This is a genomic window from Bacillus sp. FJAT-22090, from assembly GCF_007676755.1.
GTDB lineage: Bacteria > Bacillota > Bacilli > Bacillales_A > Planococcaceae > Psychrobacillus.
Genome location: NZ_VEBK01000016.1, coordinates 1 through 57,671, shown reverse-complemented (window position 1 = coordinate 57,671; position 57,671 = coordinate 1). Strand labels below are relative to the sequence as shown.

Below are 57,671 nucleotides of genomic sequence, written 5' to 3'. Positions count from 1 at the left end.
CATTGACATCCCAAGCTTGCAAATCATCCATTTGTTGCTGTAAATCAAGCAGTTTATTTTGACGTGCTGTAGAATTGGAGTCTTCCATTAAAGCAAGTAACGCTTCTTCATACTCTCTGTTGATTTTTAAAATAGGAGAATCCCCACTAAAGACTGTTTGTAATACTGTCCCATCTTTTTCAAATTTAGGCTGTTGCTCTAAATAAGCAATTCTGTACTTATTCGGATGATCTCGATCAATAGAATCGGCTTCTAATTGTCCTGCAATAATGGAGAGGAATGTAGATTTACCAGTACCATTAATTCCTATTAATCCCGCTCTATTTTGATTGTTTATCGTAAATGCTATATTTTCAAACAGCGTTTTCTCTCCGACCGTTTTTGTTAAGTTTGAAATAATTAAATGGCTCATATTTGTTCCCCTGTTTCTTTTCTTAAGTTTCGCAAGAATAATTCCATAAAAGCATGTCTTTCTTGGGCAAGTTCTTTTCCTTTTTGTGTGAGCATTCCGTCTGCCAATTTTAATAATTTTTCATAAAAATGTGTAACGGAGGCCGTTTCCTTGGAACGATATTCTTCGGAAGTCATCTTGTCCCTTGGACTTTCATTCACGTCATATAGCTTCCGACCTTTTGCTCCTCCATAAGCAAACGTGCGCGCAATTCCAACTGCACCTATCGCATCTAATCGATCGGCGTCTCGTACGATTTTAGCTTCAATTGTGTCGGCCTGCATTTCATTTCCCCCGTTAAAGGAAATGGATTTAATAAGTGTTTTAATTTGTTTTATTTTTTCATAAGGTAAGTTGAGGAGATTTATAATCCGATCCTCTTCCAGTTTATCTTCATCTACAGAATATTTCGGATCACTTACATCATGAAGAAGCACCGCTAACTCGATAATCTCTACATCAGCTGTTGGCTCACAAGCAGCTATATCAAATGCATTTTTCCGCACCCTTTCAATATGTTGAAAATCATGACTTGCATCAAAATGCTTATATATTTCTCTCACTAATTGCTCGCAATGTTGTATTGAATTCATCATTTATTCTCCTTAAGCCATCTTCTTTAACCATTATAACGAATAAAACCAAAAAAGACTGCTAATGTGCAGTCTTTATTAATTCTTAAAGATTGTATACCTGTATTTGTGGCTATACTTCAATCGGATAGAGGCTTTCATATAACATTAGGTACTATTATTTGAAGATCAGGGATTCGACAAAATATTGACGAAAGTTGTCATTTACTGTATAGTCTATTTATCCATTGACTGAATTTTTAGTGGATTAAGGGAGGAACGTTTATGCAACAGGGGAAAGTAAAATGGTTTAATAATGAAAAAGGTTATGGGTTTATTGAGTATAATGATGGAGAAGATGTATTCGTTCATTTTACTGGTATTCAAGGAGATGGATTTCGAGCATTGGAAGAGGGACAGAACGTTACGTTCGAAATTGTTGAAGGAAACCGAGGACCTCAGGCTGCAAACGTTGTTAAAAATAGTTAGAAACGGTTCTTCCCGCGACAAATGGTCGTGGGTTTTTTTACTGAAGTTTTTTCCCTTTTCTCTTTATCTCTTCTCCAACAGTACATTCATGGATACAAAAGTGATGCGCGCCAGTTCTTCCTTTTTCCTTTCGAAGTTGTGTCCGCACAAAACATCCATCGCAATATGTTTGTATAATATGGTCAATTTCATTTATAATTTGCATATTTTTCATTCATTATTCTCCTCGCTATTTCGTAATTGTACTATTATGTTTCTTTTGTTTGCAAGTATGCTTAATAAAGTTCAGACAAAATATTTATTTAATTTAAAAGGAGATTAATATGTTAGAGGTTTATATTGATGGTTCTACTACAGGCAACCCAGGACCTAGTGGAATTGGGATCTTTATAAAAGGGGAAGGACAGCAGTTCAAATTCAGTGAGTTTATCGGAACCTATTCTAACCATACAACTGAGTTTATTGCTCTTCAAAGAGGTTTAGAAGAGGTACAAAAATTATCTCCTACTATTGTTTCCGTACGGACAGATTCTCAAATTGTATATGCTGCTGTCGAAAAGCGATATGCCAAAAATGCAGAATTCGCCGCTATCCTAAAAAACATTTTAGACATAAGTGATACATTTGACTTATTTTTCATTAAGTGGATTCCCGATGACCAAAACAAAGCTGCCCATGCACTAGCTAGAGAAGCCGTATTAAAACAACTGCCCAAAAAATAAGCGGCAGTTGTTTTTTAGTTAGCACTTTATACTTCTAGCTCGCTAGAATAATCGGCCTCAATTGTTTCTTTTGTACGTTTCATAAAGTTCACTACCACTTCGTCTTTTCCAAACAATTGAAAAATGCTAAGCAATGGATTTTTAGGTTTATTTATAGAAGTGTATATAAATTTTGTCGTTTCGTCATTTTCCTTCATTAACTCATAATCAATTGTCATACGAAAACGATTATTCAAAAGAAAACTTTCCTGTATCGTTTTATAATCTGATTCATTTATATATTTTTTTAATGTAATTTCATATTCTTCCGTTATTGAACCAAGTTGATAGGTTTGACGGATGACAGAGCCAATTATTTGCTCAGTTTGTTGAATGAATTTTTCCTCCACTACTTTCGGAAATATCCGCTTCTTTTTTTCGATATCTCCATAAAAGTATGGCCAAGCAAATTCGATTGGAACGTTCAACGTTATTTCTCTTTTCCACTTTTTCATTTCCACTGCTCCTATAAAGTAAAATATTCTTGTTTTTATTATAACAGAACGAAAGTGCAAGTGCCTGTCGCTGTCTGGACAGGTAAAGAGGTTAAAATACAATCTGTAGCGAAGCGTGAGGCAGCTTATATGCGACACCGTGACGATGAGCTGAAGTGGAGTTATGGAGAGCCACTTTCACTTCCTGCTTTTTAGTCTTCAAAAGAACAAAAAAACAGGCTCTCTAATGAGAGCCTGTTAAAGTTTTAGGTTTAAAATTAAGCTTTAACTACGTTAGTAGCTTGAAGACCGCGTTGGCCTTGCTCGATTTCAAAAGTTACTTCTTGACCTTCGTCAAGAGATTTGAAACCTTCGCTTTGGATAGCTGAGAAGTGTACGAATACGTCGTCTCCGCCTTCGCGTTCGATGAATCCGAATCCTTTTTCTGAGTTAAACCATTTTACTTTACCTTGTTCCATGTGTGTTTCCTCCTCGTGTGCAATTTTACGCACACATTTTGTTACTATCCTTGCTCAACACTGTTAAGTAAAAGTGTTGCCACCTACTAACTAACCGAACAAAAATAATCCTCTTTTAATATAACACGCGCTCCCCAATAATGCAACCGTTATACATAATTCTTTTTTAATTGTTTTCCAATAATGCACCAATTGCTCCACTGTAACCATGTTTTTCTAAGAAAATTGGTTTTTTCTGTTTTAAGATGGTGTATGATTCGATGATTTCTTTTAGTAGTTCATTTTCTTCTAAAGTTGACCCAATATAAATAATATCTTCTATATGATGAGCGTCAGCTGCTTGAATACACAGCGTAGCAACTACTTCCCCGATAATCCCTTGCACGCCTGCTAACACATCGGCATTATTTCTTGCCTCTTTTGTTTTTAAAGCAACCCCTCCAAAATTGCTAGCGGTTAGTGATCCTTTAAGAGGTAGCTTGTTGTTTTGATAAATGTCACTCACGAGTATATCTATAGAAGCTCGATTTCCTTCTCTCGATAGCTCAATGATATCTTTGTAATTAAAAATTCCTGTTAAAGCTGAACCTAAACCAAGAAGCGTTCCACCACCAATACCAGTCCCACCTAATCGGCTATGTGTATTTTCATGCATAATATGTATAGAGGTACCTGTCCCAATATTTGCTATAATAGCAGAATTACTTTGTACAGTCTCACTTTTCAATTGGTGTATCACACCATTCATTGTAGCATCAAATTCCACAATGTAAGGGATTTCATTTTTCGAGGGCAAGTATTTCTTTAGTTGTTCTGCCCGACCACCAGTGAGGCAGATGGAAGCTAACGAAAAATTCGAATCAATCCAATCCTTTACTGCTTGAAAATCGGTTGAAAGAAAACTAAGAAATGACATTTCTTTATTTTCATCCCAATAAGCTATTTTCGTTAACGTTCCACCTGCATCAATTCCAACTCTAGTAGCCATCTTTATTCCCCTTTTATATACAGAGATTTATTTTATCCAAGATCCAACTATAGGATAATTAAATGTGCCTCCAGTAACGGCTTTAATAATTCCGATAATTGGTACAACAAATGCCATTATACCAAAAATAATGATCATCGGAATACCGATTAGAAAAATTATTAAAAATGCAGATACGGTTATTAAAACTGTCATGACTAACTGAAATAACACTGCTTGAATTGATAGTTTTTTTATCTCCTCGTCATCCACAACTAGAAATAAAATAAAAGGCACTAAAAATGGTGCGAACCAAGTACTTGCGTGTAGTAAAACTTTTAAACCTGTATGTTCCAAGAAAATTCCTCCTTTCAATCCTTTTCTTAGTTTACGATAAAATAAGACAAATAGTTTCATTTTTTTCTTTGGTAAACGACTTCTCCATTCACTATTGTCTGCATTACTTTTGCTGTGCCAAATGTATTCTTGCTTAATACTTGGTCGACAATTGTAAAATCTGCATCATACCCAGCCATTATTTTACCTCGTATATGTTCTTTTCCAATCGCTTTTGCACTTCCCGTGGTAAATAACGAGATTGCTTCAAAATCGCTAATTTCTTGTTCTGGTAAATACTCATTTCTCGTTGCTGCTGCCATACCAAGTAATGGATCTGCCAATTCAATTGGTGAGTCTGACCCCCCTGAACAATCAAATCCTTTATCTAAAAGGGATTTCCAAGCATATGCCCATTTTAAACGTTTATTTCCTAATCGATCAATCACCCATGGAAAATCGGATGGGACGAATAGTGGTTGTATGTCGAGAACCACTGGTAACTTTGCCATTCTTTCAATTAAATCTTCTCTTAATACATTCACATGTATCAGTCTATCTTTTTTTCCTACTGGGGCTGGATACTGCTCGATTAAACATAAGATAAGTTCAACAGCTTTATCACCAATTACATGTACAGCAATATTTTCATTATATTTTCTTGCAACCTTAACAAGTGTTTCTAACTTTTCGATTGTATGGACGGCGACCCCTCTTGTTCCTGGAGAATCTGAATAGTCATCTGATAGTAAAGCGGTGTACCCCCCTAAAGATCCATCAATAAATATTTTCATAGCCCCGAATTCTACATACTCAGAACCTTCTTCTTTTTGCATTTGCTCAAATACTTCATGATGTCTAAGTAAATGCACTCGGAAATTTTTTTTTATCGTTGCACGATACGCTTCAAGAGGTACTGTGTAAGGACCATAATACGCCATATCCTCTGAATGTACCCCCGTTAGTCCTTTCGATTGCAAATCGGTAACACTTGCTTCAATGACTTTCTTTAAATAATCAGTAGTAACTACTGGAATACTTGATGTGATTAATTGCTGTGCTTCATCATAAAATAGGCCGTTTAAATTGCCGTATTCATCTTTTCCGATAATACCCCCTACTGGATTTGGAGTGTCTCTCGTAATTCCTGCTATTTCTATTGCTTTCGTATTTGCTACAAGAACATGTCTACAAATTCTTTTTAACACTACAGGAGTATCTTCTATTACATCTAAATCTTGACTTGTAATAGGTCGATGTTCTTCGAATTTATTGTCATTCCACCCTTCTGCGACATACCACTCATCTTTGTTTACACGCGCTGCTACCTTTTCCACAATTGTTTTGATGGAAGTAAAAGGGGATAAATCTAAGTAAGATAGTTTTTCCCCGTGCCCTATTAAATGTATATGGCTATCCACAAAACCTGGATACATAGCAGCACCATGCAAAGAAATAATTTCATCGGCGAGTGGGACTAAATGCTCTTTCGCACCAGTTTGGATCACTTTTCCATTTTCGACTAATACAGCATTTGCTTCATGTCCTTCAGCATTCATAGTAAAAATACGACCATCTGTCCAAAGTCTTTTCATTTTTTTTGTTCCTTTCCAGATGTTAAATCATCGACTAATAATTCTGCAGCTCTTCGATATGCATTACTCATATTCGCAAGTGAAATAATGAATAATAGTTGCTTTAATTCTTCATCTACTTCAAATTGTTCTATTTCATTTTCATGTGTTTTCATTTCTTCTAAAAAGGTTTGTGCATTTTCTTGCTGCAAGGCAACAGAATAAGAATAGAATTCTTCTAGTTGAAAGTTATTGCTTCCTATTTTTTCATTTATCGGATCTAGTGTTGACTTAATATCATTAATCGAAAGGGCACCTTTTAATTGGTAAATCAAGTTAATTAACATAATATGCTGCTTTGAATATTTTTTATTTTTAATAGGGATAAATAATTTGCCTTTTGCATAGTTATTAATCATTGTCTTCGTCAGAACTTTTTCATCGGTACTTCGTAGTGTTTGACTAAACTTTGAATCGAATAACTGAATGACTTGGTCCATATATAAATCAATATCTGGTATTTCTTCTTTATGAATCATAGATTCAAGCCCTAGTCTATTTATAAGGTCTACTGATTTTTTCATTTTGAATTCCTCCTGCTATCTTACATATATCGTATCGTAAAATAGTCTTTCGGTAAATATTGACTACCTGTTATAATGAGTATATCATATTAAGTAGTTATTAAAACTACTTGATGTTGTGGAGGTATTTATTTGGAGAATTATATTCGAGAACCTTTTAATGCTTTATCTCATTTTTTAGGTGCAATACTGGGGATATTTGCATTAATTGCAATGATTGTTAAAGTTATTACTGTGGGAGCATCTGGTTTAGTTATTACTGCCCTTGTAGTGTTTGGAGCAAGCATAATTTTGCTTTATGCTTCTTCTGCAACATATCATACAATTATAGCGAGAGACCACGTAATTCACATGTTTAGACGTTTGGATCATTCGATGATTTATTTACTTATAGCAGGTACCTATGCTCCCTTCTGTTTAATAGCATTAAAAGGAACAACTGGCTATACACTATTTAGCATCATTTCCTTTATGGCGCTAAGTGGAATACTATTTAAAATGATATGGTTTAATTGTCCCCGTTGGATTTCTACGGTCTTATATATAGGAATGGGATGGATTATTGTCTTCTTAGCTTCTCCGCTTGCGGAAGCACTAGGCACTGAAGGGCTTTTCTTTCTCATTTTAGGAGGCTTATTTTATACTATTGGTGGAATAATTTATGGGATGAAGCCAAATATTTCATTCATCAAAAAGTTAGGTTTTCACGAAATTTTTCATATCTTCATCCTTTTAGGTACGATAAGCCATTTCATCTGTGTATTCAATTATGTCATATAATGATAGGAACACATATACCCCCTTTTTTCTTATCAGAATAAGGGGGCATTTTAAAGAACATATTCTAATTGCAGTAATTTCCCTAACCCTTAATCGCTTTCTTTCATTCCAACAATTACCGATGCTTCCAACTGAATTTCCACATTTCCTTGAATTGCTCTGCTTATCATACATGACCGTTCGGCTTTTTCCGCTAATTTTCTAGTTGTCGCTAAATCCTTTTCACTTTTAATAACAATGATTGGTCGATGTATTATTTTTTGATATGTAAAAACACCCTGTGTTACGTCTACTATTGCGGTAGAATCCATACTTAAAGATTGTTTTTCGATCTTACTACGTTCAAGCATCGCTGCAAGAGTGATAATATAACAGGTTGCGGCTGCTCCTAGCAACATTTCATCTGGGTTTGTACCGATTCCTGGACCGTCCATCTCTTTTGGTATCGAAATATTTGTTTGCAAATTTTCGGCATAAATCTCTCCAACACCGTTTCGGTTGCCGGGCCAGTTTGCTTTTAAATGAAAATGATGTTCTGCCATGACAATCATTCCTTTCATATTTTGTTAGCATATTGGAAAAACTATTGATTTCCAGTATGATAGAGAGGAGAAAGAAGGGAACTATTTTGCTTAAAAATTACAATAAAATTGCTGGTATTATGATAGTTATTTCGATGTTCTTACTAATTTTAGGCGTAAAATATGTGCTTGGTCAAGATTTAGTCATTATGAACTTCGTCGCCTTTGCGGCATTTTCAGTGGCTGTTGGTGTCATTGCGGGTGCACTTTTAATGTATAAATTGCACAAAGCTTTTTACATATTTACTGTTGGGCTTGTAATTGGTTTCATTGAATTGTTTCGCTCTTTTATAATAGGTAACGATGGATGGGGCGATTTAGTTGGGATTCTATCTTTATTTATTTTCACTTCATTCGGTTTAGTAATTGGTCTGATTGTCGAAGGTATTTTGTACTTAATAAAAAAACAAAAATAAAAAAGAAGTTTTTCTCGCCACTACCGCGGAAAAACTTCTTTTTTATTAATTGGAGATTAGAGTTTTATTTCGCCCTTCTGCTTTAGCTTTATATAAGGCCTTATCCACTCTGTGCATAAAATCACTTATACTCTCTTTCCCGGTTTTATATTCACCCACTCCAGTAGAAATAGTTATTTTCCTATTAGTAGGTGGAATGTTCTTTTCTACTTCATTTCTTAACTTTTCGGCAAGCAAATATGCATCTTGTAAAGGATAATTTGGGAGAATGATGATGAATTCTTCTCCACCAAGTCTTATACATATTCCCGTTTCTTTTGCGATTGCTAGCATTTTATCAGCTAAAAATTTTAATACTTGATCTCCTGCATTATGGCCGAATTCATCGTTTACAGTTTTAAAGTGGTCGATATCCAACATGATCATTGAAAAAGACTTTCGGTGTTCCAACAAATCCGAAAATATAAATTCTGAGTATCTTCTATTTCTTAAACTTGTTAAAGGATCTGTTAAAGATTGGTGTTTGAAGTCTGCAACTGTCTCTTCTGATTTTTTGCGATAGTTATCAATTGTTTCGGTGAGTTGTTTCGCTTCAAAATACCAAGTAGAGATTATCGGTTTTTCCCTTTTATTGTCATCACATGACGAATGCAATGTAAATAACGCCAAATTTTTCAAAGGAGAAGCCAACTTTTCCGATAAAAGAAATGCTAAGCCGAAAAATAGTAAAACAAATGGTAAAGTGTAGAAAAACATTTTTAACATTATCCCATTTAATGGTGCTAAACTGCTTTTATATGGGGTTTGTGAAACGACACCCCATTCACTTGCTGAGATGTATGAGTATCCAGCTAAAAAATGCTCTCTTTTCGTATTAAAAACTTCCTGAAAACCACTTTTTTGTTTTATTAAGCTTTTAACTACTTTATTTTCACTAACATTCTCGCCTATTCTATGTTCATCTGGATGGTAAATTAAAGTACCTTCCTTGTCTACTACAAAAACATAAGATCCATCTTCACTGAAATGTTCCGCTAAAATATTTTGAATGAAGTTATCTTCCTCCAAATAAATTGTTCCATTTAGCATTCCTAGGTATGTATTCGACTCATCAAATAAAGGAGTGGATATAAGGATAATAAGTCGACCTGTTATCGCTTTATAAGGTTTACTAATAAAATTTTCTTTTTTACTAAGTCCTTCTCTTACTCCAGGCGAATCAATTTTGTTTCCTATAATTCCTACATTTGGTGACGTAGCAATCGCTACTCCATCATCTCCAATAATAGAAAGAGAGTTAAAGTTTTTCCCACTAACTAATAATTGATCTAAAATTTTTGTTAGTTCTATTGGGTTTCCTATATGTTCTACTACATCTAATTTTCTTGCCTCTAAATTTGCTTGTAATGCCTTAAAAACTTCTTCCGTCATTTTCGACAGTTTTAATGAGTATACTTCATTTTGTTCTAACGATTTTTCTATTAAACTTTTTTTTGTTACAATATAACTAGAAAACAATGAACACGTTAATATAGCGATCATCGAAAATGTAATGAGTGTTAATATCCAAAATCTAAGTGTTTTCTTCATTTTTCCTCCAAAAAAAAAGCATATGTTTCTAGTATATCATTTTTGAACTTAATAATATACTTTCACATATGGGGTTTAAATTTTGTAGATACAATATCATTTTCAGTTCACTACTCTATTTTGGGGAAATACTAAAAAAAGCTTCCATTAAGTCCTATTAACTTAACGGGAGCTTTTCTTATTAATGACCACCTAAATACGCTTGTCTAACCTCTTCACTTGTTTGTAACTCATGAGCAGAACCCGATAATACAACTCTACCTGTCTCTATAACATATCCGCGACTAGCTACCGAAAGTGCCATATTCGCATTTTGTTCAACAAGTAAAACCGTTGTTCCATCGCGGTTAATATCTTCAATTACTTGGAATATAGTTTTAACCATTAAAGGAGCTAAACCCATCGATGGTTCATCCAATAATACAAGTTTAGGTTTTGCCATAATTGCACGACCCATTGCTAACATTTGCTGTTCTCCACCTGAAAGTGTACCCGAATGTTGTTTTTTACGCTCTAAAAGTCTAGGAAAAATCTCATACACCTTTTGCATATCACTATGAATCCCAGCCTTGTCCTTGCGGAGAAATGCACCTAACTCTAAGTTTTCTTCAACAGTAAGGTTTGCAAATACTCTACGTCCTTCCGGCACATGGGAAATACCGGCTTTTACTATCGACTGTGCTTGTTTGCCAGAGATAGATTTGTCTAGGAATTCTATTTTCCCTTTTTTCGGTTTCAACAAGCCCGACAAAGTTTTCAACAATGTACTTTTACCCGCTCCATTTGCTCCAATTAGGGTTACGATTTCTCCTTCATTTACATTAATCGAAACATCTCGAAGTGCTTGAATATTTCCATAATATACATCTATATTTTCTACTTTAAGCATTGACATCGTGAACTTCCTCCCCTAAATAAGCCTCAATAACCTTAGGATGGTTACGAATCTCTTCTGGTGATCCTTCTGCAAGAAGTTGTCCATGATCCAAAACGTAAATTCTTTCACAAACACCCATTACTAAATTCATATCATGTTCGATTAGTAGAATGGTTAAATCGAATTCTTTTCGTATAAAAGCAATCAAGTCCATTAAGTCTTTTGTTTCTTGCGGGTTCATACCTGCTGCTGGTTCATCCAATAACAGAAGTTTAGGTCCAGCTGCCAACGCGCGTGCAATTTCCAATCTTCGTTGTTGTCCATAAGGTAAATTTTTTGCTAACTCATCCTTATATTTATCTAACTTAAATATTTTTAGAAAGTCTATCGACTTTTCATGCATTTCCTGTTCACCTTTAAAGTGAGAAGGTAAACGTAAAATAGAGCTAACAATCGAATGTTTTGCCAACGAATGATAGGCAACTTTCACATTATCTAAAACGGATAATTCATTGAACAGCCGAATGTTCTGGAAGGTTCTGCTGATTCCTTTTCTCGTTACTTTAAAAGGTTGCAAACCGTTTATTCTCTCTCCATTAAATAGAATATCTCCTTCTGTAGGGACGTAAACCGCTGTTAATAGGTTAAAGCTTGTAGTCTTACCCGCTCCATTTGGTCCAATTAATCCGACAAGCTCCCCATGATTCAATTTCATATTGAGATTTTGTACTGCTTTTAATCCACCAAACTGTATTCCGGCATTTTTTACTTCAAGCAACGGTTTATTTTCCATGTTGACCGCCTCCTTTTGGCGTTCTCCAGAGTTTGAAATAATCTGTAATTTCCATCGTACCCATGAGTCCCTTTGGACGATATAGCATTACTAAAATTAATACAAGACTATAAATAATCATGCGAGTTTCAGGATACCCTTGCAGATAAGTAGAAACTACAGTTAATAAAATAGCGGAAAGCACCGCACCCGAAAGGCTTCCCAAACCACCTAAAACTACGAATATCAGAATATCAAATGACTTTAAAAAGCCGAATTGACTCGGTTGGATAATGTAGAAATTATGCGAATACAACGCTCCTGCAACACCAGCAAAAAAGGATCCAATTGCAAAGGCAATTACTTTATAGTACGTCGTATTTATACCCATTGCATCTGATGCAATTTCATTTTCTCGAACGGAGATCGCTGCTATACCATGTCTTGAATTAGTGAAATTTACTATAACTACAATCGTGATAACTAGACAAACAAATGCATATGTCCAAGTTGTCAAATGAGAAACCTGCATTCCTGCAGCTCCACCTACATAGTCAATATTCAAAAACACAATACGAATAATTTCTGCAAATCCAAGCGTTGCAATTGCTAAGTAATCCCCTTTTAAACGTAAACTAGGAATACCTACAACCAGTCCCGCTAACGCTGCAATAACTCCCCCTACAATAATAGCAACGAAAAAAGGAAGATGTAACTTCATCGTCACAATTGCCGATATATACGCTCCTACAGCTAGGAAACCAGCATGACCAATAGAAAATTGCCCTGTAATACCAATTACTAGATGTAGGCTGACTGCTAAAATTATGTTGATGGCTATAAATATGAGCGTATTAGAGTAAAATTGATTTAGCGTTCCATTTGCAATTAAAACTTGAACAACTGCATATACTAATACCGCTGCAACAATAAACAGCCAAAACTGTTTTGACTTTTTCATAATTATGTATCACCTACACTTTCTCTCGTGTATTTTTTCCAAAGATTCCTGATGGTCTAAAGATTAGAATTAAGATTAAAATGATGAATGCTGCAGCATCTCTCCATAAAGAGAATCCTAATGCACTAACAATCGTTTCTACAACTCCTAGCACTAAACCACCAACCATTGCACCAGGAATAATTCCAATTCCTCCAAGGACCGCCGCTACAAATGCTTTCACACCTGGGATTACACCCATAAGCGGGTCAATCTTTGTATAATAAACACCGAATATAACACCAGCTGCTCCAGCTAAAGCTGAACCAATTGCGAAAGTTGCAGATATTGTATTATCAACATTTATCCCCATTAGCTTTGCTGCTTCTGTATCATGAGAAACAGCTCTCATCGCTTTTCCGGTTTTTGTTTTATGCACAATAAACTGCAATAAAATCATTAATACGACCGAAACAGACAGAATTAGAATGGACTGAATGCTGATCTGTGCACCTAAAAATTCAAATGAACGATTAGAAAACACATCTGGGTAAGCTTCTGGTTGAGCCCCCCTAATATAAATTACGCCATATTCAATTAGTAACGATACACCTATCGCCGTAATAAGTGCAGCGATTCTTGTTGCATTTCGTAGGCGCTTATACGCAATTCGCTCAATAATTACACCAAACAATGCACAGGCAGCCATTGATAAAACTAGCGCAGGGAAAAAGCCTAAACCAAATACGGTAATAGAATAAAATCCAATAAACGAACCTACCATGAATACGTCACCGTGTGCAAAGTTGATCAGCTTGATAATTCCATATACCATCGTGTAACCGAGGGCAATTAATGCGTATATACTCCCGAGTGAAATGCCGTTAATCAATTGCTGTATCCATTCCATAAATTTTCACTCCTATAACTTAAGATTTCCACTTGTTTAGAAATAAGAAAAGGAGGGATATCAATCCCTCCATATAAAACATACGAATCTTAAGGATTTACTTTCGTATTAAATACTTGCTTTCCATCTACGTATTCAATAATTACAGCTGATTTAATCGGATGATGATTTTCATCTACAGAGTATAATCCAGTTACTAAATCTAATTGATCAGTAGCTTCAATCGCTTCTTTTATTTTTGTACCGTCAGTAGATTTTGCACGCTCGATAGCATCTTTTAACAGATAAACCGTATCGTATCCAAGTGCATTGAATGAGTTAGGTTCTTTTCCATACTTTTCTTTAAATTTTTCAGAAAAATCCTTCGCTTTACCATCTGGATCTTCAGATGAGAATGCAGTAATAATGAATGAATTGTTTAATGAATCCGCTCCCGCTAAGTCAACCAATGTCGGTGAATCCCAGCCATCAGCACCCATTAATGGAACCGTGATTCCTAATTCACGTGCTTGCTTAACAATAAGTCCAACTTCTTCATAATACCCAGGAATAAAAATAAATTCAGGATTAGAAGACTTAATACGAGTTAGATTTGAACGGAAATCCGTATCTTTTGCCACGTATGATTCTTGTGCAACGATTTTGCCTCCAGCTGCTTCAAAATCTTTAATAAAAGAAGCAGCAAGACCTTTTGCATAGTCACTTGCATTGTCTGCATATACTGCTGCCGTTTTTACTTTTAACTCGTTAGCAGCAAAGTTAGCAGCTACTGTCCCTTGGAAAGGATCAATAAATGCTGTACGGAATGTAAATGGATTTACCTTCCCATCATCTCCTACAGTAACAGTTGTACTTGTACCTGAAGGTGAAATCATTGGTGTTTTTGTGTCTGTCGCAATTTGTACTTGCGCTACTGAGTTACCGCTAGTTGCAGCTCCAATAATTGCTGTTACTTTGTCTTGACTCGTTAATTTGATGGCACCATTTGTTGCTTCTGCAGCATCCGATTTATTGTCTACCTTGATAAGTTCAATTTGTTTGCCATCAATCCCACCAGCAGCGTTGATTTCTTCTACAGCTAGGTCAATTGCATCTGCTTCCGAAGTACCGTATGATGCTGTTGCTCCAGAAAGTTCGAGATTGGCACCTATTTTAATAGTTCCTCCATCTTTCGAACCACTACCTTCTTCCCCATCTGAACATCCTGCAAGAATCCCCACTAAAAGCGAAGAAGCAAGGAATAATGAAGCAAATTTCGATTTCTTCATAAATTTAAACCCCCTATTTTTGTTTGACAATTCTGAATTTATAAGTCATACTACTTGCCTTTCTCTTTTTCTGGCAAGAAACTATTCAGAATCTATCAAGTTGTTGTTGTGAACAATTTCATTGTAAAACAAAGTTTATATTCAGTCTATATATATTTTTCATTTTGTTTGGAAAGTTCAGATATTTTGTTAGTATAGTATTTTATAAATTATAGAAAAGCCTTGTACTTAAAGCGTTTCCAAGCTAAAAACACTCGAACATCCCTCCTACATTATTTTCTAATTTAATAAATAGTAAATGGATTATTTTATCATTATTACTAATATATCTGTAAATAAACGGAAATTAATGAATTTAATGATTGTTTTTACTTTTTAGTTTTCATTAGGTATACTATAGAATAGTTCGATATCCGTAATAAAAAGGAGAGATTTAAATGGTACAAAAGTTGCCTAATCGTGACCAAGTGTCACTAGAAGAAACATGGAATTTAAAAGACTTATTTATAACTGAAGATGACTTTTCAAATACGTTGGTTGAAATCGAGGAGGATGTCCAAGTATTTTGCGAAAAGTTCAAAGGAACCATTACCACTTCTTCAAAGATAGTAGAGGCTTTAATAGATTATATGTCACTCTATGAAAAAATCGTTCCCGCTGGAACATACGCTAGTCTCTCTCTTAGTACAGATCAAACAAATAGTGAAGCGCAAATGAGAGCAAGTAAATTTGGTTCTCTTTCCGCAAAAATCAGTAGCAAGCTAGCTTTTTTAAATAGCGAGTTAGTAGAATTACCAGATAAATTAATAGTCGACGCAATTAAAACTGCACCTGCATTTCAGCATTATTTGGAGACATTATTAAAAAAGAAAAAACACCAATTACATCCCGAAGTTGAAAAAACACTTGCTGCATATTCAGCTTCATTTAATGCTCCTTATAAATTATATGATACGACGAAAATGCTCGATATTTCATTTGATAATTTTGAAGTGGACGGAAAATCGTATCCATTAAGTTATGTATCTTTTGAAAATGATTGGGAAGCAGAAACAGACCCAGCCATTCGACGAGCTGCGTTTAATGCATTTTCAAAAAAACTAAAAGAATACCAACATACGACTGCAAAGACATATGATATGCATATACAAATGGAAAAAACAACAGCCGATATACGCGGTTATGACTCTGTTTTTGATTATCTATTATTCAATCAAGAAGTAGACCGTTCCTTATATAACCGTCAAATTGATTTAATCATGAAAGAATTAGCTCCCCATATGAGAAAATATGCAAAATTACTTCAAAAAGCGCATGGATTAGATAAAATGACATTCGCTGATTTAAAAATTTCACTTGACCCAACTTATGAACCGAAAATTTCAATAGAAGAATCTAAAAAATATATTGATGATGCTTTAGCAGTGATGGGAAAAGAATATATCCAAATGGTCGATCGGGCTTATAAAGAACGTTGGATAGACTTCGCACAAAATGCTGGTAAGTCAACTGGTGCTTTTTGTTCTAGTCCTTACGGTAATCATCCATATATTTTAATATCTTGGTCAGCTAGAATGAATGAAGTATTTGTGCTTGCTCATGAACTTGGACATGCCGGTCATTTTTATCATGCAAATAAAGAACAAACCATTTTTAATGCACGTCCATCTTTATACTTTATCGAAGCACCTTCTACAATGAATGAGATGCTTGTTGCAAATCATTTATTAAAAAACTCGGATGATCCTAAATTTAAACGTTGGGTGATTTCTTCTATTGTAGCGAGAACATATTATCACAATTTCGTAACACATTTGTTAGAGGCAGCTTATCAACGTAAGGTGTATGATCGTGTAGATCAAGGTTTAAATGTTAATGCACAGATTTTAAATGAGTATAAACGTAGTGTGTTAGAAGAATTTTGGGGTGATGCTGTTGAAATAACAGAAGGTGCCGAACTTACCTGGATGCGACAACCCCATTATTATATGGGATTGTATCCATATACGTATAGTGCTGGCTTAACTATTTCCACTCAAGTATCCAAACGTATTTTAAACGATGGCCAAGTTGCCGTTGATGAATGGATAGATGTACTAAAAGCGGGCGGTACAAAGACACCTGTGGAACTAGCAAAAATGGCAGGTGTGGATATTACAACTGAAAAACCACTTCAGGACACAATAGCTTATATTGGTACTCTTATCGACGAGTTAATAAACCTAACAGATGAAATTGAAAACTAAGCTTTAAAAAATCAAAAGGAGCATGAAGTGACTACCTCACCTCATGCTCCTTTTTACTTATTTTAACTAGCTGCTATCTCCCACACAGAAAAGAAAAAATGTTGCCGGTTTAACTTTCTTTTCTAACCTTTACTCTTTTCACAAATAAAGATAATAGTAAAGCGACTATTGTAACAAGCGTCGCGATAAAGAATGTATGGTTGATACCTTCTAACATCGCTTTCATACCTAAATCCATTTTGAATTGCGCAAGACCCTCTGCACTCGTAGGCATTTTACCAGATGCAGCAGCCTTTGCGGCAAGTTTTTCTGCTGAAGATTCCATTTTGGAGTTCATGATAGTTAAGAATATAGCGGAACCAATTGCACCAGATACTTGTTGTAAAGTATTGTTCATGGCAGTACCATGAGGATTCATTTTCATTGGTAATTGGTTTAGACCGTTTGTCATAATAGGCATCATAACCATAGACATACCAAACATACGTAGTGTATAAATGCCCATAATATAGTAGTATTCAGAATCTTGAGCTAAATTACTCATTAAATAAGTTGCAACGGAAGTAATAGTTAGACCCACTATCGCCAAAATACGAGCCCCGTATTTATCAAAAATCTTCCCTGTAATCGGAGACATTATTGCCATCGCAATCGCACCTGGTAGCATTAGTAATCCAGAATGGAATGGTGAAATTCCACGTATTGTTTGAACATAAAGTGGAGTTAAAATCATTCCTGAGAACATTGCTGCAGAAACAACAATGGAAATAATAGAAGCCAACGCAAACATAGGGTATTTGTAAATTCTAACATCGAGCATTGGTTCATCTAGTATTAATTGTCTCCAAACGAAAAGAATAAGGCCAATAGCACCAATAATGATTGTACCGTATACAATCGGAGCGTCCCAACCTTTATCACCAGCAGTACTAAATCCGTACAGAAGTGCCCCAAAGCCAATACTTGATAAGATGAGTGAAAATACATCTAATTTTACTTTACTATTAGGTGTAATATTACGTAATTTAAAAATAGCAAAGAGTAAAACGATTACTGCAAACGGCAAAATTATTTCAAACAACGCTCGCCATTCCGCATGTTCCAATATAAATCCTGATAAAGATGGTCCTATAGCTGGAGCTAAAATCATTACTAACCCGAACATCCCCATTGCAGCCCCACGACGTTCAATTGGGAATGCAGTCAACATAACATTCATAAGAAGTGGCATCATCATTGCAGAACCTGCTGCTTGAATCATTCGTGCTGCGATTAATACTCCGAATGCGGGAGCAAAAGCCGCTAATAATGTACCGGCTGTAAAAAATATCATTGCAGTGATAAACAGTTTTCTATTAGTAAATCTTTGTACGAAAAACGCACTTGCAGGGATTAAAATCCCATTGACTAACATATAGCCTGTCGTTAGCCATTGTACAACAGACGGCTTGACGTCAAACTCAGTCATGATTGTTGGCAACGCTACATTTAATAACGTATTATTCAAAAACGCAATGAATGCTCCTACAAAAAGGATTGCAATCATTGCATATGGTGGTTTTTGTTGCATTTCTGTCATTCAAATTTTCCTCCTATTATATTAAGCTTCTTACTTTCGTTCCTGTATTATAACACTTTGAATATTTTATACTCATAGTTCAAAAAAAGCAAACAAAATATTTTAATCCAGCAAATAAGTTTGATAAACGTTGATTTAACGGTTAATATATGAGTTATACTACTAGTCTAAAGGTGATTAAAAAACATGAGTCCTAAAAAACGCAATATTTTAGAAGCGGCACAACGACTATTTATCGAAAAAGGATTTAGATCAACTTCAGTAAACGATATTATTGAAGAAGCAAAAGTTTCAAAGGGTACCTTTTATAATTATTTTTCATCTAAAAATGAGTGCATTATAGCTATTTTGGAAAACGCAAGAGAAGAGACCTCTATAAAAAGAAGAGCCGTACATACACAACAGAATGTATCGGATGTGAATGTTTTAAGTGAACAGATTACTATTCGATTGGATATCTATCATGAACATAATTTATTCCCTCTTTTTTCATCTATTATTAACTCACAAGATGTGGAGCTTCGAGATCTTATAAAGAAGAATTACTTTGAAGAAATTGTTTGGCTTTCCAATCGATTAGTAGATGTCTTTGGCGAACAAACAAAAGACGTCGGAACAGATTGTGCCGTACTTTTACTAGGGATGATCCAACAACTGCGCCATCCGTGGGTCAGTCAACCTGCGAATGTTTCTTTTGAACGGTTAATTCAATTTGTGATGAGAAGAATCGAATCGATTATTTATGATATGGCTACAACAAAGGACTCTTTATTAAAAAAATCTGCTTTCGAGCTTTTGAAGGAAGAGTCTACTTTAACTAAAGAGGAAATAATCGAACGATTAGAAAGTTTCTATTTCCAAGAAAAAAATGTACTCCCAGTTAATGTAATACAAGCAATAGAATTTATTTTAGAAGAATTATCAAAAGAGAAACCAAGAGCCTTCTTATTGGAAAAAATCGTCCCTACTTTGACAGAAGCATTTATGGGAAGCCAACAAGAACAAAAGGCGACCAATATTATTTATAATCTTTGGGAACTATTAGATACTTGGGGAGTTGTTAGAAAATGATGGATAAAATAATTCAACAATACCAAGACGATGAACATATTATGATTCAATTGTTTGCCGCATGGTGCGCAAATCACCAGTTAGATGCATTTGCTTTATATGCACAAGCATATCCCCTACAGCAAAAGAATATACCCCTCATTAATGCTGTCAAAGAAATTGAAAGAGATACCTTAGAAATAGATACTGAAACAGTAGTAAATGTCCTACAGCTCTTTGGTAATGAAGACCTTGCATTTGTTGTTTTACAAGAAGCGAAGAAAATCAAATAAAGCCGTGGACAAATCATCTTGTTAAATTTTCGTAATCTTTCTAAATTTTTTACCTGGATTGTTCTGAATCATGTACAATTAGGAAAAAGATGATTGGGGGTCTATTAGACAGATGAAAAATTTCACAAAAGAGGAGAATAGTTGGGCGCTCTATGACTGGGGATCATCGGCATATTCAATTATTATTACTACCGCAGTTTTTCCATTATTTTATAAATCCTCAGCGACTGCTGCTGGGATAAATGCAGCTGATTCCACAGCTTATTTAGGATATACAATCGCCATCTTTACATTTATTTTAGCAATGATTGGTCCCATCCTAGGAACGATTGCGGATTATCGGGGAATGAAAAAGAAGTTCTTTACTTTCTTCTATATACTAGGTGTTACATTTACGGCACTACTTGCATTTGTCCCGTTTGAGAATTGGCTTCTATTGCTCATTTTCTATACAATTGCAGCACTCGGAGCTACAGGTGCAAACGTTTTTTACGATGGATTTATCGTCGATGTAACAACCAATAAACGTATGCATAAAGTTTCATCAAGAGGATATAGTCTCGGTTATATAGGAAGCACCATTCCATTTTTAATCAGCATCATTATTATTGTTTTAACTCAAAAGGGCCTAATACCAGTCTCCGTAACAAATGCTAGTCGAATTGCTTTTCTCATTACTGCCATTTGGTGGGTCGCATTTTCTATCCCACTGTTTAAAAATGTGCAGCAAATTCATTATATTGAACGTGATGGAAAACCAATTGTCCAAAGTTTTAAACGCTTAGGTAAAACGTTTAAAGAAATTCGTCAATATAAAGCATTGTTCTTGTTTTTACTAGCATACTTTTTCTATATTGATGGAGTTGGAACAGTTATTAATATGTCAACAGCTTATGGGACCGACCTAGGACTAAGTGCTACTAGTCTACTAATCGTTCTTTTTGCGACCCAAGTAGTCGCCGCACCGTTTGCTCTTTTGTATGGAAGACTTGCTGGAAAGTTTTCAGAGAAAAAAATGCTCTATGTTGGAATTATTGTTTATATTATAGTTTGTACGTATGCTTTTTTCTTAGAGACAGTAGTTGATTTTTGGATTTTAGCGATGCTTGTGGCAACATCCCAAGGGGGAATCCAGGCACTTAGTAGATCTTATTTTGGAAAACTGGTACCTAAAGAAAATTCCAATGAGTTTTTTGGTTTTTATAATATTTTTGGTAAATTTGCATCTATTATAGGTCCATTATTGGTCGGGCTAACCGCACAATTGACTGGCAAATCCAATTATGGCGTGTTTAGCTTAGTCATTTTATTTATTATTGGTTTTATCCTATTATCTAGGGTTCCAGAACCAACAACTAGTCCATCTGTAGATGAAGTGAGCGCAACTTAATACAGACATAAGAGAGGAAGCAGATAATTATCTACTATCCTCTCTTTTTAAGATTGTTTTATTACAATCAACGAAGTCGCTATACCTACGGAGATTACTGTTATACAGGAGTTTAATAAAGAAACGGCTTCAACTAATATGCTCCCAATTGAGACGACTACAATATCTATAGTTAATATACATAAACCCGGATTAATATGAAGAAGCTTTGCAATCATTTGAGCCAACAAATCGGTTCCACCAATTGTCGTATCAAAGCGTAGCATAATACCGATCCCTGATCCTATTAATACCCCTCCACACATAGCTCCAAGAATTTCATTTGTAATTAACTTTTCACCTGCAATATGTATAGGATATAAAAAATCAATAACAAGAGAAGAAAATAATAGTCCATGTATACCATTATAAAAATAAGAACGATAATACATCCAGGCTATGAAAAAAATAGGAAGACTCACACATATTATCGCAAATCCTACTTTTATTTCAAATAAGTAATTAATGATTAAACCTAGTCCAATACCCCCACCATCCAATAAGTGAAATGGAACTAAAAAGAAGTTTATACCTATACCGACTAATATACTTCCAATTACTATAATGACTGATTTATTGATAAAAAACATTTTCCCCACCTTCCACTTATACATATATATGTCCAAAAACTAAAAAAAACACAGGAAAGTATATCCCTGTGTTTATTAATCGTATATAGAGTTAGTTTATTAACTGGATTGGGCAAAGTTGGCAGGCATCACAACAGCGATAACTTCCCCTTTTGCACATAATGTGTCCCCAGCGAATACCTCAGTTGTCACTTTCCATTTCTTCGGATGAATTTCTTCTACAGTTCCAACAGCTTTAAGAGTTACTTTTTGCGGAGTAGGTTTTAAGAAGTCCACATGAAGGGAACCTGTAACAAATCTTGGTGGTACCTCCTCACTTCCTGGTTCAAATCCGTTTTTCTTATGCAATGCCAAAGCAGCCGAACCCGTGCCATGACAATCAATTAGAGAAGCAATGAGCCCCCCATAAACAAACCCGGGTATCGCAATATGCTTTTCATTTGGTTCATACATTGTTTCTGTTTTACTACCGTTCCAGTATGTTCGAAAATGATAGCCATCTTCATTCAACCTTCCACAACCATAACACCAGGCAAAATCATCTGGATAATCATCTTGAATTGCGTGAACATCGTTTTCCATGTTAAAAGCCCCCTTTTTTTAACTACTTCTCTATTATACTTTAAAGTTTTAGAAAATTAAAAACATAGTATTGAATATAAGAATAGTTAAATGTTCCTCATCCCATTCAAGAGCTAAAATTATATCCTATGCCCTTCGTTTCGGATGCTCAAACTTTTCCAGCCTTTCGATGTCAAGCAGTTCAATTAACAAAGCTTGAAATTATAAAGTTTATTAATAATCTCTCATAGAACTTTTATAGCAAACTAGATTAATCTACTTATTACATTAATGCAGCACTGAATACCATGAATATATAATCTGCAGATTATAAATCTATAAATGCAAGGAGGTGTATTTTAAATGCCATTAACAACTGGACCAATTGAAAACCAAGGAAATATGCCTGCAAATGCAACTAACGTTCGAGTCAAAATCCTCAATCGTACAGGAGGAGCACTTACTGGAGTAGTTAGGGTTTTCAGACTAAACGGAACAAGACGATTACTTTCATCAGCTAATTTCAACGTAGGTGCTAATGCTTCTGGTTTTGTAACCCTTAGTTTAGTAGGTGGAGCGGCTCAATATGAAATTGAAATTGTTCCTAACCAAACCGGTGGATTATTTACTGCCTACGGAAGAACAGCTTCAGGTACTATCATTACCGCTCAACGAGTTTTAAACTCAGAATTAGTACAGATTCTTTAGTTTTAAAAAGAGATTTTAAAACTAAAATTGTTTTTTAAGGGCTGTCCCTAAGTCGATAAGTTTTCCGACTTTTGGGACAGCCCCTTATTGTATGTCGTGATATACGAGAAAAGCCTGTATTATCATGGTATAGACAAGCTGTGTATTTATGGTAGAATAAAAAAATTGACTAATATATGCAACTATTATGAAAAAGAGGTATTTTACATGGACTTTTCAAATCGACTAAAAAATCTACCAACGCAATTTTTTGCATCTCTCGTTAAAAAAGTAGCAATTGCGGTTTCGGAAGGAAGAGATGTCATCAATTTAGGACAAGGAAATCCTGACCAGGCCACCCCCGAACATATAGTGAAAGCGTTACAAGATGCCGCAGCCAATCCGCAAACGCATAAATATTCTCCTTTCAGAGGAACAAATGATTTAAAGCAAGCTGCTGCTGACTTTTATAAAAGAGAATATAATGTTGATATCGATCCAAATACAGAAGTAGCGATTATGTTCGGAACAAAAATAGGTTTAGTAGAATTGCCGCTTGCCATGATGAATGAACATGAATTAATGCTACTTCCAGATCCAGGATACCCTGATTACTTATCTGGCGCTGGACTAGCAAATGTCCGATTCGATACAATGCCACTTCTAGAAGAAAATGAGTATTTACCGGATTACACCAAATTAACGGCAGAACAAAAACGAGCAGCTAAAATGATGTATTTGAATTATCCAAATAACCCAACAGGCGCTATTGCTACAAAAGCTTTTTTTGAAGAAACTATTCATCTAGCAAAAGAATCGGATATTGCAATTGTTCATGATTTTGCTTATGGAGCAATAGGATTTGATGGAGTAAGACCTATAAGCTTCTTACAAGTAGAAGGTGCAAAAGAGGTTGGAGTGGAAATGTATACTCTGTCGAAAACATATAATATGGCCGGCTGGCGAGTAGGTTTTGCAGTAGGAAACACTAAAATGATTGAGGCTATTAACATTATTCAAGATCACCTTTTTGTAAGTCTCTTCCCTGCTGTTCAAGCTGCAGCCACTGCTGCACTTAATGATAGCCAACAATGTGTAGATGAGCTTGTTTCGTTGTATGATCGGAGAAGAAAAGCATTAGTTCAAGCCTGTACAAAAATTGGGTGGCAAGTAACCGCACCAAAAGGATCTTTTTTTGCTTGGTTACCCGTTGCTAAGGGATATTCTAGTGAAGAATTTGCAGATTTACTGTTAGCAAAAGCAGATGTTGCTGTTGCAGCTGGTAATGGATTTGGAAAATATGGTGAGGGTTATGTTCGAGTTGGTTTACTTGTGGATGAACATAGATTAATCGAGGCTATTGAGCGTATTAAAAAACTAGAATTATTCTAACAAAGTAGGTTAATGCCAATTTTACTTTTAAGAATGGCTTTTGATGGGATGACGGCTTGTTATTTAGAACTATCTTTTAGAAAAAGGTGATCCAAGACATTTTGGATCACCTTTTCTTATTTCACTATCTTTTTTTGTACCAAAGCATTTATTTCTATCGGATAGAACTGATTTGCCCCTGTTTCCCCATCGAACTTACGATGAAACTCCATTCCAGTCACTTCTGCTAAAACTAAATCAACCGTAATCACTGGATTCTCTCCTTTTATAAAATGACCACCGAAAATATTTCCTTTTTGGTCACACATTGTACCATGAAAATGGGTTTCGTACTCCCCTTCCCTTTTACAAATAACTCCTGTGCCCTGCAAAAATTCGATTGGACCTTCCTTTACGATTATATCGTTATAACCCACTCCAATTATTGACTTATCATTAGGTACCAAATAGACAAAGCCACTTCGTTGAAAACTTCCAAAACAACTTATGATGGTTGCATATTCCATATTATTTTCTTCACATATCTGTTCGATTCCTTCTAGCAAATCCGTCCCATACAATAATCGAGCACCTATTGTTTTCCCAAGCTTCCCCGTTGCGTAATTTACTCTTACTGCTGACATAAAAATCATCATCCCTGCATAATTATTTGTTTATAAACACTTTAAACTATATCCACAGAAAATTTCAATTAGAAAAAACTTATTGACTTTAATAAATTGATATAGTAAATTATCTCTTATGGAACTGATGAAAAATTAAATAGCTTATATCTCTTATCAAGAGTAGCTGAGGGACTGGCCCGTTGAAGCTCGGCAACCATCTACATATCTTTTATGTAGAAAGGTGCTAAATCCTGCAAAACATTTGTTTTGAAAGATAAGAGAGGACCCTTGATTTTATTATGCGCCTCTCTTTCTTTTGAAAGAGAGGCTTTTATATTTATTCAACATTCCTAATAATTATTAGGAGGAAGTAAAAATGAAAAAATTTGGTTTATTATTATCAAGCGTACTATTGGCGGGGACTCTTGCGGCGTGTGGAGATAGCTCTAGTGAAGGTGACAAGGCATTAAACGAGAAAAAATTAGTTGTAGGCGTTACCGCAGGACCTCACGAGCAAATCGTAGAAAAAGCGGCTGAAGTAGCGGCAAAGGATGGGCTAGAAATCGACATAAAAGTGTTCTCTGATTACATACTTCCAAACACAGCACTAGCTGAAAAGGACTTAGATGCAAACAGCTATCAGCATGGACCATTCCTAGATACTTTCAACGAAGACCATGGAACTGACCTAGTGCCGGTGGGAAAAACAATATTGAATCCTATGGGTATCTACTCCGAAAAATATAAATCAGTTGATGAACTACCAGATGGAGCAACTTTCGGCTTACCGAATGACCCCACAAATGGAGCACGTGCCTTATATATTTTAGAAGAAAATGGCTATATCAAAATTAAAGAAGATAAGCGAGAAACTGCTTCTATTTACGACATTGAGGAAAATCCGAAAAACTTAAAGTTTATTGAGTTAGAAGCTGCACAAATTCCGAAACAACTAAGTGAAGTGGATGCTGCGGCAATTAACACGAACTTTGCATTAGATGCTGGGATCAATCCTAAAGAAGATTCTATTTTACTAGAATCATCTAAGTCGCCATATGTAAACTATATCGTCGTTCGTGCGGAAAACAAAGACGATCCAACGATTCAAAAATTTGTTAAAGCTTATCAATCAGAAGAAGTAAAACAATTCATCGAAGAAGAATTTCAAGGCTCCGTACTACCTAGCTGGGATGAGTAAAGATTTTGAGAACGTTACCGACATCGGTAACGTTTTCTTTAGAAAGGAAGATAAAGCATGATTGTATTGGAAAATATATCGAAAGAATTTGCTAGTAAAAGCGGGAAAGTAAAGGCTGTAAATAATGTCAATATCCATGTAAAAAAAGGAGAAATTCATGGAGTTATCGGATACAGTGGTGCCGGTAAAAGTACGCTCATTCGCTGTGTAAATTTACTTGAAAAACCTACAGAAGGTAAAGTATACATAAATGGAGTAGAGACCACTTCCCTACCCTTACCAAAGTTACGAGAAGCACGAAACAAAATCGGAATGATTTTTCAAGGCTTTAACTTATTAAAAACAGCTACTGTTTACGATAATATCGCCATTCCCCTTAGGCTTCTCGGTTACAACAAAGCAGAAGTGAAAAAAAGAGTAGATAAATATTTAGGAATTGTAGGATTGACTGATAAGCATCGAAACTACCCTAGTCAGTTATCTGGAGGTCAAAAGCAACGGGTTGCAATCGCAAGGGCACTTGCTCAAGAACCAGAAGTATTATTAAGTGACGAAGCTACAAGTGCTCTTGACCCAGAGACAACAGACTCTATTTTAGATCTTTTATTAAAGATTAATAGAGAGCTAGGAATTACCATATTGCTTATCACCCATGAGATGAATGTTATTCAAAAGATTTGCGATCATGTATATGTGATGGAAAACGGTGAAGTAGTCGAACAAAACAATGCGATCAATCTATTTACTAACCCAAGTCATCCAACGACGAAGAAATTTTTAAATACGATCAGTCAGCGAAATTTGTCTGCTACATTGATCTCCCAATTAAATGTTACCGGTGCTGTGACACGCTTAACATTTGTTGGGGAAAGTACAGGAAAACCACTTTTAGCAGAAGTAAGCAAAAAGTTTAATGTACAACCAAATATTTTAACAGCCAATATTATAGAGCTAAAAAATGGAATTGTAGGAAATATTGTTATCCATCTAATTGGAGAGAAAGACCAAGTACACGCTGCACTCCGGTTTTTGGATGAACATGGCGTGGGCACCGAGGAATTGGAGGGGCAATCATGAATAGATTCGAACAATTCACAGAGCAATGGTTACCGATCATTGGCAAATCAGTAGTTGAAACATTTCAAATGGTGGGTATTTCATTATTTTTCGCTGTTTTAATCGGAATACCACTTGGGATACTAATCGTTCTAACTAGACCAGGGCAAGCATTGCAAAATAAATTTTTATATCAAGTCACCAATTTAATTATAAATATCGTACGATCTATCCCATTTATTATTTTACTATTTTTCATTTTACCGTTTACAAAGTCTATTGTTGGAACGACGATTGGCGTAAAAGGAGTTATTGTTCCATTAGTTATTTATACAGCCCCCTATATTGCACGGTTAATGGAGTCTGCACTTCTAGAAGTTGAAAATGGAGTTGTAGAAGCTTACACAGCTATGGGAATTAGTACACCCGCCATCATTTGGCATGTACTATTACGCGAAGCACGCCCTTCCATAATTTTAGGATTAACAATTTCTACTGTGAGCTTAATAGGAGCAACCGCGATGGCAGGTATGGTTGGAGCTGGTGGACTTGGAGATTTAGCATATCGTTTCGGACATTTACGATACGAAGTAGACGTCATGTATGCAACTGTCTTCATCCTAATCATCCTCGTGCAAAGTATTCAATCCATCGGAAATAGACTAGCAGCAAAATTGAAGAAAGACTAGTAGGAGGTTATTTTATGACAAACGATTTATATGTAGAAAAAAATGGTGCCATCGCTACTCTCATTTTCAATCGAGCGGAAAAGAAAAATTCGTTTTCTCTCGCTATGTTTAAGCAATTAGGTGAAATTTTAGAAACGCTAGAGTCGGACCAACATACGAAAGTACTTATATTAAAAGGTGTGGATGAAACTGCCTTCTCTTCCGGGGCAGACATTTCCGAATTTCTTGAAAACCGTTTTTCCGCTCAAAAAGCAAAAGAGTATAATGACGCAACGCTGAAATCCATTGAAAAACTGTATCGTTTTCCAAAGCCTACAATTGCGCTTATTAAAACACTTGCAATTGGCGGGGGTCTAGAATTAGCCAACTCTTGTGACTTTAGATTTGCTACAGCAGGAAGTAAGCTTGGCATCACAGCAGCTAATATAGGAATTATTTACAATTTAACGAGCACGAAGCGTTTAGTAAATTTAATCGGACCATCCAAAGCAAAAGAATTATTATATACAGCTAAATTGATACAAGCGGAAGAAGGAAAAGAAATTGGCTTAATCGACTACGTATATTCAGAACATGAAATCGAAGAAAGATGTAAAGAGTTTGCAGAACAAATAATTCAAAAATCATCTATTGCCAACAATGGTATTAAACAAGTCATCCAGTCTATTATCGATGGAGAAAATGAAGAAACGGAAGAAATAGAACAACTTATATTAGATTCGTTTAGTTCTGATGATTATAAAGAAGGAATTGCGGCATTTTTAGAAAAAAGGAAGCCTAATTTTTCTTAAGGAGTGAGAATAAATGACGAGTATTAAGAGTAATGACTTATTGTTAGAGAACATCGAATCAACAGAAAAGTTTCCGATAAATTTTAAAGAATTAGAGCAAGCTGCCAAAGCCAAATTAGCAGCAGGTCCTTACGGATACATTCGTTCATCGGCAGGCGGCGAAGAAACGTATCATAAGAATATCGATTCATTTGCCAAGTATTCGATTGTTCCTAGGTATTTAAATGATGTGTCGACATTGAATACAGAAGTTACTATATTCGGGCGTACATACCCCCACCCTCTTTTCATTTCTCCAGTTGGAGTTAATAAAATTGCACATGAAGACGGCGAAATTGCAGTTTCAAAAGCTGCTACAAAATACAATTTCCCATATATTCAAAGCACTGTTTCTAGTTTCTCAATTGAAGAAATTACAGCTGCAACACCTGGAAGCTCTAAGTGGTTTCAATTATATTGGTCACAAAATAAAGAAATTTCTTTTAGTATGGTGAAAAGGGCAGAACAAGCTGGCTATGAAGCTATTGTTTTAACAGTTGATACCGTAATGCTTGGTTGGCGTGAAGAAGATGTTCGGAACCAGTACTCTCCCCTCAAAAAAGGATATGGAAAAGGAAATTATGTATCTGACCCCGTATTTATGGCTTCCCTTCCAAACCAAGAGGAAGACGCTATTATTAATAGCATTGTAGAAAATATTTATCATCCAACTTTAAACTGGGACAATATAGCGGAGCTGAAAGAAAGAACTTCCCTCCCTATTCTCATTAAAGGTATCCTTCATCCAGAAGATGCGAAATTGGCTATTGAAAAAGGAATTGATGGAATCATTGTTTCTAATCATGGAGGTCGACAATTAGATGGAGTAATTGCGAGCATCGATGCACTTCCTACTATCGTTGAAGCTGTGAACAGTAAAATTCCAGTGTTATTTGATAGCGGTATCCGACGTGGTTCTGACGTGGTGAAGGCGTTGGCTCTTGGAGCAACTGCAGTTTGTATTGGCCGACCTTTCGTATGGGGTTTAGCTGCAGGTGGTCAAGCGGGTGTAGAACGTGTACTAGAAAGCTTTTTACAAGAGACAAAGGTTTCGATGTCGTTAAGTGGAGTACGTAATTTAAATGAATTACGTAATTTAACAATTGTAAAAGGATAGAGTATTTAAAAAGGTGGTTCATGTCTAATGGAACAGGCTTTAAAAGGAATGAAAGTAGTTGACTTATCTCAAGTATTAGCTGGGCCATACTGCACGATGGTTCTTGGGGATATGGGAGCCGACGTTGTTAAAGTAGAAAAGTATCCACTTGGTGACGATACAAGAACAATGGGCCCTTATATTAATGAAGAAAGCTATATGTATATGATGGTAAATCGCAATAAAAGAGGTATTTGTCTAAATTTAAAAACAGATGAAGGCTTACAAATCTTATATAAACTAATTAAAGAGGCAGACGTTTTTATTGAGAACTATCGCCCAGGGGTTACGAAAAAACTAGGAATCGACTATGAAACATTAAAATCGATTAATCCTTATATCATTTATTGCTCGATTTCAGGTTACGGCCAAACTGGACCTTACAAGAACAAAGGCGGCTTTGATATAATGGCGCAAGGACTTTCCGGGCTAATCGATATGACAGGCGAACGAGAAGGAAAACCGGTTAAAGTAGGAATTGCTATTCACGATATCGCTGCCGCTCAAACTGCAATTCAATCCATCTTAGCCGCCTATATTCATCGTTTGAAGTCAGGAAGCGGCCAATATATCGACGTTTCCCTAGTAGATTCCGGACTTGCCTGGACAGTATGGGAAGCGGCCGCTTATTTCGGCAAAGGTGAAGTCCCTCGTAGAAATGGAACCGCTCACCGTGTCTCTGCACCGTATCAAGGCTATAAAACAAAAGATGGCTTTATACTAATTGGTGCAGCCAATCAAAAACTATGGGAAAAGTTTTGTTTAACTGTCGTACATAAACCGGAATGGATAAAAGATGACCGATTTTTAACAAACAGTATGCGCGCTCTTCACGTCGATGAACTAGAGATTGAAATGGAGAGTGTATTAAAAGAAAATGACTCCTCCCATTGGCTTGACCTGTTAGACAAAAATGGCATTCCTTCTGGTCCAATATATACCTATGCACAAACACTAGCTGATGAGCATATAGCTTCTAGAGGCATGATTTTAGAATACGAACATCCAGTAGCTGGGGCTATGAAGACATTAGGCTTCCCTGCCAAATTTTCAGCAACACCTGGACAATTTAAAAGCCCCGCTCCCCTTCTTGGTCAGCATAACAAAGAAGTGCTACTAGAATTAGGTTATTTTGAAGACGAAATCGACGCTTTCTTATCAAACAGTATATTGAAACATTGACCGATTGCATATGCATTCGGTTTTTTCTATGATCGGTGCCTTTTATTTAAATGATGCTTGAATAGTGATATGATTAACGCTATATATAAATAAAAGTAGGTCATATAAATGGTTAAACGATTACTCGTGACGGGTTATAAAGCACATGAATTAGGAATATTCAATGATACACATCCAGGTATACCAGTTATTAAGCAAACTATTAAAAACCAATTGCTTACATTAATAGATGAAGGATTAGAATGGGTTATACTAAGTGGACAACAAGGTGTAGAAATGTGGACAGCTGAATTAGTAGTAGAAATGAAAAAAACTTTTCCTCATTTAAAATACGCTATCATCACTCCATTCTTGGATCAAGAAAAAAATTGGAATGAACTCAAACAAGAAAAATATAGAAGTTTATTATTTCAAGCTGACTATGACACAAGCCTAACAAAAAAGCCTTATGAGGCACCGTGGCAATTTGTTGAGAAAAATAAATTTCTAATTCGAAATTCAGATGGTATGCTTATTGTATATGATGAAGAAAATGAAGGTTCACCTAAATTCATTAAGAAGCTGGCGGAACAATATGCCGAGAAAGAAAACTATTCGCTATTTGTAATAGATGCTTATGATCTACAAATGATAGCGGAAGAAATTGCTGAAGAAACGAGGAATGATTTTATATGAGTAAACAAGAAGTTTTATGCGAAAGATATGATAAAGAAACGGAAGAATTAATTGCAAAAGATGAGGTAGGATTTTTGAGTACCCCTCTATCTTTTTTTAAAGAAAAGCAAAATGAATATGCATACTTACAATCAGAGGCCTTTGAATCAATAAAGGTGGATGGTTTAGTATTAGAGTATGATGAAGTATTTGAAGTATACACAGCGATGTTCGGTTTTTCTGTCCAGAAAAAATGGAAGGGAAAAATAGAAGCATTCTTAAACGAACATTATAACAAAGAAAAGATGAACTACAGTCTAATGTTCTCAGGAGACGAAGGTTTATGGGAAGTAAATTTACCTTTAAATTACATCGATCAATTTAATGAGAGCTTTTCAATTGATGAAGCATATCAATTTCTAATTACATTCATACAAGCTTTAGTAGTAGCTATAGAAAGTTAATATAATTGGTTAAACAAACATGAATAATACAATATTCATGTTTGTTTTAGTTTTCATGTTTGTTTCGGTTCCTAACATCTATGCATAACTTCGAACTTTTTGGTCAATATAATGAGGATGTTTCATCACATTTCTAAGGAGGAAAAATTGGAATGAATCAAAACTCATTTGGTCAAGGTCAAACTCATCAAAATATGCAAACTGGCAATATCCCGCAACAAATGAATCATGGTGGTCATGAATTATTTGATGTTCATGAGGTCCTGTCCTGTGCTGTTGCTGGATTAAACCTTAAAACAATACTTCGCCCTCATGTTAAAGACCAAGAACTACTCAATATTTTAAATCGTCAATATGCCTTTGCAGTAGACGAATATAATATTACGGTGGAATGTTTCAAAACAGGAAAAGATCCCTCTCACCCAACTTCGACGTATAAGATGCAAACTGGCAATGATTTTATTTATGGTATGAAGCCATCCCAACCGAAAAAACCAATGCAAGGACCAAATGAAATTACAGATGAGATGATTTCTGGATTTTTACTTGATTCTGCAAAAGCTTCCGCAACAGCTAAAACAACCGCTGCCTTGGAAACAACGAATCCAGTAGTTCGCCGAGTACTTGCTGATTCTATTCCTAACTGTATTGAAATGGCTTATGAGCTTTCTATTTATCAAAACAAACATCATTATTACCAGGTTCCCCAGTTAGACCAGCAAGATATGCAAGCGTTACTGAATTCGTTTGCACCTGCACAAGCACAAACGATGAACAATCAAGTACAATAATAGTCGAACAATTGGACAGGGCTGTGACAAAGGTCGATATCGACTTTTGTCACAACCCTTTATTTTGTTGTTTCTTTTATCTATTAACGTATAATTTGAGTAAAAGTGAAATTTAGGAAAGTAAAGGTGAATAAAAATGCGAGTAGCAATTTTCGATTTTGATGGTACTTTATACGCAGAGGAAACATTTAAGCTAATGATGAATCATTTGAAAGAACATCCCATTTATAAATCAACCTATAAGCGATTTTATAGATCGATTGTCCCTCCTTATCTTGCAAATAAATTAAAGCTCTATCCTGATGCCAAAATGAAAGAGCGTTCGATGCAATTATACTTACATGCATTTGAAGGAATAACCGAATCAGAAATGAACGCCTATTTTGATGAATTCAAAGATAAAATGCATGATGATTTTAATAAAGAAGTTGTTGCAAGACTTAAACGGCATCAAGCTGACAATATACATATTTTACTCGTTTCAGGGGCATACACTCAATTTTTACAACGAGTAACAAGGGATTTTACATTCAATCAAATTATTGGTACGGATATTTTATATAAAGAAAATATAGTAGATATTCGAACACCCATTCAACATGTAAATGGTGCTCGAAAGACTGAGAATATACTGAAAGTGTTAGAAGGACAACAAATCGACTGGAAAAATAGCTATGCATATGGGGATAGCTATTCGGACATGCCAGTACTAGAGCTTGTCGGAAATCCAGTTGCAGTGAAACCCGAAGAAAAGCTTCGAACTGTCGCAAAGGAACGCGGCTGGGACATAATTTAATACCTCCTTAATTTAACGAAAAAAGAGCAGCTGATTTTGGTTGCTCTTTTTTCTTATTTGGAGTTAATCGCATCGCTTCCGTCTTATTATTTTAAAATACTACAAAAGCAATGTATATAAATTTAAATGACATATATATATTGCAAAAGGTCAAATAAAGTATATAATAAAAATAAGCACTAAAATAAAATAGGAGGTAATTTCATCATGAGTATATTTAAACGAACGAAAAAAATGAAAGACGAAAGGATAGAACATCTCAGCAATAAAATTTATAAAGAAATGTATTCTATTATAATGGCCATATGTTTAATAAGTATATTCTTTAAAATGTATATATATGGTGTAGGAAACGGTGCCTTTGCGGAGAAGGCACTCTTAGAATTAGCCATTCTTATAATTGGCGGCGTCTATTTTTTAGCTCGCTCTATTTTCTTGGGTATTTACTGGGATGAAATAGAAATGCATGATCGTAGTAGTAAAACCCCAATGAGTAAAAAAACAATCTACAGAAGTGTTGGTTTAGCTTTCATTATAGCCATTATAATGGCGGTAAATAGTGCTTTATCCTATGCGGATAGCACGTCTCAAGGTCTGTGGTATTTTGCGCTAGTATTCTGTGTATCTCTTATCATCTATTTACCTGCTTTATTGTTTCTTTTTGTAGGAGTATATTTACTAGCACAAAAAATTAGTATAAAATCGAGAAATTCATAAAAGATGTAGGTGATTCCCTTGAAAAACATGAAACTCAAGCTAGCTAGGGTCGAAAAGGATTTGTCTCAAGAAGAGCTGGCTAAAATTGTCGGTGTATCTAGACAAACGATTGGATTAATTGAATCTGGAAAATATAACCCCTCTTTAAGTTTGTGTGTCAACATTTGTATCGCATTATCACGCACACTAAATGATTTATTTTGGGAAGAAGAAATAAATAAAGAATTATAAGAAAGCCCAACACAGATATACCGTTGATTTCCGCTCCGGGTGGATGCTTTTTTCGTTGGCATGGCTTCCATCTCCTCGTCACTACGTTCCTGCGGAGCTTTCAGCTCGTACTTGTCCGACTTGGAGTCGCCACTCTATGCTCCAATCAACCTTGACAAAAATGGATAATTGAAAACAGAATCAGCTAAATAAACAGATTAGTGTAGAGTCATTTTTCTCCACACTAATCTGTCCCTTAGTACAACTTTAAGTATGCAGATGCTTAATATTCAATATCCCTTGCTCAACCGATGTCTCTATATAGCCAACTATCTGGTTAAATGAAAATACATTCAGCTTTTCATCTCCAATTTCATTATTATCCTTCATATCGGCTAATACATGATGAATAAATTCTTCCACCTCTTTTGACTTAACCTCCTGCAAATCAGGGATTGGTGGATGAATCTTTAACATTTTTAGTAAATCATCTGTAAATGCATAGTGGTCTAATAACTTTCCATTAAGTAGACGGAAATCGTTATGATACAAATTAAATATTTCTGCATTGGCTTCCATTCGATTTTTCAGCCAAGGAAGGTAAAAACCTTTTAACCATATATCGTCAGCGACAAGATGTGTAAAATAACCCAATATATAATGACTCTCTGCTTGCAATTTATATTTGTGTAGGAACCCTTTGTAATCAATGCTTCTTGTATAATTCTCCACCTCCCCCTGAAAGAAATGTGATAAATCTTTAGGTGAAACAGCGTCTGGAGCAATGCCCCCCAGTAAAAATGATGTCCTTTCTTCCATCTGTAAACCCTCTGCAATTCTATTAGCAATAATCAAGTGCATGATTCTTGAACCCATAAATTCCACTACCCTTCGCAAATTGTCCCCTAGTTGAATAACAGCACTATAATTGAAATTCTCTTTTTATAATTTGGGCCACATCATCCGCGTTTAAGTATGTATTATCTATTCTTAAATAATTTTCCTTTTTAATTTCCCCTATATTAGAATTGAGCCTACTATTTTTTATCGTGCTTAGTAAATGCATTTCAGATTGTTCTATGTTTCTTTTAGTAGGTTTATGCTCCAGTCTAAGAGCTGTCTTATTTCGTTTTAATCTTACTTCTACGTTGGCTTCTAATTCAACAAAATAAATATCTGCTCCATGGGATGAAACAGTTTGGCATATACTTTCTATATCCACCCAATCTTGTTTTTGATCAAAATACCATACTTTCGTAAAAATCATCCCATAGTTATCACTTTTAGAGAACGAGTTGAATATTTCTTGACGAAATAGATGAGTCAACCTCCACATTTCTGGGCTAAATCCAAAGAGTGGCTCCAACAAATCGATAGTCATGTGGTTATGGAATAACTTTAAGCCCGTTGCTTTTGCTAATTCTTGTCCTACAGTCATTTTACCAACTGCTTGCGGACCAAATATAAAAACAAACTTTTCCACAGGAACTTCCTCCAATAGTAATGTTATTAAAACACGTTTCAATTTTACAGTTTCATAAAATTATACTTTGCTCTTCCAAGCATCCTGTCCTCTCGCTAATCTTAAAATTCTTAATCCATCCGTCGGAATACCACCAAGTGCCCCCTCCCAAGATGGATAAGTATAAGGGATAGCAGACGATAAAAAAATAAATAGGTTAAGAAGCAGAAGGGATTTTAATGAAAAACTAAATTCTCCCAAAAAAAGTAATGTTGCAGCAGCAACTAGGAAAATTAAAAAAGACATTAAAGGACCACTAGCATCAATAATCATTAACTGTTTTCTTGAAAGTTTTTTATCGCTTCTTTATCCGTCATATAACAAAAACCAACAGTACCTAAAGATAAATAGAAATGCATTCTGCCTATAGTGAAGTTTATTTTATTTTCAAAGCTCGCTTTACCTAAAAAGATATTTGCCTCACCGTCTTCAGTAAATAGTACGATTCCAATTGCATGTCCAATCTCATGTAAAAGAATGGTTGCTTGTAGGAGTATAAGTAAAATAAATATATTCAATAAAGTCAATGTTCTATCACCTCAATCTATCTATTGTATTCTCTTCTTTTTGAAGAATGTAGTGGTCTATATTTCCTATTAAACGAAATCCACATTTTTGAACAACTTTATTGGAACTTACATTACACGGTAGAACAACTGCATTAAGGTATTCTATATCAGTATTTTTAAACAAATAGTTGATCAATCCCTTTACTGCTTTCGTTGTATATCCATGATTTCGGTAATGTTTAGATATAGCATATGCAATTTCCCGATTTGGTTCACAAAGCTCTTCTTTAATACCTGTATTGCAAAAACCAATCAAATCGCCATTTTCCTTTAAAATAATTGCTAGTTTTAAATAATTTTGTCCACTAACATCTGGTATGGCTGATAAAAATGCTTGATTGGATGGTATCTCATAATTTTTAAGCCAAACCAATCGCTGTTCTTTGGTGGAGCGCCAATCAGGTAACTATTTATAAACTTCAGGTTGTGAAGTAAGTTCATAAATAGCATCTGCATCTTCCATTCTAAATTCTCTCAGAACTATTTCACCACAGTCTATTGTAAATACGGTGTTACTTTCCATCCCACAATTCTCCTCTAACTTCTAAAGTAATTATCTTTAAAACTGGAATACTTTATTCAGAGATAATGATCACATTTTCAGCAACATGCTTTTGGTCAGTCGAGTTTGGATTCTCCACTAAGTCAAATAATACTCTTTGACCTTGGTTAAGAAATCTAAATCCATCCGGAAATCTTTCTTCACATGGAAAAATGGAACTAAAATGAACAAAAACATGATTGCCATCCTTTCCATCTAGCATTATACGACCATAACCTTTTTCTTCCTTATACCATTTAACAATGCCCTCTCTTTTAATAACTCTTCAACCTCCTAAAATTGGGTATAGGTATATATTTCTACAATACTTTTCAAAATACCTTTAGACTTTATAAATATTCCCAAAAATTAGATCAAAACCTGTACCTATCGTTTTCGATGTCCTCCCGAAAGACTTATGATAAATGATAACCGATTTTTTTAAGAGATGGGGCTGTCCCAAAAATCATAGAAAATGACTTTTGGGACAGCCCCATCTTTGTAACATATACATCTAGAATTATTAAAACACTTAATACATATAAAATAGCAATGGCATTTGTTCTATGAGCGTCGTGATACCAAACACTCCCATAATAATTACAACTAGTCCACCGGTTATCGTTAACCAGAGGGGATGCTTATATTCACCTATAATATCTTTCTTATATGCACCAACTAATAGTGTACCTAGTGCTAAAGGAAGAATTAATGCATTTAACGCACCTACCAAAATGAGAACATGAACTGGTTGTCCAACTAAGCCAAAAGTTATAGTAGACATTAAAATAAATAAAATAGTAATCCATTTTTGATACTTATCAATAATCGGATGAAATGACCGTAAAAACGATACAGAAGCATAGGCAGCACCTACTATGGATGTAATGGATGCAGCCCACATAATAATACCGAAAATCTTATTGCCTATTTCTCCAGCTGCAAGCATAAATACAGATGCTGAAGGATTTGTTGGATCAATAGCTAGTCCTTGTTTGACTACGCCTAAAACAGCTAAAAAAAGCGCAATTCGCATGATTCCAGTTATCACAATTCCAGTGACAGAACTTTTTGTCACATCAGGCAATGCTTCCATTCCTTTCACTCCCGCATCTAATAGACGATGACCACCTGCAAAAGTAATGTATCCACCAACTGTGCCTCCTACAAGGGTAATTATGGCAAATATACTTATTTCAGAAGGTACAAAAGTATGTATAACAGCTTCTCCAACAGGTGGCGACGTAGAAAAAGCAACAATAATCATTAAAATAATCATGACAACTCCTACGATTTTAGCAACGTTGTCCATTAACTTTCCTGTCTCTTTTACAACAAAGATAAAAATAGCGAAAGTAGCACTAATCATCGAACCTTTAATTGGATCTAAGCTAAGCATAGCATTTAATCCAATGCCCGCTCCTGCCACATTCCCTATGTTAAACGCTAGACCTGCCACAATTAGTAAAATAGTTAAGAGTATTCCAAGACCAGGTACTACTTTATTGGCAATCTCTTGCACCCTTAGTCCAGAAACGGCGATGATTCTCCAGATGTTCACTTGAACAACTATATCTAGCAGAAATGAAATTAACAGTACAAATGCAAAACTTGCAGCAAGTTGCTGTGTAAATACAGTTGTTTGTGTTATAAATACAGGGCCAATTGAAGAAGTAGCCATTAAAAATGCGGCCCCTAGAAGGATGCTTCTACTAATATTTTTTTTAGTATCTTTTAGTTCTGTAGCCATTTTCCCCATACAAACTCTCTCCCTTTATCGCACTGCCGACCCTTCAAAACTGTTACTTTGTATCGTTTCATTATTAAACTTTGAGAAAGGCACAGCAGAATTTCCGGCGTCATGACACCGAATTATGTCTCCGTTAATAAGCACATTATTTTGCTTGCATGATGTTAACGTTTTACCTAAGCGTATGTATGATCTATAAATACTACATTGGCGTTCGTAAACCCACTTCTAACCCGAACAATTTTGCTAAAACCGGGTTATAATTTATCATATACCCGTTTTTTCAAGGGAATACACCGATTTTTAAAAAGATGAATGATAGTAAAAGGACTACTGATACAATTCAACTCTCAAAAGTATGTGTCATTGTTAAGAGGGAATCCCACCTTATATGATCATGCTAATTTATATGGAACATAAATAGAAAAGGGACGGAATGTCTTAATTCTGTCCCTTTTCCTTATTTAAACATCTTATAGAGTATTACTGTTTTAATATTGTTCATGTTTAGGATTCTTTTTAAAATTCACGATAAAAATACTTAAGCCAACCATTACCAAGCCGATTAGAAGAAAATGAGTAATTGGTTCATGTAAGAAAGTAGCGCCTAATAAGACAGCGATGATCGGCACTAGAAAAGTGAATGAGCCCACTTTACTTGCTTCCCCTTCATTAATTAGTTTGTAATAAATAATATAGGCTAATGGAATACCAAATATAGAGCCAAAGCTTAATCCAAATATATAATTATTATTCCATTCAATCGCTGACCAGCTTTCGAAAAGAATACCAGAGCTTAATAAAACTGCTCCACCTAATAAACTTTGTAAAGAGACCATCCAGTAGGCATCTATTTGGGTATTTACTTTTTTTACATAAATAACCCCAAATGCCCAACATACAGCAGTAAGTAACCCCAGAATAACGCCAATAATTGACACATGAAAGGTTAATCCATCCAGACTTACAACAATAATTCCGATAAATCCTATTAACAAGCCTACAATTTTTAATGGAGTGATAACCTCCCCTAACCAAATCCAAGCAAACAAACCTAATAGTACTGGCTGAAAGTAGACCAGGATAGAAAATAAACCCCCTGGCAAGTAGTTAAGCCCCACTGTCTGTATGCCAAAAAATAACACTGTATTAAATAATGCAGATATGCAATATAGACGCCAATTTTCTCGCCAATTTATTATAGACCGACGCTTCCATAATAGAACTCCTAGCAATAATCCACCAATAACTGCGCGCATTCCAGCGAATAAAAGAGGTGGTGTAAATGGCATAGTAGATTTATAAATTGGCCAGCTTGCTCCCCATAATAACACTAATAAAATGAGCAATATAGTCGATTTTTTAAATGACTTACCCAATACAACTTCCTTTCACCAAAAAATCTATGATTCCACTATACACCCAAACTACAAAACCAGCTATCAAAATATTAAAAATATGGCCATACTAGAAGACAAATAAAAAGACATGCAAACCGTATCGTTCACGATTTACATGTCTTTGGTGGATTAATGTGATTATTTTACTTTGTTATAAAAGTCAACGAAATTTCCAACTACATTATCTAGGAAATCGTTTGTTCCTGCATCTGTAATTTCGTTTTGCTCATTCATTTTCGTTTGAATGGAACCAATATATACTTCGTTATTTGGTAGAAGTTTTGGTTGTAGTGTTGGGTTTGAGATAATTTCTCTTAGATGCATTTGAGCACGAACACTTCCTAAAACACCCATAGATGAGCCTACAATAAATGTTGGCTTATCTTTTAAGTCATGACCACTACGGGACATCCAGTCAATTGCATTTTTTAAAGCTCCAGGAATGGAGAAGTTGTATTCTGGTACTGCAAATAATACTGCTTCTGCATTGCGAACTTTCATTTTAAAATCCATTGCACCTTTTGGTGGATTATCTTCTATATCACTACTAAACATTTCAACGTCATTAATGAGAGCAATCTCAATATCTAATTGGTCAGCATAGCGCTTTTGCATATATTTTACTAGCTTCAAGTTGTACGACTCTTTTCTGTTGCTTCCAATGATTGCGGTTACTTTAATTGGCATATGTAAATCTCCCCTTTTGATAAGTTATAGATGTAATTTCTATTAAGTGTAAATACTCAACTTATTACGTCCCTTAGTATACCACAGGGTAATTTATTTATGCTTAGAGGATGCTCATATGAAAATAACTGGCTCATCTACTCTATTTATCACGAAAATGTTCTTCTTTCAAGTCATTTAATCGTAATATTTGTAATCAAATTGTAAACATACCTTATAAACCGTTTGAGGTCAAGGCAGAAAGCTTCTCCTTCAATCTAATGGAACAAATTCCCTTAATAGTTTATTCTTTTGCATGCTAAACTCAGTGCAAGATACAAAAAAAACATCTTGGAGGTATTTGATGAAAAAGAGTTTCGTTGCAACTACATTATCATTTTCAATTGTTCTTAGTACTTTGGGGGTTACATCAGCTGTAACTACTCCAATAGAAGCCTCGGCCGCTACAATTAATACACAAAATAATCAACAAGCAGTAGAAGCAAAAGCTAATCAATTAATACAAACTGCAAAAAGTTTAATTGGGAAGGCTACATATAGTAATACAGTCTATAAGCCCACTGCTCCATACAAGTTTTCTTGTGCCAGTTTCCTTATGTACATTTTTGAGAAAAATGGAGTAGATTTAGCAACATATAATGAAGATTATATGTTACAACAAGGAACAGCAGTTTCTAGAAATCAACTTCAAAAAGGTGATTTACTATTTTTTAAAAGTAAAAAAACCGGCACTGATCCAGATCATGTAGCTATGTATATAGGTGACAATAAAGTGATACATATGGCTGACTCTAAACAAAACATTGTCATCTCAGACTTAAATAGCAAACCATATTACAAAGATAATTATGTAGGAGCACGTAGAGTTTTACCCACTTTACTTCCTGCTAACCCTTCTACTAAGGGAGACAATATTGTTACAAAAGCATATAGCTTAATCAGTAAAGCTAAAATGGGACAAATCAATGATGCGTCATCCATGCGCTTTAACGCAACTGGTTTTGTCGATTATGTATACAAAACCAATGGTGTAACATTAGGAACAACTAATATTAAAGAGCTATTGAATAAAGGCAAGACTGTTTCCCAAGCGAATTTAAAAAAGGGAGATTTAATATTCTTTAATAGTGTCAAAGGATCAAAAGTTCCATCAATGGTAGCAATTTATGCTGGAGATCACCGAATCATCCTTCCTAACTCAAATGGAATTTTAACTAGAGTACTATTAGTGGACTACTATAAGGATCATTATATTACTGCAAAACGAGTTCTATAAGGAAATACAAAAGAAGCATTCTTTCCCGTGTGGTAGAATGCTTCTTTTCCCGTTTATCACTTGTCTTCTTTTAATTTTTTTGCAAAGTCAATCATCGAACGATTCGACATTGGTCCTTTTATTAGCAAAATAGATTGAGGGTTAAGCTTTTGTTGCAACACTTCTAATACCCCCTGTACATTTGAAAAAATGTGAACATCTGCCTTCGTCCCATCTTCCAATGCTTTCTTTGCGATTTCTTCTGCCATGTTTCCGATTGTGATCAACGTATGAATATCTCTTTTGGCAACAAGACTTCCAATCTCTCGGTGATACTTTTTTTGAAAATTTCCTAAACGTTTAATATCGCCAAGAACTAAAATTACTTCTTTTCCTTTACCAATAGAATCTAATACTTTCAACGCTGCCTCCACCGAAGTAGGATTATTTGTCCATGTATCATCGACAATCGTGCTTCCGCCAATTCCATTGGAAATTTCTAAATGTCTTTCCATATTCGTAAAAGTTGCTAATCGGCGGATAGCTGATCTAAGATCCATCCCCATTTCATGAACAGCTGCAAGTGCAGCTAAGGCGTTATATACTTGATGCTCTCCAAACCCAGGGATAGATGCCCTGTACGTTCTGTCCTTAAACGAAAGATTAAAGTTCATACCATTATTAGAGAATACAATATTGGAAGCTCGCATATGAGATTTCTCATTTGTTCCAAAGTAAAGGATCTTGCCTAGAAATTTCTGTAATGGAACTTTTTTTGTATTTAAATCATCAGCATTGATAATCAGAGTACCATTTGGCTTAATGCCTTCTACTATTTCTGACTTTGCTTTTATATACCCTTCAAGATTTCCACAACCATCTAAATGATGCACACCGATATTAGTGATTATACCGATAGTTGGTTGATAGATTTTACACTGATGAGTTATATTACCTGAATTACCTAATCCAAGTTCGAAAACCGCTGCATCTGTATCTTCTTCGATACCTGTTAAATAGGGTAAGGATTGTCGTGGTTCATTTTTGCTACTTAATGACGCCTGCACTTTCCAATCTTTACTTAATATGTGTCGAATCATTTCTTTTGTAGTTGTTTTGCCACAGGTACCAGTTATAGAAACAACCGGTATATCAAAAAGACCCCGGTAATAGTCCATAAACTTCCAATAGGATTGAACAAGACTTCTTACCCTGATAACTGTAGTATTTGACAAAGCATTTTTCAATTCTGAAGAAGGAAGATCAGATATAACAAGTGAGGGTCCTTTTTCGTTAATTTCATGCCAGTTAATAGAATCATTTCTACTAACAAATATTAGTGAATTCTGTTTTGAGAGTTGATGTCTATGATAGTAGATAGTCTCTTTCACCTTCCAATTTTCAGAACCACTTATTAATTCACCTTGAAGTAAAGTACGAATTTCTTTCACAAGTAAAGGTTTCAATAGTACCCCTCCTTCCTTATTTTATACTTTAATCTAATGATTACTAACGTCATGCAATGGTTTGTCCCTTTTATTAATATAATTTGAGCTATTTTTTCCTATTATTTTTACGGATTTTAGAAGCTAATTCTCTTATAGATGTACTATACATATCGCCTTTGATAAGTATAATCGTATCCGAATCTGCCACTTTTTCCAATAAGTCATAAACAAGAATACTGTTATTAAACGAATAAATAGGGCAGTTCATCCCTAACTTTTTTGCTTGGTCCGCAATTATATGGGCATGATAACCAATTGTAATAAGCATATCCACCCCTATATGATGTATAATTTCCCCTGCTTGTTCGTGTATCGTATATCCCCAAGAGCCTAGGTCCGTTATAGTACCAATTACCGCTATTTTCTTTTTTTCTTTACCAATCTCTTTTAGTACTTCTAAAGCTGCTTGTAGGGATGTTGTTGTAATACTCCAAGTATCATCCAGTATAGTGGAACCATTTATACCATCAATCAGTTGCAATTGTTTATTCATCTTTCGAAATGATTTTAAGCGTTCCGCTATCTCTGGAATACTAAGTCCTATTTCATATGCAGCTGCTATTGCCGCAAGTGCATTATAGACCTGATGCTCTCCAAATCCAGGGACAAATAATTGATAATTTATATAGTTATGCTGTAGAATAAAATCCATTCCATTTTTTCCATAGGTAATGTCAAAGGCACGATATTGGCAAGAACTATCTTTACCAACTTTAATAATTTTCCCAGAAAATTTCTCCAAATTTAAACGCTGCGTATTAATATCTTCGGCATTGATGATCAATACACCGGTAGGATCAACAATATCTATCATTTCACCTTTTGCCTGAATATAGCCTTCTAATGACTTACAATAATTAAGGTGATGTGCTCCTATATTTGTAATAATTCCAATTGTTGGCTTAACATATCCTCCTGCGTTTAGTATATCCCCTGGGGCTCCAACTGCAGTTTCAAAAACCGCTGCCTCTGTCTCCTCATCAATACTCAAGAGATATTGAAGAAAGGCAGTACGTGAATTGCTGCTAAGAATAGTAGCAGTAACTTTAAAATCTATTGAGAGAATATACCTAATCATCTCTTTTGTTGTAGTTTTTCCCGATGTTCCCGTTATCGCTACTACGGGAATATTAAATAATGCCCTATAATAATGGATGAATTCCCAATAAGCTTCTTCTGCAATCATTACTTCGATTATCGTTACATTTTCTGGCACTTCATCAAGTCTATACTTCCTATCAGTTACAATGACCAAAGGGAAAAATTCATTTAAACTCTTCCAATCTATTATTCTCGCACTTGTAAACAAAACCGTGTTTTTATTTTTAATTTGCTTTAAACGATATGCACCATAATGGATAACTACATTCTTTGTCCCTTGCACTAACTTTCCCGAAACTATTTCAATTATTTCACCTGCTGTGTGGGATTTCATAGGATTATCACACTCCTTTCTTTTATATAATATGTGGCTTTATTTAAAGTTGATTGGATATATGAAATTTTATTATTTATGTTATTTAACCAAGCCAAACCCACTCCTGTTCATATATATAAGAAGAGTCCTATTACTAAGGACATAATACCTAGAAAGGGGTGAGCCGTTTGAAAGCAATTATTTTTATTAATACAAATAAGTCTGGATCCAGCAGAGAAGCAGTGAGAGCAGCAGAGCAATTAGGGTATTTTACTATTTTATTCACTAACAATGAGAAACAGCTACAACAAAGGGAAGAGTATTCAGAAGTTCATAAGATGGTTTTGATGGACGTATATGATTTGCCTAACATAAGAAATGAGATATATAAACTACAAGCACAAGGAATAGAAATAGAAACAATCGTTAGTTTTATAGATCCTCTTGTTTATACTGCTTCTCTGCTTTGCGATGAATTTTGTCATAACAATACTTCGTCAGAAGCTATCGAGAAAATGGAAGATAAAGACAAAACACGATCATTACTTAAAAATCAGCCTTATAGTCCGATCTTTTTTTCTGTAAAGCCAGATGAAATGATTACTTCTCATGCTTTGTACGAGCAACTAGATTTTCCCGTAATTATAAAATCCGCAAAGTCTACTGGATCCAAGGATGTGATTTTAGCTGAAGGAAAAGGGCAGTTAGAAAAATATTTTAAGAATTTTCGAAATAAAAATCCAGACGATGTAATTTTGATCGAAGAATATATTGACGGTCCTCAGTATTTGGTTGAAGTCCTCGTCCATAATAATAAGGCACATATTGTAGCAATTGTTGAACAGGAGATTACTAAGGGAAAGAGATTCATCATTACAGGATATGGTGTACTAGCGGAGGCACCGAAAAAGATGAAAACAGAAATTGAAAAAGTTCTTCAGTCCATCATTAAAGCATTTGGAATGGATAATGGAGCTATGCATCTAGAACTACGTTTAAGTAAGAATGGATGGAAGCTTATTGAGATCAATCCTAGAATATCAGGAGGAGCTATGAATAAAATGATTCAAGCAGCTTTTGGATTTAGTCTAGTGGAAGAGACTCTTAAGCTATTCGTGGGTCAAACCCCAAATCTTGTGCCAAAATATAAAAAATACGTATTTACTAAATATATAATCGTTTCCAAAAAAGGTAGACTGATAAAAGTAACAGGAAAAGGGAGAGCTGCGAATGCTCCTGGAGTTGTCGAAGTATATGTGAAGCCCAAAAAAGGAACACTTCTCATCCCCCCATTATCTATGGGACATCGATATGCATATATCATTGCAACTGGAGATAATTTAGGTGAAGCAAAATCTAATGCAAATATTGCTGCAAAAGAAATAAAATTCCTATTGGATGAAGAATAAAGAACACCTAATAAATAGGTGCTCTTTTTATGTATATGTATATTTCCTGAATAATAGCTCGTATAGCATTGACTATTATTCAGGTATTTTCGGAATTACGCTTGGAATGTTTCATCCAGAAAACGAACGATTTCAAACATATTTGTTTTACTTGCACCCTTGACCAATATAGTATCATCACTTTTTATATGATTTTTTAAAAACGTATATAATTGTTCCTTATTGTTAAAATGGTGGCTATTTGCAGCAGGAAACCCCTTTAACTTTGCTTGCGTACCAATTTCGTCTGTTCTAAATCCATAGGTAATCAGTAGGTCGACTCCTATTTCATGAACGTATTCACCAACTTTACGATATTCTTGTTCTCTTAGCTCACCAAGCTCCCTCATCTGTCCAATTATAGCGATCTTCCTTTGTTTTCCTATATTCGTTAAGACATCCAGCGCCGCCTTAACTCCTTGTGGATGGGAATGTACCGTGTCATCGATTACAGTGATGTTATCCTTACAATTATAAATCGTCAATCTTCTTGGTGGCTTTTTAAAAACTAATCCGGTTTTAATCTCCATTGGTGTAAATCCTAAATGATCCGCAACTGCAATTGCATTTAACGCATTATATACATGATGCTCCCCTAATATTGGAATGAATAATTTTATTTCCTGTCCTCTTAACCTCATCTTGAAACTCATTCCATTATCCTCATATTGAATATTATATGCTCGGTACGTTGCAGGAGATTTAATCCCTACTGTCATTATTTTCCCTTTAAAATGCTGTTTTTCCAAATGTTTTGAGTTCTCATCATCTTTATTTATAATAAGCACTCCTGTTTGATCCATACCATGAATAATTTCTGATTTTGCTTGTGCAACTTTTTTTATATCACCATCAAAATTACCCACATGGGCAAGTCCTATATTTGTAACTACACTAATCGTAGGTTGGATAATACTACAATGTTCTGTAATGACACCGGGATAAGCCATTCCATATTCCAATACGACTGCTTCATGCTTATCATTTATTTCGGCAGCATGTTTTTTCGTATGTTCGGTAGTATTCCAATAATCTTTTGACTCGAAGACATTCCACTTTTTAGATAATATAGAACCAAGAAATGCCTTAGTAGTCGTTTTCCCGGCACTACCCGTAATTCCAATTACAGGTTTCTTCCCTTTCTCTTCCATTTTCTTTTTCTTTAATTCATTTATCTCATTCTTAATTTTTGTTTGGTTTTTGGCTAAATACATTGCATATTGAATCGTATGAATGACTACATCTAATTCCAAATAGAATGCGGGTGGACAGCCTGGACGCCAATTCACTTCATATATCCAGATTTTCATATTTTCATCTAGACCGACATCTATCCCAAGTTCATCTACAACTTCCCCGAATTTCATCATTTGCAGCTGGTCTAAATGACTAGCTAGTGATAACGCGAAGTGTTCCAACGTTCTTTTCATATTAAACGCTTTTTCTTTAAATTCCTGTTCCAAAAAAGGAGTCAAGTAATTTGTATAACCTCCATTATTTATATTTGGAATGATGGAGCCCTTTGGTGCAATACGTGGATAAATAGTAGTAATCACCCACTTGCCTTCCCCGTTTTTTTGAACATGTAATCTAAAATCATATATTTGGCCAGAGCTAGTTATTGATCGTATATAAGGTTGAATAATAAACGTTCCGCTTGATAACTTTTCCTTTATGAACTCATCTAACTGCTCCTTTGAATAGCATTCATTTTCCGAGTTTTTTCTAACCTCAAACCCATCTTCTTTAATAGAAATTAGGTAAATACCTTTCCCTTTTCTTCCATCAATCGGTTTAAATACTACTTTTTGAAATGCAGTCAGAAACTTATAGAACGAATCTAAATTTTTTATAACCTCAGAAGGGATCAAGTAGTTTGAAAAATTCTTCGCTTCTTTAAGTCGCTCATTAATGTTCCATTTGTTCCCTATCGAATTGGTTGTAAAAGGTATTTCACTCTTTAATTTTTCAATAATTTCTTTCGATATTGCGAGTTTTTCAGGGCTACCCGCATTATAAATAACGTCGGGAAAAGGCATAATCCTCTCTTTCCAACTTCCATTTTCATATACCTGCCCTTTAATAGAACGGTTTACGAAATTCACTGCTTTTGGAGTAAAATAAAAAAATTTGGCACCCTCTGCTTTTGCAACAGCTGCAAAGGCGTAGGATTTTAATACAGTCGAAGGGTCTAGACGATGATGCAACATACCTATTGTAGTCATTTCACACACTCCTTTTATTCTTGTAATCATATATTCTATTAAATTCACTCCATCTGTTTTGAACATGGACAAATGTTCAATAGCACTAAACTTTGGTTAATAAAAAAACTCCCTAATAATCAACTAGGGAAGTTAGTATTACCACTTCGGTTCAATAATGATATTTCTTTTTAACAATCCAATATCCAAAAGTTGAATTGCACCTATTTGAGACAAATCAATCACTTTGCAGACGGTGCTTTTTTCTAAACGAAAGACATCACAAATCGAATCAGTATATTTCCCCTCAATATCTAACGGTTTTAGTAAGGAAATAGTTATTAGGCACATATCACAGTCGATAGATTCAACTCTAAAATAATTTGTAGTATATTGTTCTTTTATATTAATCTCACTTAATAGATCACCTTTTTTGGTTATTAAGAAGAAAGGAATAGTATCACAGCCAACAATTTTTGCTAGTAAATTACCATGATATTTGGTCGGGCAATCCATTATTAAATCTTGAAAAAATTTCAATTCTTCCATTGCTGCACATAAGACTTCACTGCTTTTTTTGTTTTGCGCCAATTTACTGTTCAACTCCCTCCTTACCCCTTTGTATTTATAATATTAAAATACACTTAATATGTATGGGATTTTAAGATTTGATTTTGGCCTTTGGTAGCTTTGATCCGATCCTTCCCGAATTTCGCACTACAAGTCCCTTATTTATTCTTGTGATTCAAATTACGCCATTAAATCGGACTCAACTAATAAATGTGTCACTATATAGAAAATGCAGTCCTCGAACTGTAAAACAATCAATTAAAAGATAAACGTACATAAAAATGTCCCAAAAACACCGGTTTCCCGACACTTTTTTTACCAATCAAAAAGGCGTAATAGCTCCCGAAATTGCAATTTCGGGAGCTTACTCGATGCATTAGGAAGTATCTTTTCTTTTCTTTTCTTTCCTTACACAAACACGTACGAAACCTGTTCCTAAAGTTGTAGAAAGGCAACGGTCAAACAACCGCCAGAAAATTACCGAAAAAAGAGATGTTGATCATGAGGTCAGTCATGATCAACATCTCTTAAAAATCGGTTATCATATAGCATAAGTGTTCCCAAGTACTTCGAAAACGATAGCTATTGGTTCTGTTCTTAAAGGGCGTTGGCGCTTTCTAAGCAATTCCCTCTGTTTATTAAGTTTTATCCGACAATCGCATTGGCAATGATCAACATGATCATCGCAGTAAACCAAGCAAGAGTAGTTGGTACGGACCAAACTAAGATTTGTTCTTTTAACTTTGTAATTCCTAGCATACGATTTACTACCCAGAACAAAGAATCGTTAAAATAAGAGAATAACATAGCACCAAGTGCGGCTGCTTGCGCTGCAAGCGCTAAGTTTACATCTAAATTCGCAAGTATAGGAGCCGAAATAGAAGCGGCAGTGATCATCGCAACTGTTCCGCTACCTTGAATCAGACGAACGATTGATGCAATAAAGAAAGGTACTAAAACGGCTGGTAAAGGTAATCCTGCGATAATCTCTGCTAAATAATCGCCAGTGCCACTTTCTCGTAATACAGTACCTAAAGCACCTCCGGCACCAGTTACTAATAATATAATACCAGCAGTAGTCATTCCTTCTTCCATTCTTTCCAGTGCTTCTTCACGCTTCATACGATTTGCCAAGCCATATATTGCGGCAACTAATCCAAGCGCCAATGCAATAATTGGTTGACCTAGAAATAATACATAGTCCCAAACCCCACCAGTAACTTCTAATGCAGTTAATGTTGTATTTAAAAATATTAATATGATTGGTAATAAAATAGGGAAAAAAGAAAGAAAAAGTGACGGCAATTCTTTTTCTCGATCAGCTGATACCGCTAAAAAGTCGTTATAAATCATTTCAGAAGAATCTTTACGTACAAAACCTTCTCCATCCTCTTCTGGCACTTGATAAATTCGTTTCCCAATCCATTGCGCGTACAAAACACCAACAATTACGATCGGAATACCGAAAATTAGACCCCAGAAAATCATTTCCCCAATATCTACGCCAAAAATCCCTGCAACCCCTAATGGTCCCGGGGTTGGTGGTACTGCGTGATGAGTCACAGCCAAACCGACCGCAAGTGCTACCCCTAATGTAACAACTGATTTACCTGTTTTACGTGATAACGATTTTACTAATGGATTTAATATAACAAAAGCAGAATCTACAAATATCGGAATAGAAACGATATATCCGGCAATCGCCATAGCCCACTCTTCTTTTCTCTTTCCTACGAGACGTATTAAAGAGTAAGCTAGTTTCTCAGCTGCACCGGTTACTTCTAGAATACGCCCCATCATAACCCCTAAACCTACTACAATTCCAATAGAAGCAAGGGTATTCCCAAAACCAGTAGAAATGGAATTTACCACTTTTAAAGGCTCCATACCTCCAACTAATCCTGTAATAGATGCTGCAATGATAAGTGCTAAAAACGCATGAATTTTTGTCTTTAATACTAGTAAAATAAGAACGGTGATACCAATCGCCAAGCCAAGTAACATTTGCATTTCTAATGTCATTCCCATGAAACCCCTTTCATCCTCTTTTTTAAGAAAGAAGGAAAGCAATTGCTCCCCTCCTCAATTATTTACAATGATTCGCGTGTGAATTTTGGAGCATATTCTGCTGCAAGTTTAATACACTCGTACATGCTTACTTCAGACGCAATATTTTTCCATGCGATATCAAACGCTGTACCATGATCAACTGAAGTACGTAAGAATGGTAAACCATTTGTGATGGAAATCGTACGGTGGAAATCAGTCATTTTCGCAGCTATATGACCTTGGTCGTGATACAAAGAAAGCACTGCATCGTATTTTCCGTTTAATGCTTGGAAAAATACGGAGTCCGCTGGAACAGGACCATATGCATCAATTCCAGAGGCCTTTGCTAATTCAACGCCTGGTTTTATCTCTTCTACTTCTTCATTACCAAATAGACCGCCTTCTCCCGCATGTGGGTTTAGTCCAGCAACCGCAAGTTTACGATTTTCGACCCCTAAACGTTGAAGTGCTTGATCACAACGTATCAAGTAATCATGCACTCGCTCTTTTGTCATTTGCTTAATGGCTTCCGCAACGGAAACGTGACGAGTTAAGAAGAAAATGCGCATACTATTTACTTGGAACATAGTTAATGGATCTGGTGCTCCTCCTAGATCTTCTAACATTTCTGTATGACCGATATAGGGTACTTTCGCTGCTTTCAACGATTCCTTGTTAATAGGTGTAGTTGCAATTGCTTTCACATCCCCTGTCATCGCTAATTCAACAGAACGTTTAATAAATTCAAATGCTGCTTGACCATTTTGTGCAGATACTTGCCCTGGTACAAAAGCATCCATATCAATATTTGCAAGGTCGATTATGTCAATTGTCCCAAATTCATAAAGACCATCTGAAGGAGCTTCTACTGTATTAACTTGTAAATTTGCTTCGGTTACTTCTATCGCTTTACGAAGTATATTTGCATCCCCTACTACTAACGGTTTACACATACTGTATAATTCTTCTTTTGCTAATGATTTCACTGTGATTTCTGGACCAATGCCTGCCGCATCTCCCATAGGAATCGCTATAATTTCTCTTACTGTTGTCATATCCTATACACTTCCTTCTACTTTTTTATTCGTTAAAAATCTTACACATTTATAGATAGAATATTTATCTCCTACCGTACCACCTTTTGTTATGACAGGAATTCCATCAAATGTTCCACCGATGAAATGACCATAAGCAGCTCGGGGAAGTACTTCATCTTGCAAGCCAATTGCTTCTGCTTCACTTACTGCACATAACGCGGCAGTAACGTCTCCTCCGCTCGAGAACGTACCATCAATAGTATGTTCCGTTTGCTGTACAACACTATTCGTCACCCTAGCAAGTCCTTCAGTAATTCGTTTTGCCAGTTTTTCCTCAGTGACGCCCTCACGGTTTGCAATTTCGGTTAAATCTAACTTTTCAGTCCCAGGGGAATATGTCGTAATAATTAGCATTTCTTGATCTTCCAATTTAATTAAAGCTTCTTTTGTTGCACGTTCAATTTCTTCTTCCCATGTATGGGTAATAGAAGCAAGGGCTTTCGTATGAACGTAAACAGGCTGGGCAGCTTTCTTATCAATTAAATAGTTAAGCTGTCTCCCTGTTAAAGGAGTAATACTACCCACTGTAACAATAAATTTATTCGTTTGAACATTTTGATGTGCTTTCATACGACCATATGAGGCGGTTAAGGGTCCTGGATCTACTGGAACAAAACAAATTCCTTCTATTGAAACCATTGCTTCCGAGATACAGTCGATTTCTTCGTTAGTGACCGCATCTATAACAATTATTCGGCTTCCATTTTCAATTTGGCGCATTAGTTCTAATTGGATTGCATCTTTCCCTTTTAATACTTTTCCAAGTCCAATATGAGAAACCGAATAACTACTTTGTTCTTCCATCATAGTTGGAACATGTGACTTCGTTATTGGATTCATCGGATCTTTTGCTACATCAGTTGCCTCCACGGGGACTCCATCTACCAATAAATATCCACCTGAAACAACGCGACCGGAATCAGGAAAGGATGCTACTACAACCGCTACGCTATTTCTTCCCATAGCTGTCAATAAAACATCTGTTTCTACTCCAAGGTTTCCACGAACAGTGCTGTCAATACGCTTTGCAATCACACTAGCCCCCCAAGTAGAAAGCTGCTCATAGGCTTTGAGAACACGGGTTTCTGCTACGGATGTGGTGCAATATCTGCTATCGGTATCTATACCAATTGCAGTGAAGTCACCATTAGTCGGAACTTCCCCGTCAAATACAACAGTTGCACTTGAAAAACCATTCTTTAAAAGACGAACTCCAGTAGCATTTGCCCCTGTTAAATCGTCCGCAATAACTCCAATTTTCACTACTTCACTCCCTTTATAAAGGTAGACATTTCTCCGTAAATTTCCAGTAAATCATTGGACATTGTTTGATCTGTAATAATCCCAGTTATTGAATCCACATCCGCTATTTTAGCAAATGCTTTTTTTTCAAACTTTTGAGCATCTACAGTTAAATACACACTTTCACTTGCGACAATCATCTCTTTTTTTATAGCAGCTTTTTCAAATGTGGCAGACATTATCCCTAACGTCGAATGTACTGCATGAGCTCCAAGAAATAATATGTCTACATGTATGTCTTTTAACATTTTTTCTGCATAGGAACCGAAAACTGCCCCAACATTATTTTGTACTTTACCACCCAATAAAATCACCTCTAATTGACTGTCTATCAATTCGGCAGCAATTTTTATATCATTAGTGACTATTGTCAAATTTTTTCTTGATTTTAAACGTCTTGCAATTTCAAGCGTGGTAGTTCCAGAGTCTAATAATATTCTCATGCCATCTTTTACTAGGCTAACTGCAATTTCCGCAATTTCAACTTTTTGCAAATGTGCTTCTGAAATCTTTTCACTATAGCTTCGTTCTGCAATAATTGCTTGTGGAATTGTTGCACCACCATGTGTTCTTATAAGTTTCTTCTGTTTTTCTAATTCATCTAAATCACGGCGAACGGTCATTGCGGATACTTCCAATAAATCAACTAAATCTAAAATCTCCACTTTTCCATTTTCCAAGAGCTCTTCTAAAATTCGTTTCTTTCGTAAAGTAGGTGTCATAAGATCATCCTTTCAATCTTTGAAAGCGTGTTCACTATGAACATATTATGTCCGTTTCAACTAATAATGTCAATAATATTTGTTCGAAACTATCAAAACTTGTTCATAACGAACAACTTTTTCCCAATTTCACATCATCAAATAGTTTAGAATTTTCAAAAATAGTTCGATAAATCTTTGCTTTAATATGTTAAAATATACAAATATAGAACTATAAATTGGAGGTGGCAACTATATTATGCAAGCATCAAAGACGAGAAGCGTTCAAGTAGGAAACCCGCTGGTCGCACACAGTTTTTAAACGATTTAAGTAGTATATACTCCCTAACTTATTTATCTCAAACAAACAGGAATATTTATAACATGTTCAATCGTTTAAACTAAGAAGCGTATATTACCAAACATTTAAACAAAAGCAAGAGAAAAAGGCGTAGTTTACGCAAGTGTAGGAAACCGTGCACCTGGGGTTATTTATGTATATACACTGTTAGGAATTTTGGCTAAAATATTCATGCCTTAGACAAACCTATAAAAATATGTAGACGACTTCGAGCTTGTTCCAGAAGGAAAAATTTGCACACCCTTTTAAGGCACTCGTGGGTATCGAATTGAAACATAGCGAAAATTATTGAGGATTTATTTCTTGATTAATTGAGAATGGCTTTCCTATAAAGAAGTGTACAAAGATTTACCTTATTTGATCTATTCATCTGAGTTTCAATAAGTAAATCATATGGTGCAATCATACTTTCCTCCCATGTCTACTAATAAGCTAAAATAGTTTAGAATAAATATCATAAAAAAATCACACTAGAATTCTAGCATTATTTCTTTTCCTTTGATATAATCATTATTGAATTATAAGAATTCTAATCTAGGAGGAATTATTAATGTCAGAAAATCAAAACAACAAATTAACAACAGCGGCGGGCGCACCTGTCGTAGACAATCAAAATTCGATGTCTGCAGGCCCTAGAGGTCCCCTATTACTACAAGACGTGTGGTTATTAGAAAAACTTGCACACTTCGATAGAGAAGTAATTCCTGAACGTCGTATGCATGCAAAAGGCTCAGCAGCATATGGTAAATTTACTGTTACAAATGATATTACTAAATATACAAAAGCTGCGATCTTCTCAGAAGTTGGAAAAGAAACAGATATATTCCTACGTTTCTCAACTGTAGCTGGTGAACGCGGAGCTGCGGATGCAGAACGTGACATTCGTGGATTTGCTATGCGATTTTACACAGAGCAAGGAAACTGGGATTTAGTTGGAAACAATACACCAGTGTTCTTTTTCCGTGACCCACTGAATTTCCCAGATTTAAACCATGCAGTAAAACGTGATCCGCGTACAAATATGCGTAATGCAAATAACAACTGGGACTTCTGGACTTCTTTACCAGAAGCATTTCACCAAGTAACAATCGTGATGAGTGAACGCGGTATCCCTGCTACATACCGTAATATGCATGGTTTCGGTAGTCACACATTCAGTATGATCAATGCTGAAAACGAGCGTGTGTGGGTCAAATTCCATATGCGTTCACAGCAACCTATTGAAAATTTAACAGATTTAGAGGCAGAAGAATTAGTAGGTAAAGATCGTGAAAGTCACCAACGTGATCTTTTCGAAAATATTGAACAAGGTAACTTCCCTAAATGGAAAATGTACATTCAGGTTATGACAGAAGAACAAGCAAGTAACATGCCTTACAATCCATTTGACTTAACTAAAGTTTGGTACAAAAAAGATTTCCCATTAATCGAAGTTGGTGAATTCGAACTTAATCGTAATCCAGATAACTACTTTGCTGAAGTAGAACAAGCAGCATTTACACCGGCTAACGTAGTACCAGGTATTAGTTTCTCTCCTGATAAAATGCTACAAGGTCGTTTGTTCTCGTATGGGGATGCACAGCGTTACCGTTTAGGTGTAAACCATCACCAAATTCCAGTTAACCAACCAAAGTGCCCAGTACACTCATTCCATAGAGATGGAGCAATGCGCACGGATGGCAACCTAGGTGGAACTCTTCACTATGAGCCAAACACGTATGGTCAATGGAAGTCACAACCAGAGTTTAAAGATCCAGCTTTAGCAATTCATGGTGCCGCAGATATCTGGAATTTCCGTGAAGATGACGATAATTACTTCGAACAACCAGGAAAATTATTTAACTTAATGAGTCCTGAACAGCAACAAGTATTATTTGAAAACACTGGAAGAAATATGAACGGTGTTGACAAACATATTCAACTTCGTCATATCACGCATTGCTATAAAGCAGACCCTGCGTATGGAAAAGGTGTTGCAGACGCATTAAATATTCCATGGGGTGAAGTAGAAGCAGCTTTAGCTTTCGCTGACTAATATAGGGAAAATAGAGCAACAACTTGCGGCTCTTATTAAAAAAGGTATCGAGAGTACTATCTCTCGATACCTTTTTTCACTTTCATAGAATGCTAGACGATTTGGTTTGGGGGTAATTCAACGAGTTGTATCCTATAGGGATAATGTGTCTTAAGGAAGTTACCGCTAGGATTTCCGCTGCAGGGCGGACGCTTTCCGTGGGGTGAGTGATGAGCCTTCACCGTCCGCTTTGGCGTTCGATGTGAAGTCTCATCTTACTCACTTGATCCCACTGGAGTCGCCGCCCTTTTCGCTCCAAT

61 protein-coding genes, 1 pseudogene and 1 riboswitch (1 of these 63 running past the window's edge) are annotated in these 57,671 nt (G+C 35.5%); of the genes and pseudogenes, 25 read left to right on the top strand and 37 right to left on the bottom strand.

Annotated features, from left to right (window positions below; all coding sequences use genetic code 11):
- Together FS486_RS17120 and FS486_RS17115 are read right to left on the bottom strand one after the other, a co-directional pair.
- Positions 1–412: the 5' portion of an ABC-F family ATP-binding cassette domain-containing protein gene (locus FS486_RS17120; RefSeq protein ID WP_144513191.1), read on the bottom strand. 1,472 nt of this gene lie to the left of the window's left edge; only the first 412 of its 1,884 coding nucleotides appear in the window; its start codon is at positions 410–412; the stop codon falls past the left edge of the window.
- Positions 409–1,044, bottom strand: a complete 636-nt coding sequence (locus FS486_RS17115) for an HD domain-containing protein (RefSeq protein ID WP_144513215.1) — start codon at positions 1,042–1,044, stop codon at positions 409–411. The genes FS486_RS17120 and FS486_RS17115 overlap by 4 nt, the downstream gene beginning before the upstream one ends.
- A 264-nt stretch (positions 1,045–1,308) precedes the next feature.
- Between FS486_RS17115 and FS486_RS17110 the strand changes: the two genes are divergently transcribed.
- Positions 1,309–1,512 (top strand): cold-shock protein, encoded by a 204-nt coding sequence (locus tag FS486_RS17110; RefSeq protein WP_144513189.1) that lies wholly within the window; start codon positions 1,309–1,311, stop codon positions 1,510–1,512.
- A gap of 37 nt (positions 1,513–1,549) precedes the next feature.
- Here the strand turns inward: FS486_RS17110 and FS486_RS17105 are convergent, their stop codons facing one another.
- A complete protein-coding gene (locus FS486_RS17105; RefSeq protein WP_144513187.1) occupies positions 1,550–1,726 on the bottom strand; it encodes a zinc-finger domain-containing protein in 177 nt (58 codons plus the stop codon).
- A 109-nt stretch (positions 1,727–1,835) separates the two neighbouring features.
- Between FS486_RS17105 and FS486_RS17100 the strand changes: the two genes are divergently transcribed.
- Positions 1,836–2,234 (top strand): reverse transcriptase-like protein, encoded by a 399-nt coding sequence (locus FS486_RS17100; protein WP_144513185.1) that lies wholly within the window; start codon positions 1,836–1,838, stop codon positions 2,232–2,234.
- 26 nt (positions 2,235–2,260) lie between these two features.
- Here the strand turns inward: FS486_RS17100 and FS486_RS17095 are convergent, their stop codons facing one another.
- The 6 genes from FS486_RS17095 to FS486_RS17070 all read right to left on the bottom strand — a co-directional run bounded on the left by FS486_RS17095 (position 2,261) and on the right by FS486_RS17070 (position 6,647).
- On the bottom strand, positions 2,261–2,728 hold the full coding sequence (locus FS486_RS17095; protein WP_144513183.1) for an SRPBCC family protein: 468 nt from the start codon (positions 2,726–2,728) through the stop codon (positions 2,261–2,263).
- Between the two features lie 257 nt (positions 2,729–2,985).
- Entirely contained in the window at positions 2,986–3,186 is a 201-nt protein-coding gene (locus FS486_RS17090) for a cold-shock protein (protein WP_053589685.1), read from the bottom strand.
- Between the two features lie 166 nt (positions 3,187–3,352).
- Positions 3,353–4,174 (bottom strand): type II pantothenate kinase, encoded by an 822-nt coding sequence (gene coaW, locus FS486_RS17085; protein ID WP_144513181.1) that lies wholly within the window; start codon positions 4,172–4,174, stop codon positions 3,353–3,355.
- 27 nt (positions 4,175–4,201) lie between these two features.
- Positions 4,202–4,510 (bottom strand): DUF4870 domain-containing protein, encoded by a 309-nt coding sequence (locus FS486_RS17080; protein ID WP_144513179.1) that lies wholly within the window; start codon positions 4,508–4,510, stop codon positions 4,202–4,204.
- Between the two features lie 56 nt (positions 4,511–4,566).
- The gene (locus tag FS486_RS17075) at positions 4,567–6,084 is read right to left on the bottom strand and encodes an amidohydrolase (protein WP_144513177.1); all 1,518 of its coding nucleotides are present in this window, start codon (positions 6,082–6,084) and stop codon (positions 4,567–4,569) included.
- Positions 6,081–6,647, bottom strand: coding sequence for a DUF1836 domain-containing protein (locus tag FS486_RS17070; RefSeq protein WP_144513175.1), 567 nt, complete (start codon positions 6,645–6,647; stop codon positions 6,081–6,083). The genes FS486_RS17075 and FS486_RS17070 overlap by 4 nt, the downstream gene beginning before the upstream one ends.
- 132 nt (positions 6,648–6,779) lie before the next feature.
- Here FS486_RS17070 and trhA point away from each other — a divergent pair, with 132 nt between their 5' ends.
- The gene (gene trhA / locus FS486_RS17065) at positions 6,780–7,427 is read left to right on the top strand and encodes a PAQR family membrane homeostasis protein TrhA (protein ID WP_144513174.1); all 648 of its coding nucleotides are present in this window, start codon (positions 6,780–6,782) and stop codon (positions 7,425–7,427) included.
- An 89-nt stretch (positions 7,428–7,516) separates the two neighbouring features.
- Here trhA and FS486_RS17060 read toward each other — a convergent pair whose 3' ends face one another.
- Positions 7,517–7,969 (bottom strand): OsmC family protein, encoded by a 453-nt coding sequence (locus FS486_RS17060; RefSeq protein ID WP_144513172.1) that lies wholly within the window; start codon positions 7,967–7,969, stop codon positions 7,517–7,519.
- Positions 7,970–8,055: 86 nt separating this feature from the next.
- Here FS486_RS17060 and FS486_RS17055 point away from each other — a divergent pair, with 86 nt between their 5' ends.
- Entirely contained in the window at positions 8,056–8,424 is a 369-nt protein-coding gene (locus FS486_RS17055; protein WP_144513170.1) for a hypothetical protein, read from the top strand.
- Positions 8,425–8,469: 45 nt separating this feature from the next.
- Here FS486_RS17055 and FS486_RS17050 read toward each other — a convergent pair whose 3' ends face one another.
- The 6 genes from FS486_RS17050 to FS486_RS17025 form a co-directional block, all read right to left on the bottom strand.
- Positions 8,470–10,014: a sensor domain-containing diguanylate cyclase gene (locus tag FS486_RS17050; protein ID WP_144513168.1), complete on the bottom strand. Its 1,545-nt coding sequence runs from the start codon at positions 10,012–10,014 to the stop codon at positions 8,470–8,472.
- Positions 10,015–10,195: 181 nt separating this feature from the next.
- Positions 10,196–10,903: an ABC transporter ATP-binding protein gene (locus FS486_RS17045; RefSeq protein ID WP_144513213.1), complete on the bottom strand. Its 708-nt coding sequence runs from the start codon at positions 10,901–10,903 to the stop codon at positions 10,196–10,198.
- The gene (locus FS486_RS17040; RefSeq protein ID WP_144513166.1) at positions 10,896–11,684 is read right to left on the bottom strand and encodes an ABC transporter ATP-binding protein; all 789 of its coding nucleotides are present in this window, start codon (positions 11,682–11,684) and stop codon (positions 10,896–10,898) included. The genes FS486_RS17045 and FS486_RS17040 overlap by 8 nt, the downstream gene beginning before the upstream one ends.
- Positions 11,674–12,624 (bottom strand): branched-chain amino acid ABC transporter permease, encoded by a 951-nt coding sequence (locus tag FS486_RS17035; RefSeq protein ID WP_144513164.1) that lies wholly within the window; start codon positions 12,622–12,624, stop codon positions 11,674–11,676. The genes FS486_RS17040 and FS486_RS17035 overlap by 11 nt, the downstream gene beginning before the upstream one ends.
- Positions 12,625–12,637: 13 nt before the next feature.
- Complete coding sequence (locus tag FS486_RS17030) at positions 12,638–13,513, bottom strand: branched-chain amino acid ABC transporter permease (protein WP_144513162.1); 876 nt, start codon at positions 13,511–13,513, stop codon at positions 12,638–12,640.
- Between the two features lie 89 nt (positions 13,514–13,602).
- A complete protein-coding gene (locus FS486_RS17025) occupies positions 13,603–14,781 on the bottom strand; it encodes an ABC transporter substrate-binding protein (RefSeq protein WP_144513160.1) in 1,179 nt (392 codons plus the stop codon).
- Positions 14,782–15,218: 437 nt separating this feature from the next.
- Here FS486_RS17025 and pepF point away from each other — a divergent pair, with 437 nt between their 5' ends.
- Positions 15,219–17,027: an oligoendopeptidase F gene (pepF, locus tag FS486_RS17020; RefSeq protein WP_144513158.1), complete on the top strand. Its 1,809-nt coding sequence runs from the start codon at positions 15,219–15,221 to the stop codon at positions 17,025–17,027.
- A 109-nt stretch (positions 17,028–17,136) separates the two neighbouring features.
- Here the strand turns inward: pepF and FS486_RS17015 are convergent, their stop codons facing one another.
- Positions 17,137–18,606, bottom strand: a complete 1,470-nt coding sequence (locus tag FS486_RS17015; RefSeq protein ID WP_144513156.1) for a DHA2 family efflux MFS transporter permease subunit — start codon at positions 18,604–18,606, stop codon at positions 17,137–17,139.
- A 186-nt stretch (positions 18,607–18,792) separates the two neighbouring features.
- Between FS486_RS17015 and FS486_RS17010 the strand changes: the two genes are divergently transcribed.
- From FS486_RS17010 to FS486_RS17000, 3 genes are all read left to right on the top strand, one after another.
- On the top strand, positions 18,793–19,677 hold the full coding sequence (locus FS486_RS17010; protein ID WP_144513154.1) for a TetR/AcrR family transcriptional regulator: 885 nt from the start codon (positions 18,793–18,795) through the stop codon (positions 19,675–19,677).
- Positions 19,674–19,949, top strand: a complete 276-nt coding sequence (locus tag FS486_RS17005) for a hypothetical protein (protein ID WP_144513152.1) — start codon at positions 19,674–19,676, stop codon at positions 19,947–19,949. Before FS486_RS17010 ends, FS486_RS17005 begins: the two co-directional genes overlap by 4 nt.
- A 112-nt stretch (positions 19,950–20,061) precedes the next feature.
- On the top strand, positions 20,062–21,339 hold the full coding sequence (locus tag FS486_RS17000; RefSeq protein ID WP_144513150.1) for an MFS transporter: 1,278 nt from the start codon (positions 20,062–20,064) through the stop codon (positions 21,337–21,339).
- A 47-nt stretch (positions 21,340–21,386) separates the two neighbouring features.
- Here FS486_RS17000 and FS486_RS16995 read toward each other — a convergent pair whose 3' ends face one another.
- Both FS486_RS16995 and FS486_RS16990 read right to left on the bottom strand, forming a co-directional pair.
- Entirely contained in the window at positions 21,387–21,968 is a 582-nt protein-coding gene (locus tag FS486_RS16995; RefSeq protein WP_144513148.1) for a YitT family protein, read from the bottom strand.
- A gap of 99 nt (positions 21,969–22,067) precedes the next feature.
- Positions 22,068–22,550, bottom strand: a complete 483-nt coding sequence (locus FS486_RS16990; protein WP_144513146.1) for a PaaI family thioesterase — start codon at positions 22,548–22,550, stop codon at positions 22,068–22,070.
- Between the two features lie 342 nt (positions 22,551–22,892).
- On the opposite strand from FS486_RS16990, the gene FS486_RS16985 reads away from it, so the two are divergent.
- Positions 22,893–23,237 carry an ATPase gene (locus FS486_RS16985; protein WP_144513144.1) on the top strand — a complete coding sequence of 115 codons (345 nt, stop codon included), beginning with the start codon at positions 22,893–22,895 and terminating at the stop codon, positions 23,235–23,237.
- 207 nt (positions 23,238–23,444) lie between these two features.
- On the top strand, positions 23,445–24,608 hold the full coding sequence (locus FS486_RS16980) for a pyridoxal phosphate-dependent aminotransferase (RefSeq protein ID WP_144513142.1): 1,164 nt from the start codon (positions 23,445–23,447) through the stop codon (positions 24,606–24,608).
- Between the two features lie 116 nt (positions 24,609–24,724).
- Here the strand turns inward: FS486_RS16980 and FS486_RS16975 are convergent, their stop codons facing one another.
- Complete coding sequence (locus FS486_RS16975; protein WP_144513140.1) at positions 24,725–25,231, bottom strand: PPC domain-containing DNA-binding protein; 507 nt, start codon at positions 25,229–25,231, stop codon at positions 24,725–24,727.
- 150 nt (positions 25,232–25,381) lie between these two features.
- Positions 25,382–25,494: riboswitch (SAM riboswitch) on the top strand.
- A 95-nt stretch (positions 25,495–25,589) separates the two neighbouring features.
- Here FS486_RS16975 and FS486_RS16970 point away from each other — a divergent pair.
- The 12 genes from FS486_RS16970 to FS486_RS16915 all read left to right on the top strand — a co-directional run bounded on the left by FS486_RS16970 (position 25,590) and on the right by FS486_RS16915 (position 34,977).
- Complete coding sequence (locus tag FS486_RS16970; protein ID WP_144513138.1) at positions 25,590–26,411, top strand: MetQ/NlpA family ABC transporter substrate-binding protein; 822 nt, start codon at positions 25,590–25,592, stop codon at positions 26,409–26,411.
- A gap of 57 nt (positions 26,412–26,468) precedes the next feature.
- Complete coding sequence (locus FS486_RS16965) at positions 26,469–27,488, top strand: methionine ABC transporter ATP-binding protein (RefSeq protein ID WP_144513136.1); 1,020 nt, start codon at positions 26,469–26,471, stop codon at positions 27,486–27,488.
- On the top strand, positions 27,485–28,156 hold the full coding sequence (locus tag FS486_RS16960) for a methionine ABC transporter permease (RefSeq protein WP_144513134.1): 672 nt from the start codon (positions 27,485–27,487) through the stop codon (positions 28,154–28,156). Before FS486_RS16965 ends, FS486_RS16960 begins: the two co-directional genes overlap by 4 nt.
- 14 nt (positions 28,157–28,170) lie before the next feature.
- Entirely contained in the window at positions 28,171–28,947 is a 777-nt protein-coding gene (locus FS486_RS16955) for an enoyl-CoA hydratase/isomerase family protein (protein WP_144513132.1), read from the top strand.
- A gap of 13 nt (positions 28,948–28,960) precedes the next feature.
- Complete coding sequence (locus FS486_RS16950) at positions 28,961–30,103, top strand: alpha-hydroxy-acid oxidizing protein (protein ID WP_144513130.1); 1,143 nt, start codon at positions 28,961–28,963, stop codon at positions 30,101–30,103.
- A 27-nt stretch (positions 30,104–30,130) separates the two neighbouring features.
- Positions 30,131–31,324, top strand: coding sequence for a CaiB/BaiF CoA transferase family protein (locus FS486_RS16945; protein ID WP_144513128.1), 1,194 nt, complete (start codon positions 30,131–30,133; stop codon positions 31,322–31,324).
- A gap of 108 nt (positions 31,325–31,432) precedes the next feature.
- Entirely contained in the window at positions 31,433–31,999 is a 567-nt protein-coding gene (locus FS486_RS16940; RefSeq protein ID WP_144513126.1) for an SLOG family protein, read from the top strand.
- Positions 31,996–32,442 carry a branched-chain amino acid aminotransferase gene (locus FS486_RS16935; protein ID WP_144513124.1) on the top strand — a complete coding sequence of 149 codons (447 nt, stop codon included), beginning with the start codon at positions 31,996–31,998 and terminating at the stop codon, positions 32,440–32,442. Before FS486_RS16940 ends, FS486_RS16935 begins: the two co-directional genes overlap by 4 nt.
- A 152-nt stretch (positions 32,443–32,594) precedes the next feature.
- Positions 32,595–33,233, top strand: a complete 639-nt coding sequence (locus tag FS486_RS16930; RefSeq protein WP_144513122.1) for a spore coat protein — start codon at positions 32,595–32,597, stop codon at positions 33,231–33,233.
- Positions 33,234–33,369: 136 nt separating this feature from the next.
- Positions 33,370–34,029 (top strand): HAD family hydrolase, encoded by a 660-nt coding sequence (locus tag FS486_RS16925; RefSeq protein ID WP_144513120.1) that lies wholly within the window; start codon positions 33,370–33,372, stop codon positions 34,027–34,029.
- Between the two features lie 207 nt (positions 34,030–34,236).
- Entirely contained in the window at positions 34,237–34,746 is a 510-nt protein-coding gene (locus tag FS486_RS16920; RefSeq protein WP_144513118.1) for a DUF6773 family protein, read from the top strand.
- An 18-nt stretch (positions 34,747–34,764) separates the two neighbouring features.
- Positions 34,765–34,977 carry a helix-turn-helix transcriptional regulator gene (locus tag FS486_RS16915; protein WP_144513116.1) on the top strand — a complete coding sequence of 71 codons (213 nt, stop codon included), beginning with the start codon at positions 34,765–34,767 and terminating at the stop codon, positions 34,975–34,977.
- 246 nt (positions 34,978–35,223) lie between these two features.
- Here FS486_RS16915 and FS486_RS16910 read toward each other — a convergent pair whose 3' ends face one another.
- From FS486_RS16910 to FS486_RS16870, 9 genes and pseudogenes are all read right to left on the bottom strand, one after another.
- Positions 35,224–35,832 carry a zinc dependent phospholipase C family protein gene (locus FS486_RS16910; protein WP_144513115.1) on the bottom strand — a complete coding sequence of 203 codons (609 nt, stop codon included), beginning with the start codon at positions 35,830–35,832 and terminating at the stop codon, positions 35,224–35,226.
- Between the two features lie 46 nt (positions 35,833–35,878).
- Positions 35,879–36,394 carry a shikimate kinase gene (locus FS486_RS16905; protein WP_395940884.1) on the bottom strand — a complete coding sequence of 172 codons (516 nt, stop codon included), beginning with the start codon at positions 36,392–36,394 and terminating at the stop codon, positions 35,879–35,881.
- A 105-nt stretch (positions 36,395–36,499) separates the two neighbouring features.
- A complete protein-coding gene (locus FS486_RS16900; protein WP_144513111.1) occupies positions 36,500–36,751 on the bottom strand; it encodes a hypothetical protein in 252 nt (83 codons plus the stop codon).
- Positions 36,751–37,005 carry a hypothetical protein gene (locus tag FS486_RS16895; RefSeq protein WP_144513109.1) on the bottom strand — a complete coding sequence of 85 codons (255 nt, stop codon included), beginning with the start codon at positions 37,003–37,005 and terminating at the stop codon, positions 36,751–36,753. The genes FS486_RS16900 and FS486_RS16895 overlap by 1 nt, the downstream gene beginning before the upstream one ends.
- Positions 37,006–37,012: 7 nt before the next feature.
- Positions 37,013–37,570: pseudogene (locus FS486_RS16890) on the bottom strand (GNAT family N-acetyltransferase).
- Between the two features lie 52 nt (positions 37,571–37,622).
- Positions 37,623–37,853: a cold-shock protein gene (locus FS486_RS16885; protein ID WP_313957012.1), complete on the bottom strand. Its 231-nt coding sequence runs from the start codon at positions 37,851–37,853 to the stop codon at positions 37,623–37,625.
- A gap of 267 nt (positions 37,854–38,120) precedes the next feature.
- Positions 38,121–39,338, bottom strand: coding sequence for an NRAMP family divalent metal transporter (locus tag FS486_RS16880; protein WP_144513211.1), 1,218 nt, complete (start codon positions 39,336–39,338; stop codon positions 38,121–38,123).
- A 491-nt stretch (positions 39,339–39,829) separates the two neighbouring features.
- Entirely contained in the window at positions 39,830–40,717 is an 888-nt protein-coding gene (locus FS486_RS16875; RefSeq protein WP_144513105.1) for a DMT family transporter, read from the bottom strand.
- Between the two features lie 159 nt (positions 40,718–40,876).
- Positions 40,877–41,425 (bottom strand): NADPH-dependent FMN reductase, encoded by a 549-nt coding sequence (locus FS486_RS16870; RefSeq protein ID WP_186321496.1) that lies wholly within the window; start codon positions 41,423–41,425, stop codon positions 40,877–40,879.
- A 343-nt stretch (positions 41,426–41,768) separates the two neighbouring features.
- On the opposite strand from FS486_RS16870, the gene FS486_RS16865 reads away from it, so the two are divergent.
- Positions 41,769–42,701, top strand: a complete 933-nt coding sequence (locus FS486_RS16865; RefSeq protein WP_144513103.1) for an NlpC/P60 family protein — start codon at positions 41,769–41,771, stop codon at positions 42,699–42,701.
- A gap of 56 nt (positions 42,702–42,757) precedes the next feature.
- Here the strand turns inward: FS486_RS16865 and FS486_RS16860 are convergent, their stop codons facing one another.
- Positions 42,758–44,146, bottom strand: coding sequence for a UDP-N-acetylmuramoyl-tripeptide--D-alanyl-D-alanine ligase (locus FS486_RS16860; protein ID WP_144513101.1), 1,389 nt, complete (start codon positions 44,144–44,146; stop codon positions 42,758–42,760).
- An 88-nt stretch (positions 44,147–44,234) separates the two neighbouring features.
- Positions 44,235–45,623 carry a Mur ligase family protein gene (locus tag FS486_RS16855; protein ID WP_144513099.1) on the bottom strand — a complete coding sequence of 463 codons (1,389 nt, stop codon included), beginning with the start codon at positions 45,621–45,623 and terminating at the stop codon, positions 44,235–44,237.
- A 170-nt stretch (positions 45,624–45,793) separates the two neighbouring features.
- Here FS486_RS16855 and FS486_RS16850 point away from each other — a divergent pair, with 170 nt between their 5' ends.
- The gene (locus FS486_RS16850; RefSeq protein WP_186321495.1) at positions 45,794–47,014 is read left to right on the top strand and encodes an ATP-grasp domain-containing protein; all 1,221 of its coding nucleotides are present in this window, start codon (positions 45,794–45,796) and stop codon (positions 47,012–47,014) included.
- Positions 47,015–47,109: 95 nt separating this feature from the next.
- On the opposite strand, the gene FS486_RS16845 is transcribed toward FS486_RS16850, so the two are convergent.
- From FS486_RS16845 to FS486_RS16820, 6 genes are all read right to left on the bottom strand, one after another.
- The gene (locus FS486_RS16845; RefSeq protein WP_144513095.1) at positions 47,110–49,278 is read right to left on the bottom strand and encodes a YheC/YheD family protein; all 2,169 of its coding nucleotides are present in this window, start codon (positions 49,276–49,278) and stop codon (positions 47,110–47,112) included.
- A 138-nt stretch (positions 49,279–49,416) separates the two neighbouring features.
- On the bottom strand, positions 49,417–49,860 hold the full coding sequence (locus FS486_RS16840; protein ID WP_144513093.1) for a CotY/CotZ family spore coat protein: 444 nt from the start codon (positions 49,858–49,860) through the stop codon (positions 49,417–49,419).
- Between the two features lie 612 nt (positions 49,861–50,472).
- A complete protein-coding gene (locus FS486_RS16835; protein ID WP_144513091.1) occupies positions 50,473–51,849 on the bottom strand; it encodes a GntP family permease in 1,377 nt (458 codons plus the stop codon).
- A 68-nt stretch (positions 51,850–51,917) separates the two neighbouring features.
- Complete coding sequence (pdxA, locus tag FS486_RS16830; RefSeq protein ID WP_144513089.1) at positions 51,918–52,931, bottom strand: 4-hydroxythreonine-4-phosphate dehydrogenase PdxA; 1,014 nt, start codon at positions 52,929–52,931, stop codon at positions 51,918–51,920.
- A 3-nt stretch (positions 52,932–52,934) separates the two neighbouring features.
- Positions 52,935–54,236 carry a four-carbon acid sugar kinase family protein gene (locus tag FS486_RS16825; protein ID WP_144513087.1) on the bottom strand — a complete coding sequence of 434 codons (1,302 nt, stop codon included), beginning with the start codon at positions 54,234–54,236 and terminating at the stop codon, positions 52,935–52,937.
- Positions 54,236–54,997 carry a DeoR/GlpR family DNA-binding transcription regulator gene (locus tag FS486_RS16820; RefSeq protein WP_144513085.1) on the bottom strand — a complete coding sequence of 254 codons (762 nt, stop codon included), beginning with the start codon at positions 54,995–54,997 and terminating at the stop codon, positions 54,236–54,238. The genes FS486_RS16825 and FS486_RS16820 overlap by 1 nt, the downstream gene beginning before the upstream one ends.
- 890 nt (positions 54,998–55,887) lie before the next feature.
- Between FS486_RS16820 and FS486_RS16815 the strand changes: the two genes are divergently transcribed.
- On the top strand, positions 55,888–57,372 hold the full coding sequence (locus FS486_RS16815) for a catalase (protein ID WP_144513083.1): 1,485 nt from the start codon (positions 55,888–55,890) through the stop codon (positions 57,370–57,372).
- Positions 57,373–57,671: the final 299 nt, after the last annotated feature.

What these genes read in the sequence shown, in the direction of transcription:
- FS486_RS17115 (WP_144513215.1), bottom strand. Translation starts at nt 1,044, where the DNA reads ATGAATTCAATACAACATTGCGAGCAATTAGTGAGAGAAATATATAAG.
- FS486_RS17110 (WP_144513189.1), top strand. Translation starts at nt 1,309, where the DNA reads ATGCAACAGGGGAAAGTAAAATGGTTTAATAATGAAAAAGGTTATGGG.
- FS486_RS17105 (WP_144513187.1), bottom strand. Translation starts at nt 1,726, where the DNA reads ATGAAAAATATGCAAATTATAAATGAAATTGACCATATTATACAAACA.
- FS486_RS17100 (WP_144513185.1), top strand. Translation starts at nt 1,836, where the DNA reads ATGTTAGAGGTTTATATTGATGGTTCTACTACAGGCAACCCAGGACCT.
- FS486_RS17095 (WP_144513183.1), bottom strand. Translation starts at nt 2,728, where the DNA reads ATGAAAAAGTGGAAAAGAGAAATAACGTTGAACGTTCCAATCGAATTT.
- FS486_RS17090 (WP_053589685.1), bottom strand. Translation starts at nt 3,186, where the DNA reads ATGGAACAAGGTAAAGTAAAATGGTTTAACTCAGAAAAAGGATTCGGA.
- coaW (WP_144513181.1), bottom strand. Translation starts at nt 4,174, where the DNA reads ATGGCTACTAGAGTTGGAATTGATGCAGGTGGAACGTTAACGAAAATA.
- FS486_RS17075 (WP_144513177.1), bottom strand. Translation starts at nt 6,084, where the DNA reads ATGAAAAGACTTTGGACAGATGGTCGTATTTTTACTATGAATGCTGAA.
- FS486_RS17070 (WP_144513175.1), bottom strand. Translation starts at nt 6,647, where the DNA reads ATGAAAAAATCAGTAGACCTTATAAATAGACTAGGGCTTGAATCTATG.
- FS486_RS17060 (WP_144513172.1), bottom strand. Translation starts at nt 7,969, where the DNA reads ATGGCAGAACATCATTTTCATTTAAAAGCAAACTGGCCCGGCAACCGA.
- FS486_RS17050 (WP_144513168.1), bottom strand. Translation starts at nt 10,014, where the DNA reads ATGAAGAAAACACTTAGATTTTGGATATTAACACTCATTACATTTTCG.
- FS486_RS17045 (WP_144513213.1), bottom strand. Translation starts at nt 10,903, where the DNA reads ATGCTTAAAGTAGAAAATATAGATGTATATTATGGAAATATTCAAGCA.
- FS486_RS17040 (WP_144513166.1), bottom strand. Translation starts at nt 11,684, where the DNA reads ATGGAAAATAAACCGTTGCTTGAAGTAAAAAATGCCGGAATACAGTTT.
- FS486_RS17035 (WP_144513164.1), bottom strand. Translation starts at nt 12,624, where the DNA reads ATGAAAAAGTCAAAACAGTTTTGGCTGTTTATTGTTGCAGCGGTATTA.
- FS486_RS17030 (WP_144513162.1), bottom strand. Translation starts at nt 13,513, where the DNA reads ATGGAATGGATACAGCAATTGATTAACGGCATTTCACTCGGGAGTATA.
- FS486_RS17025 (WP_144513160.1), bottom strand. Translation starts at nt 14,781, where the DNA reads ATGAAGAAATCGAAATTTGCTTCATTATTCCTTGCTTCTTCGCTTTTA.
- pepF (WP_144513158.1), top strand. Translation starts at nt 15,219, where the DNA reads ATGGTACAAAAGTTGCCTAATCGTGACCAAGTGTCACTAGAAGAAACA.
- FS486_RS17015 (WP_144513156.1), bottom strand. Translation starts at nt 18,606, where the DNA reads ATGACAGAAATGCAACAAAAACCACCATATGCAATGATTGCAATCCTT.
- FS486_RS17010 (WP_144513154.1), top strand. Translation starts at nt 18,793, where the DNA reads ATGAGTCCTAAAAAACGCAATATTTTAGAAGCGGCACAACGACTATTT.
- FS486_RS17005 (WP_144513152.1), top strand. Translation starts at nt 19,674, where the DNA reads ATGATGGATAAAATAATTCAACAATACCAAGACGATGAACATATTATG.
- FS486_RS17000 (WP_144513150.1), top strand. Translation starts at nt 20,062, where the DNA reads ATGAAAAATTTCACAAAAGAGGAGAATAGTTGGGCGCTCTATGACTGG.
- FS486_RS16995 (WP_144513148.1), bottom strand. Translation starts at nt 21,968, where the DNA reads ATGTTTTTTATCAATAAATCAGTCATTATAGTAATTGGAAGTATATTA.
- FS486_RS16990 (WP_144513146.1), bottom strand. Translation starts at nt 22,550, where the DNA reads ATGGAAAACGATGTTCACGCAATTCAAGATGATTATCCAGATGATTTT.
- FS486_RS16985 (WP_144513144.1), top strand. Translation starts at nt 22,893, where the DNA reads ATGCCATTAACAACTGGACCAATTGAAAACCAAGGAAATATGCCTGCA.
- FS486_RS16980 (WP_144513142.1), top strand. Translation starts at nt 23,445, where the DNA reads ATGGACTTTTCAAATCGACTAAAAAATCTACCAACGCAATTTTTTGCA.
- FS486_RS16975 (WP_144513140.1), bottom strand. Translation starts at nt 25,231, where the DNA reads ATGTCAGCAGTAAGAGTAAATTACGCAACGGGGAAGCTTGGGAAAACA.
- FS486_RS16970 (WP_144513138.1), top strand. Translation starts at nt 25,590, where the DNA reads ATGAAAAAATTTGGTTTATTATTATCAAGCGTACTATTGGCGGGGACT.
- FS486_RS16965 (WP_144513136.1), top strand. Translation starts at nt 26,469, where the DNA reads ATGATTGTATTGGAAAATATATCGAAAGAATTTGCTAGTAAAAGCGGG.
- FS486_RS16960 (WP_144513134.1), top strand. Translation starts at nt 27,485, where the DNA reads ATGAATAGATTCGAACAATTCACAGAGCAATGGTTACCGATCATTGGC.
- FS486_RS16955 (WP_144513132.1), top strand. Translation starts at nt 28,171, where the DNA reads ATGACAAACGATTTATATGTAGAAAAAAATGGTGCCATCGCTACTCTC.
- FS486_RS16950 (WP_144513130.1), top strand. Translation starts at nt 28,961, where the DNA reads ATGACGAGTATTAAGAGTAATGACTTATTGTTAGAGAACATCGAATCA.
- FS486_RS16945 (WP_144513128.1), top strand. Translation starts at nt 30,131, where the DNA reads ATGGAACAGGCTTTAAAAGGAATGAAAGTAGTTGACTTATCTCAAGTA.
- FS486_RS16940 (WP_144513126.1), top strand. Translation starts at nt 31,433, where the DNA reads ATGGTTAAACGATTACTCGTGACGGGTTATAAAGCACATGAATTAGGA.
- FS486_RS16935 (WP_144513124.1), top strand. Translation starts at nt 31,996, where the DNA reads ATGAGTAAACAAGAAGTTTTATGCGAAAGATATGATAAAGAAACGGAA.
- FS486_RS16930 (WP_144513122.1), top strand. Translation starts at nt 32,595, where the DNA reads ATGAATCAAAACTCATTTGGTCAAGGTCAAACTCATCAAAATATGCAA.
- FS486_RS16925 (WP_144513120.1), top strand. Translation starts at nt 33,370, where the DNA reads ATGCGAGTAGCAATTTTCGATTTTGATGGTACTTTATACGCAGAGGAA.
- FS486_RS16920 (WP_144513118.1), top strand. Translation starts at nt 34,237, where the DNA reads ATGAGTATATTTAAACGAACGAAAAAAATGAAAGACGAAAGGATAGAA.
- FS486_RS16910 (WP_144513115.1), bottom strand. Translation starts at nt 35,832, where the DNA reads ATGGGTTCAAGAATCATGCACTTGATTATTGCTAATAGAATTGCAGAG.
- FS486_RS16905 (WP_395940884.1), bottom strand. Translation starts at nt 36,394, where the DNA reads ATGACTGTAGGACAAGAATTAGCAAAAGCAACGGGCTTAAAGTTATTC.
- FS486_RS16900 (WP_144513111.1), bottom strand. Translation starts at nt 36,751, where the DNA reads ATGATTATTGATGCTAGTGGTCCTTTAATGTCTTTTTTAATTTTCCTA.
- FS486_RS16880 (WP_144513211.1), bottom strand. Translation starts at nt 39,338, where the DNA reads ATGGCTACAGAACTAAAAGATACTAAAAAAAATATTAGTAGAAGCATC.
- FS486_RS16870 (WP_186321496.1), bottom strand. Translation starts at nt 41,425, where the DNA reads ATGCCAATTAAAGTAACCGCAATCATTGGAAGCAACAGAAAAGAGTCG.
- FS486_RS16865 (WP_144513103.1), top strand. Translation starts at nt 41,769, where the DNA reads ATGAAAAAGAGTTTCGTTGCAACTACATTATCATTTTCAATTGTTCTT.
- FS486_RS16855 (WP_144513099.1), bottom strand. Translation starts at nt 45,623, where the DNA reads ATGAAATCCCACACAGCAGGTGAAATAATTGAAATAGTTTCGGGAAAG.
- FS486_RS16845 (WP_144513095.1), bottom strand. Translation starts at nt 49,278, where the DNA reads ATGACTACAATAGGTATGTTGCATCATCGTCTAGACCCTTCGACTGTA.
- FS486_RS16835 (WP_144513091.1), bottom strand. Translation starts at nt 51,849, where the DNA reads ATGACATTAGAAATGCAAATGTTACTTGGCTTGGCGATTGGTATCACC.
- pdxA (WP_144513089.1), bottom strand. Translation starts at nt 52,931, where the DNA reads ATGACAACAGTAAGAGAAATTATAGCGATTCCTATGGGAGATGCGGCA.
- FS486_RS16820 (WP_144513085.1), bottom strand. Translation starts at nt 54,997, where the DNA reads ATGACACCTACTTTACGAAAGAAACGAATTTTAGAAGAGCTCTTGGAA.
- FS486_RS16815 (WP_144513083.1), top strand. Translation starts at nt 55,888, where the DNA reads ATGTCAGAAAATCAAAACAACAAATTAACAACAGCGGCGGGCGCACCT.